Below are 57,671 nucleotides of genomic sequence, written 5' to 3'. Positions count from 1 at the left end.
CGCCATTGCGAAACGGCATCAGCCCCGACAGCAGGGCACCCCGCGATGGTGCGCAAGTGGGAGACGCCACGTACATGCGATGAAACTGCATGCTCTGTTCAGCCAGTCCATCCAATGCAGGGGTCTGTACGTCCGGGTTTCCCATGAATCCGGCGTCAAGATACCCCAGGTCATCGGCAATGACGAAAACAATGTCGGGAGACTCTTCGGCATCAACGCCGACGGACAGCACTGTGAACACCATAGCGGTGATCGTCCAAATGCGGTTCGGTATCGGATTCGATGAGAACTTCATGGCGGGCCGTCTTGTTTTCGTGTTCGAAATGAAAGGACACAATTGGTGACCTAGTGGGGGTCGGCCAGCCAAGCGTCCAGTTGCTGATTCAAAGATTCTTTCAATTCTGCGTACGATACGTCACCGGCCAAATTGGATAGCTGACGCGGGTCAACGTCTATGTCGTAAAGTTCCGACGTTCCGTCTTGGTATCGTAGGAACGCGTGCCTGGCCGTCCGCAAGCCATGGTTTCCTTTCATGTACGTGAAGACGACTTCGTTGCGTACCGGGGCGGCGTCCGCGGAATGGAGCAGCGGAACCAGGCTGTGACCGACCTTGGGACCCGGTAGCGTCACGCCGGTCAACTGGCAGATTGTCGGATACAGATCGTTCAGACTGGCAAGCTGGCGACGCGGCGTTCCATCACAGGCGTTGGGGTTGCGTGGGTCGCGAATCACCAGCAGCACCCGATTGGCTTTCTCCCACACCGCTTGTTTTGCCACGTGATACTTGGGCCCCAGGTGGTACCCGTGATCGCTCCACAAGACCACCACGGTGTTGTCGGTGTATTCCGATTTCTGCAGTCCGTCCAAGATGCGTCCGAGACAGGAATCGGCGAACGATACACAGGCCAAATAGGATTGCACCAACGCTTTCCATGCCTGCGTTTCGGCGCCGGGGCCACCGACCGTTTTGGCATGGTCCATGATCATGCGGAACTTGCCGCCACGGTAGTCGGTGAAACGTTCGGCTCCTGGTGGCAAGTCTTTCAAGTCGTCGACGATGGTGCGCAGGTTGTCGGAATTCAAACCCGTCATTTCTGCAGTCGGGAATCGATCGAAGAATTCTTCTGGTGCATAGAACGGCAGGTGAGGACGAAACAGGCCAGCGGCCAGAAAGAACGGCTGATCCTGTGGAAGAGTGATTCGGCGTTCGCCCAAGCGGCCACGCGCCGCGGTCGCCGTTGCCGTACCGGATTCCAATACTTGGGCAATGAAGTCAGCCGTTTTCCAATCGCCGGTTTCCTGTTGCGGTTGGGTGCCACGACCAAACTGCATCAATCCGCCATTGGGTGGTGAAAACCGATCCGGCTTACCCGCGGCACCTTGCGCATGATTGACCCAGGCGTCCCATGAATGCCTGGCATCGGCCCAGTCGTCCTTCAACGCCCCGTCGCGATCCCCAACCGCTTTATGAAAGATCTTTCCAGCGCCAGCGGTGAAGTAGCCGTGTCGACGCAACTGTTGCGGCAAGGTGACGACGTCGGACAACGTGGGATACAGTCGGAAGTGGCGGTCGTGCAAATAGTATCCGGAAACATGTGGCGCGACCCCGGTCATCAAAGACGTCCGCGATGGGCCGCACAAAGCAGCGGCACAGTAAGCACGCACGAACGGGGATGATTGCTTGGCCAATCGATTCAACGTCGGTGTCAGCCGATCGGCTACCTGTCGCCGAACCTTCGCATCGGGGTAAATCACTTGCAGAAAGTTTCCGGGTTCCTCCGATGCGAACCCGCTGAAATCGTTCAAGTCATCGACGGCGATGAACAGGATGTTCGGTCGCGCACGCGATGCTTCGGTGGTATCGCCGTGGCATGAGCGGTGAGACGCGATGCTGACCAGTATTGTCAGCATCCCTGTCACGAGTCGGGCGACAAATCGCAACTGGAAGATCCGATACATCACGGTGCGGTTGGGTCTGGCTGGGGAAGAGGATTCGACGGTCGATACCGCTTGGTGTCGGACCGGTCGGTAGTGGTGGAACAAAATCAAACTGTCGGGTTGCGGAGGTCATTGACGGTTGGTCGAAGGAATCGGTGCCGGTTGGTTGTTCGCAGTGTCGGTGGGGTACCGGCGGCTAGCGCCTTGCCGCTCATGTGGTGGTGGGAACCGGCGGCTAGCGCCTTGCCGTTTATGTGGTGGTGGGGTACCGGCGGCTGGCGCCTTGCCGTTTATGTGGTGGTGGGGTACCGGCGGCTGGCGCCTTGCCGCTCATGTGGTGTTGGGGTACCGGCGGCTAGCGCCTTGCCGCTCATCTCTTGAGCCATGATTCAGACGCGCCACTGGGTTGTATACGTTGGTCGGGACAGGCCATCGACATCCGGATTGCCGACCCATTCGACGATCGGGTTTGGCGGACAATGCCGATTCGTGCATTTGCTTGGCAAACGATTGTCAACAATTTACAATCGGGCTGGTGGCGGTCGTCCTGGGAACCGGGATGCTTCGTCACGGCCCACCCGTCTTCGCCCCGCCTTCCGACGATTTTGACTCAGGAGATCTTCACCATGAGTGGATCCGTTCGTCCCGCCCCGCCCAAAGATCTGGGCACACCATCACCAAAGACTCGACGCCACGTGGCCCAGTCCGCCGCCTGCATCAAAGGTCTTCGCTGGTCGATGGCCAGCCTGTTGGTGGTGGTCGCCGCCACCACATCCGCGCAGGACGCGGTCTATCCGTACGGTGTGCCGGCGGAAAAACCTGACATGGAACTGAGCGCCGCGATGGAGCGGGCTTACGAGCAATACATTGCCCCATCGACGTGGGGCAACGAACTGTTCACCAAGTTTCGACATTCGCCCATTGAAGGCTTGGACTATCACGATGGGGACGGCACGGTGTCGCGCCGGGATCCTTCCAAGATCGTCAAGGCGAACGGCAAATACTACGTCTGGTACACACGTCGCAGCACTCCGACGCCGCCGCGCGGAGCGGCCGGTGGAACCGATGTCATCCCGTCGACTGACTGGGATTTGGCAGAAATCTGGTACGCCACCAGTACCGATGGATTCACTTGGACCGAACAAGGCGTTGCCGTCAAACGTCCGCCGAAGCCGCAGGCGGGCTGGCGTTCGGTCTCCACTCCCGATGTCTTGGTGTGGAAAGGCAAGTATTACCTTTTCTATCAAGCGTTTTTGGAAATGTCGGGGACTCGTGGCGACGATTGCCCGGTCACCGCATCATGGGCCGATTCACCCGACGGCCCCTGGCATGCGGTCGGCAAGGTCGTGATTCCCAATGGCGCGAAAGGGCAGTGGGACCAGTATTCAATTCACGATCCCTATCCGCTGGTCTACAAGGGAAAGATCTATCTGTACTACAAGTCTGAAGCGAACGGGAAACCACGACCGGTTCGCTTTACGGGGCTGGCGATTGCCGACAATCCGCTAGGCCCCTATACCAAGCATCCGTTGAATCCGGTTCTGAATTCGGGGCATGAAACGGGGCTGTTTCCGTTCAAAGAAGGGATCGCCGCGATGGTGATTCGGCACGGTAACGAACACAACACGATTCAATACGCACCGGACGGCGTCAATTTTCAGGTGGCTTCCAGTGTCAGCTTGATGCCCATTGCATCGGGCCCCTACGTACCCGATGCATTCGAAGGTAACGACGATGGGCGTGGCATCACCTGGGGGCTTTGCCATCACACCGGTGCAGGTTCCAAAGACAAGCGTTACAGCATTCTGTATCGCTTTGATTGTGATCTAAGCTTGGACGTCCATGACGAATGGATGAAAGAACCCGAGCATTGGTTTCCGCCGGAAGTCTACTTTCATAGTCAAGTCAACGCAGGAAAGCGAAAACAGCTGATCGACGTCGCCGAAAAGGATTTGGCAGAATAGCTTCGGTCACCGAAGATCATCAGCTTGGCAGACCGGCGCGTGGGTCAGGCGTCGGTCGCCGAGCTGATGTTGGCCGGTCGTGTACCGCTGTCTTTGGACGGCTGAGCGCTTTCCCAAGTGACTTGCCGGTTGAAAGCTTTCTGAATCGATTCGGTAATCGCCTTCAGTTCGCCGCCACGGTGCATCGCGGTGCTTAGGCAGCGTGACCGTGCACGCGACTCAATCTCTGCGCTTAGCGGTTGCGAATCCTTCTGGACAAACCCGCTCATTAACAACGCCTTGGTCAGACGCTGAACACGATCGGGATCCAATGTTCTTTCGGTTCCCAGCGTTTCGCAGCACAAATCACTCAGAGCGTTCAGTTGGGCGTCTATTTCGGGGTTGCAGTCGTTCATCGGTGGGTACCTGCGTTATTGGCCAGCGGCATTTACGGAAATCCCTGCCGCAAAGGGAGGCTCGTGCCAGCGGCGATCGGGCAGCACGCTGTCGTGGCTGTCACGTCGTCGCCGAAATCATTCGTCTTGATCGCAGCCATAGGTCGTCTGCATTTGCCGGGCCGATTGCAAACCGGTCGGGCCGAACTGGCCGACCGTCGCCGCAAGCGGTGGTGCGACGACGGCAGCGAGACATCGGGCCAACATTGCCCGCACTCATTCCGAACCGTGCTGTTTGACCATCTTGTTGTAGATGCCCAGCAGCAGAAAAGTCGGAGCCCAATTTCCCACGAACAACGATTTTTGTTTCTGGCCGGTCGCTTGCAGAAACATCGACAGTGCGATGGAACCGCCGGCAGCAAGTAGCCAAGTATCCGATGGCAACTTGGCAGTCTGTTGCTCGATCGACTGTGTCAAATAGCCTTCACTGGGTTCATGGTTGCCGGGTTGGGGCAAGTTGGATGTCTCGTTCGAGCGATTTGCGTGGGCTTGGCTTTCGTGGTCCACGTGGGCTTGTTTTGCAATGGTCGACATCAAAGTCTCCTGGTGTTGTTATCGTTGGAATCTGAATCGACAGATTCTGAATTTTCAAACGTCTGCCGACCAAAGTCGCAACTGGCGCGCCATGCGGCGGAAGCGTCTCCGTTGACGACGCGCAGACGGGTAATCCAGCGTGTTATTGACTCTTGAATCGATGGGCCGTTGGCTTGGAAGGATCCAAGTGCTCGTAAAGCGATCAACATGGGGTTGAGTCGAACACTGCCAAATCACCGACGCATGAAGGTCGATGTGGACAAGTGTCAGTGACACCGTTGGTGTGGCAGTGTGCACTAATCGGGCAATGGAACGGTGATTGCACTCGATGGTGGCTATCGCGGTATTGGTGAACCGCTTCAACCCAGCGCCGATCACAAAATCTCGCCCAGCACACCATCGGCTTGCGGATCAAATTTTTTTGAACGGTGTTTTTCTGGGCGTCAAACCAAAAGTCGACAGGAGTCCCGACGATGACCACGATTGATATGCCCAACGCTCAATCCATCCCCCTTCGCCCTGCTGGTCCGACCATGTCGGCCGTCACCTATGAAGACTATGGCGACGCGTCCGTCCTGAACCCGACGACGGTGGACGTGCCGCACCGTCGGCCGGGGCAATTGTTGTTGCAAGTGGTGGCGTCCAGTGTGAACCCCATCGACTATCGCATGCGGCAAGGGGAGATGCGGGCGGTACTGCCCGGAGGTTTTCCACGCATTCCTGGATATGACGTGGCGGGGTATGTCGCTGACAATGGTGGGGACGGTCCCTTCCAAGTCGGTGATCGGGTCATCGCGTTTTTGAAACATTTGACCGGCGGGGCGTCGGCGGACTACGCGACATGCGCGGTGCATTGTGTCGCGAAAATTCCCGATGATCTGCCGTTCGACGAAGCGGCCGCGATGCCGCTGGCCGGGACCACAGCCCTGCAGTCGTTACGTGATCACGCAAAGATGCAGGCGGGGAATCGGGTCTTGGTCAATGGTGCCAGTGGAGGTGTCGGCATGTTCGCTGTCCAGATCGCCAAAGCATCCGGGTGTCACGTCGATGCGGTGGCCAGTGGTGACAACGAAGCGTATTGTCGTTCGCTCGGTGCGGACGGCTTCATTGACTACACCCAAGTCGATTTCACCCAGGCCGGACAGACGTGGGACATCATTTTTGACGCTGCCGGCAAGTCCAGCTATTTCCAAGCACGCTCGGCCCTGGCGTCCGGAGGGCATTACGTGTCGACCGAGCCGAATCTGTCGGGTTTGGCGGTATCATTGCTGACTTGGCCGCTTTCGAAGTCCGGCCGGATCATGCTGGCGAAACCGAACGGCGAAGATTTGTTACAGCTGATCGATTTGTACCGGCAATCGAAACTGAAGATCACCATCGATCGCCACTATGGTCTGTCGCAACTGGCCGATGCCCATCGGCGGGTCGAACAGGGCGTTGATCGTGGCAAGGTTGTGGTGATGAATGATTCGATGTAAAGCCTTGAAAGTCCAAGAATTTTACTCGTGCGAATCGTCCTTCGATGGATGGTTCTCGGGTGCAACGTTCTGATCGGATTCGCAAATACGTTGCGAATTCCGACGATGCCATCGTGCGATGCAGCGTTCAAGGGCACCAACAATTCCGAGCACAACCAAGCCTCCCAGTGTGACGACGATTGCCAGACGGGTCTGGCCGATGGCCGCGGCGACACCGATTCCGGCGGTCAGATAGATCGTGGCCGCTGTGGTCAACCCTTCGACGCCTTCGTGTTGATCGTGCACGATCGTGCCGGCGCCCAGGAAGCTGATGCCGATCACAATGGCTTGCAGGACACGGATCGGGTCAGATCGCAACAACTGATCAGGCTGCTGGCCCTGGAAGTCGTCAAAGATCCGCTGGCTAAGCAGCATCAGCATGGCAGATCCCGCAGCCACGATCATATGCGTACGGATCCCCGCCGGTTTCCCCGCAATCTCTCGTTCCAGTCCCAGAAGAAATCCCAGACCGGCGGCGACCGCGATCGGGGCCATTTCGATCCATGTCATTCCCGGGGGTTCTCCTCTGTCATGGGGCAATTGGACGTCGGCGGCAGAAACCATGCCGGCTGCAAGTCATGTTCCCACCGCCGGATGGTCATGGTCGGTACGACTGGCGCGCGATGTGCGACGGATTGTTACGCGAAGACGAGAAGTCTCGAAGACTTTCGCGGGGATCCGCCAACTCCTTTGCCGGCTCCCCGATTAATCACCAACAGTTTTAAAGGAAAACCTTTCTGATGAATAAGCAATCGCTGCAAGGAAAACGAATCGCATTTCTGGCAACCGACGGTTTCGAACAAGTCGAATTGACCAAGCCGTGGCAGGCCATCCGAGACGCCGGTGCCGAGGTGGTTCTGGTTTCACCCAAAACGGGGCAAATACAAGGTGTTAACCATGACGAGAAGGCTGACAAGTTTGACGTCGACTTGAGTGTCCATGATGCATCGGCCGAAGATTTCGACGGCTTGGTTTTGCCCGGTGGCGTGATGAACCCCGACGCACTGCGAACCTGTGATGTCAGCGTCGGTTTCGTCCGTGATTTCTTTAAGCAGCACAAGCCGGTTGCCGCAATTTGTCACGGTCCGTGGACGTTGGTGGAAGCCGACGTGGTTCGTGACCGAACGGTGACGTCATGGCCCAGTCTGAAGACCGACCTGGTCAATGCCGGGGCCCAATGGGTCGATGAAGAATGCGTCTGCGATCAAGGCTTGGTGACCAGCCGCAATCCCGATGACTTGCCCGCGTTCTGCGACAAGGCGATTGAGGAATTCGCCGAAGGAAAGCACGCGGCCCAGACGATCTGATCCACCGACGCCTGATCGATCGCCGCCCGCCTGGCGGCGGCGATCCGCGGGCGATCATCGTGTTGGCACGGCGATTTCGAACCGATTTCGAACGTCAGTTGGTCCAGGTCATGACCAGTCCGCCTTCGGTTCGTTCGGTGTCATAGTCGTCATTGTCAGTCGCGAATCGATCGTGGCCGGCAACCAGAGCGATCTTCAACCGTTCGCTGCACGCATACTGCAGCCGGCCGTGCAGTCGCCAAAAAAACTCGTCTCGCGATACCGGTCCGGTGAAATCTGCATAGCTTCGATAACCCAGTCCCAACGTGGGTATCAGCGACCAGCGGTCGGTCCAGTGGTAGGTCGTCGATGCGTGTGTGTTGAACGACCAATACCGGTAATCATCGCCGACAGTATCGGCACGTTCCAAATCGACGCCGATCGCATAGGAGGGCAATCGTTTCCACCGGGTTCTGGAAAACCGGCTGATCCCTGTCGTGTAGGTCGTCCCGTCCAGAGATGTCTGTGTGGGCAATGATCCATCATCACGGAAATCGGAATCTGCCAGCGTCAGGTACAGATAGTAAGCATCGAGACTGGGCAAAATCGTCGTCGCGGATAACGTTCCCGCCAAACGGTCGCCCACCGTTGATCCGTCAAACAGGTCTCGGGAATAGACCGTTTCCAATCGAAAGATGGCGTCGGACCGACCGATCGATCGATCGTGTTCGACAAAGACGCCGGGCTGAAAGCTGGCCAGGTTGAACTGTGAAAACGCCGACTCGTTCAGCGTGAAGTAACCGCGAAATAGCGGGCCTAAACGCATCGCGTCGCGATTGACGATCTTCCAATCGACGTCGGGGCTGGCGAAGCCTTGGAAGCTGGCGCTGTCGGATTGAGCCAGTTCGCGACTGACGGGTGTCAGCGTGATGTTGTCGTTGTACAGCAACCCCGTTTCCAAGTACCACCGAATCGGCGAAGTCGGTTGACCGACGGCTTCCGCCAACTGGTCTTCCGCTTGTTTTTCGAGTTCCAGTTTCCGCGTTTCGAGGTCATCGGAACCATCAAACGTCTGGATTTCGTATGACGCCAAACGCGTCGATGTACCATCGGTGTCGTCGGAGGAATCGGTTGCAGTAGGTTCCGAACGGTTGCCCCGGTTGTTTGGTTCATTGCCGGCCACAAGACCTTGGGACCGCAACTGATCGGCATAGTGGCTTTTCGGGGCAATTTCAAAGACGCGTTGGAAATGGTGGTTGGCGGCAACGGGATCGCGCGCGGACAAGTACTGTCCCCGGTCGAAGTGAGCGGCCGCGTTGTTCTCGTCCAGCGATACCGCTTTCAGGAAAGACTGTCCTGCGTCATCGGTCATGCCCAAGGTGTTCTGCAGTCTTCCCAGTGAACGCCAGCTATCGGAATGGTTCGGATTGACGGCCACCTTGTCTTGTAACATGGCAAGCATCTTCAGCTGTGCCGGCGTCGGCGTATCCGTGGCATCTGCTTGCACCGGAGGCCCGATCAGGCAACACGCCGTGAAACTGAGCGCGAGCGTTCGCAATAGTCGCATGGTGTCGTGACGGTCAACCGACCGTGGACGGTGCATTGCCGTGACGGAGACACAAACGACCAAGCGTGGCGGCGATGCAAAATCTTCTGATCCGGCCAAGGGGAAATCTCAAACACTTGCGTATTGATGAAAACTTTTCGCGTCGTTGCCCGCGACGCACGTATACGAAAGGCCAGAGTCAAAAAGCCACCTTGATTCGCACCAATTCGTTTTGATATTCGCCCACGGACGACCATTCGCTTCCCCACCGCAATTCAAGGATGAAGATGACGAAGTTTCGTATCGCTAAAACGGCAGCCGCGCTGGCAACGGTCGCGCTGACTTCCACCGTGTCCGCCCAAGGCTTGGGAAACGCGTTGTCCGGTTTGCAATCGCAGACGCAGCAACAGATCCAGCAACGAGTGCAGGGCCAAGTCCAGCAACGCGTTCAGGCTCAGGTGCAACAGCAACTGCAAACCAAGGTTCAGGCCCAGGTGCAGTCGAACATCCAGGGGCGTGTGCAGGCTCAGGTGCAAAACCAGATCCAACAACGCGTGCAGAACCAAGTGAATACAACGGTCCGGCAGGCCGTCGGGCTGGCGGCACGTGCCCAACGCGCCGTTGACGTTTCCGCGGGGGCCAACGCTTCCCTGTCATCAAAAGCCTCCGTTAACGGGAATCGCGCTGGAGCCAAACAAAATGTTGGTGTCAACGCCCGCGTCGGATCACAAACGGGGATCGGCATCGGTGACATCGCCGTGACCCAACAAGACGTCGCGGCTTTCGATTCGATCTTTGGCCAATTCAATCCGTTGCGAAAGGCGGCAATCGTCGACGCGGCAGCGATCGCCGACGCCACATTGGGTGGACGTTTTGTCGCCCAAGCACAGCGACCAACGGATTCCACGTCATCGGAACAATCCGGCGATGCAGATCAAGCCGACCAGTCCAGGTCGCAGGTGTCCTCCGTCGCATCGTCGATGAACCAAGTGGCATCGGATCAGGCAAGCCAAACCAGTGATTCCGGCCAGAGCGCATCGTCGGAATCGTCTGCGCAAGGGCGTGCCGCGGTGGTCGGATTCCTTTCGGCCAAAGCCGACTTGCAAGCGGAGATCGTCGCGGCGGCACAACAACGTCGTGCGGAGATCTCACAGATGCGGGACCAAGCTTTGGCCGATGCCAATGCCGAACTGATGATGCGAGCGGATCAGATCGAGGCGCAGTTGGACGCGTTCACCCAGACGCAGATTGCCGCGGCCGGTGAAGCACGTCAGCGTGCCACTGCGGCCGTCTCGGAAAACGCGGTCAAAGCGCGGGGCCAATTCCGTGCGAATGCTTCGCAACAGATCGATGCAGCCGGACAGTCAATCGGCGGCCAAGCATCGGTTCGTGGCCGCGGAACAGCCACCGTGCGCTAAGACCGTTCGTCTTTATTGATGCTTTCACGATGACGTCTTCGCGGGAACCGAGGTTTCCGCGAAGACGTTTTTTTGTGGCAGTGTGACCTTCGCTTGCAATCTGTTTCGGCAGACGGCCGCGAAAACGGTCACCGGGGCGAGGGTTGATCAATCGATCCGCGGGTTTGGCATGGTGGGTGCATCCCAGGGATGCTTCGCCGATCGCGACGTGCGTTCGACCGACACACCCCAGATGAAGAGAATCATGGACAAGTACGACGAAGGCACTAATGTGAAATGGAAGTGGGGCAACGGCTATGGGCGGGGAACCGTCCAATCCGCTTTCGAAAAGAAAGTCACTCGCAAGATCGACGGGAAAGAAATCACCCGCGACGGCAACAAAGACAACCCGGCCTATTACGTGACCGTCGAAGACGGAAACAACGTCTTGAAGCTGCACAGTGAATTGGAAAAGGCCTGAGTAGGCTTAGGCAAAAACATGGGTCCGCCGTGGGATTGGCGGACCCAATGGGATTTCCGGCTGATTGTTCCCTTTGCCAGTCAGGCCGTTGCCAAAGCTGGCGCGACGGGGAAGTCGATTTCCGGGTCGGCGACGTGGTTGAAATAGTTGGTGAAGATGTTCAATGCCACGTTGGCAACGATCTCACCGATTTGACCGTCATCGTATCCGGCGTCACGCAACGTTTGGACATCTTCGTCGGAGACGTTTCCACGTTGTTCGACCAACTTCTGAGCGAACTGAACGGCCGCGGCTTCTTTGGGTTCCGACGCGGTGCCTTGTCGTGCTCGCAGGACTTCTTCGTCGCTCAGTCCGGCTCCCTTGCCCAACAGCGTGTGTGCGGAAAGGCAATAGCCACACTCGTTCGCTTGGCCGGTCACCAACGCGATGCGTTCGCGGACGGGGGCGGGCAGGGCACCACCAGCCAACGCCCCGCTGAATGATAGATACGCGTTGGCAACGGCGGGGGACTGTGCCATCGTGGCGATGATGTTGGGGACCATGCCCATCTTTTTCTTCACGCCTTGAAAGATTTCAGCGGCGGGGCCATTGGCATTCTTGACGTCGACAGGTGCGATGCGGGTCATCGTTCGGTTGCTCCGGGTTTGGATTGAAATCGTGAGTGAAACGGAAGGTCAATTTCGTTGACGTGTATGGGACGCCGCGATGGTCGGCGGTCTTACCCCGATCTGAAAAACTTTTTTCGCGGCGACCCGCTGGTGTGTTTTGCCGGCAAAGAGTGCGGGACAAGTCGTTCGATCGGTGTAAGATTGGTCGCGGTGAGAGCGTCCAACGTTACAGCGACGCTAACGTGGTCCACACGCGGCGATCTTCACCTGGTGTGACGAAACGTCAGAGATCGGTTCTGGCGCGTGGGTCCGTGGACGCACTGAAGCAGGCAAGGAGAATCGATTGCATCCCGACGACGCACGATGGATCGAAGATTTGCGGGGCGGCGGCCCGGATCATGACGCGGCCGTTTTGCGGCTGCATCAGGTGTTGGCCAGGGGGCTAAGCAAGGCCTTCGCGAATCGGTTGCGTGGTCCGCTGCAAGCGGACGACGTGGCGCAGGACGCGATGGTCAAAATTCTGGCGACGATCGACCAATTCGAAGGCCGCAGTCGACTGACCACTTGGGCGATGGCGGTGGCGATCCGGATTGCCGTCAGTGAACTGCGACGCAAACACCACGACGACGTTTCGCTTGATGCGGTTGCCGGGCCCGATCGGCTGGTCGTCCCGGACCAGTGGAGCGATCGTCAGATGCAAGACACCGAACGTGACGATGTGCTGCGTTTGCTACGTCGATTGATCGATACCGAATTGACCGATCGCCAGCGTGGGGCGATCAACGGCCTGCTTGACGGAATGACGATCGAAAGCGTCGCCGAATCGCTCGGCAGCAACCGGAACGCGATCTACAAGTTGGTCCACGACGCCCGTCTGCGTTTAAAAGTCGGTTTTGAGTCGGCCGGTTTGATGCCCGAAGATATCCAAGCGGTGATTGCCTGAGGTTTTCAACATGTCATTATCCGAACAACAAGTTGCCACGTTGCTGAATTTGGTCAGCACCACCGAACCCGATTCGCTGGATTGCGATGGATGCTTCGGCAAGATCGCGGAGTTCGCCGAATTGCGTCTGAAAGGCAGGTCCGTTCCCGACGCGATGAAAGCGGTGGAAGTCCATCTGCGACAGTGCCACTGTTGCCAGACAGAATTCGAAGCACTGATGGACGCGCTGGGCGAACTGGATGGCGATACGGTTCGGCCTCAGTGACACATCAGCGGCGGCGAGTCAGTGCATCGCCGGCGGCGGGTCAGTGCATCGCCGGCGGCGGGTCAGTGCATCGCCGGCGGCGGGGGCAACTGCACCTTCGCATCATCCGGCTGCAGCGAACGGTGATAGTGTTGCAACAGCCCGTACACCGACTGGAATTCCGGTCGTTGGGCCAAGGCACGGTATTGCGGGTTGGTGGCCACGGTCTGATAGCGGGCAAGCGTCGGTGCCAGGTCTTCAGGAGTCACGTGTGTCGATGCGGCAAACATCTCTTTGGGCAAAGCCAAGAATGCCTGCCATTGCGGATCGACCAGATCGAACAGCTCCGGTGCAATCTTTGTCAACTCGTCCCGCAACACGTCCGATTCATGTGTTGCGAACTGATCGACAAATCCCAGTCCGGCGGCGGGTTGGCCCGGGACCGGTGCGGTGGGAATCGCGCCGGCGGGTGCAACCGGTGGTGTGTTGGTGCCCGTCAAAGCCGCGATGGATTGGGTCAGTTGCTGAGCCGTCGGGGGCACGATGACGGGTTGGCCCGGACCGGCGCTGCGGTAATAGGCGCCCGTGGCCAGTTGATCGATTTTGATCACGGAACCGTCGATGGCCACCCCGGCGAACAGCCCGCGTGTGCGAGCGTACGAATAGATTTCCGCTTGCAAACGGCCGTCGGTTCCCGCGCTGGCTTGTCCGCCCAGCGGGCCGGCGGCGGCCGCCACGTCCGCGCCCAACGTCAACTTGCCGTCCAAAATTCCTTGAACGCTCTGTGCGGTTTTGAACACCAGCACGATGTCGGACGAATTGACACCGATTTGCCATCCGACGTTTCCGCCGGTCAAAGTGATGAAGACCGGGGCATGCCAGGGCCCGGCCGCGTCGCGGACGCACAGTACCCCGCGGCCGTGCCGGGCACCGACGACAAAGCTGCCTTTGATCACGCCCGGAATGACTGCCACGGCATGGGCACCGCTAAGCATCGACGCGGGGATCCGTGTCGCCGCATTGGCCATCGTTTCGTTCAGCACCGCTTGAGCCTGCTGCACCGTTTGTTCTTCACGCATTTGGGCGTTCGCCCGTGACGACGTGAAAAGACAGGCCGAAACCAAAACCGCGGTGACGTATCGAACGCCGATGAAAAAACGCGTGGACATAAGCTGCACCGTCAAGGTGATCGTGAAAGAAGCAATCGAAGCAGAAGAGTGCGGGCAGTCGTGCCCCATTGTCAGCGGCGTGATGGTAGGACGACTGCAGCGTTGCGTTCGACCAGTTTCCAATACACCTTTTCGCCCAATCGGCGGCCGACCAGGGATTCACGTTGCCACGCCGGCAAACGCGACTGCACGACATCGTACAGTTCCCTCAGCATGAATTCACTATCGCCATAGTAGCTGTGCCCTAACAGGCTGAGATCGATGCCGCTGACATCCACGGTTTCCACGCCGGGGACGATCACCAGGTGGTCGCCGCTTTCGCCCGCACGTGGGTATCCATGGACTTGCTTGGACGCGATCAACGCTTGGTCGTCGGACGATGCATACAACGTGACTTGATTGGCCAAATCCGTCAGCGGGCCGGCCAAGTCGCGGCGAAAGTAGTCGGCGTCGACATCCGGGGCCGCCATCACGACGCGGTCGAAAAGTTTTTCGCCGGGATGCGACAACTGGATCTGCTGCATTGCCGCGGTCATCGCCCGGTTGCCCATGCTGTGAGCGACGACGTTGATCGATCGCGCCCCGGTTTTTTGCACCAAGTCCATCAAGAACTGCCGCAAGTGGCTGGTCGTCCACTGGACGTTGTTTTCGTCGACCGAATAACCCAGCAACGTTCCCTGGCTGGGCCAGCTATAGCAAATCGGCACGCCGTCAAATGGCAAGTCGACGGCGATCTGGGCGGTGCGACGAACGGCTGATTGAAAATCAACGTTGTAGCCATGAATGAATAACAACAGTTCGCGGTCGGTCGTCTGGTCGATGCATTCCCCCAGACGCCGATGAAAATCTTCGGGAATCAGCTCGATCGCTTGAGTTAGAACAACGTGTTTTTCTTGGTCTTCGGCGAACTCAAGCCGCAACAAACTGGGGCGTTCGACTTCGCCGCGGCGATGCGTATCCGGCACGGTGACTTCACACACACCGTGCTGCAACGTTCCACGCTGGCCGGTGTAGGTGACGCCGTGTTTTTCGATGTTCGCACGTCCCATCAGCACGACCAGACCGGTCAAACAGCCCGTCATCCCCGCCAGAATCATCGACAGCGTGGCGATGCGGCCGTTGCGGCGGATCAGTTGGAACAGGCTGAATCCCAGTAAGACGAAGAACACCATCGACGCGACCAAGAAAAGGTTCCGGTCGCCCGTCATGCGATAGTCGGCAAGCGATGTTGATCCCTGGGCACGATCGGTCGCGTAGAACACTTGCAAGGTGGCGAAACCCGATTCTGGATCGTGGCTGGCCCCGGCAGGCAAGTCTTCCAAGTGCGGCGGAAGACGGACCTCGCCGAACGCATCGCCCATCGTCGACGCCGGCGCGCGTGACGGTGCCAGCTGCTCCACCGCCATCGAATTCGGCGATTCCATGGTCATCGCCGGCGCAGCGGTCGGTGCGGCTTCGACGAAATCCGGGGCCGCGACTTCGGCGGCCGGCGGCTCAGGATCGACCCATTCTGCGGAAGCGAGATTCGCGTCGGGGGCGGCCATCACCACGGCATTCGCATCGCGGCCGCCCATGGCGTGATCGCCTTGCCGGACTTCATCAGGGGCGACCGACGCTTCACCGGGCGGCTCGGAACTGCACCCGACGGTCAACAGCAGGGCGGGCAAGAACAGCACGGCAAGGATGCCGAATCGGGACGGCAGAAATGCACGGGCGGGCTTGGTAGGTGTCAGCATCGGCGGCGGGCAACGCGAAACGGGTTCGGCTAAGGGCACACAGAATGCCTTATCAAATCCAATTCACGTTCGTCGACATCGAAAGTCGATGCTGGGGCGGGGCGTGTTCAGATGGTCACCGGGTGCCTTGCCGGCCGTCACACCAAAAGCCGGCAGTCGCATCGTGCTGGCTTCACGTCGACGCCGGTTTCAGGGTCAATTGGACCGGGCAATGGTCCGATCCAAACACCTGGTCCAAGATCTTCGCATCGGCAACCCGGTCCCAGAACTTCTTGGCGACCCAGAAGTAATCCAAACGCCAACCGATGTTTCGTTCACGGGCGTTGTTGCGATACGTCCACCAGGTGTAGCGATCCGGGGAATCATCAAACACACGGAACGAATCGACGAACTTCGCCGTCGCGATCGCGTCCAGCCCGGCGCGTTCTTGATCGGTGAATCCCGCGTTCTTACGATTCGCTTTGGGATTGGCCAAGTCGATCTCTTGATGGGAACAATTCAAATCGCCACAAAAGATCACCGGCTTACGGCGATTCAGTTTGCGTAGGTATTCCAAAAAGTCGGCGTCCCACTGCATCCGGTAATCCAGCCGTTTCAATCCACGCTGCGAATTCGGCGTGTAGACGTTGACCAGATGAAAGTCGTCAAACGTCGCCGTGATCACTCGGCCTTCGCGGTCGTGGTGATCCAGCCCGATTCCCAGGGTGTGCTTGTTCGGCGCGACTTTGGTCCACACCGATGTGCCGCTGTAGCCCGCCTTGTCGGCCGGATTCCAGATTTGGGTGTACCCGAGATCGTCGGCCCAGGATGTGTCGACCTGTTCCGGCTTGGCCTTGGTTTCTTGCAGGCACAGCATGTCGGGCTGATGGTCGACAACAAAGTCGCGGAAGCCCTTTTCCATCGCGGCGCGGATGCCATTCACGTTCCATGAAACCAACTGCATCGGGCGGCATCCCTGCAAGAAAAAGTCATGTGGAAAAAACGATGGACCGACTGTCCGGCGGAACCAGACACACGGCGGTCATTGAAGAAACGCTGAAACGTCGCAGCGGCGGCATTCTACTTGCCTACGTTACATCCACAGCCCCCCCCTTTGCTTCCGGACCCTTTGGTAACACACCGCTTCCCCGGGGGTGGCACGGCATTGGCGGTGTCATGCATCAATGGGAACATGGGACAGGGCAGAGGACGACACATTTCTACCGAATCACTTGAGGCATGACATGACATTTCAAGTCGACGGCAAAGTTGTATTGATCACCGGTGCCAATCGGGGGATCGGTCGAGTCATTTTGAACGAAGCGATCGCGCGTGGCGCGGCCAAGGTTTACGCGGCGGTGCGACGGCCGGAATCGCTCGATGAATTGGTCCAGCAGCACGGCGACCGAGTGGTCCCCGTCGCATTGGACCTGTCCAAGCCGGAAACGATCGAAGCGGCGGCCAAGACCGCCAGCGACGTCGACTTGGTCGTCAACAATGCCGGCGTGCTGAAGAATGCGACGCCGCTGGCTGACGACGTGGTCGATTGTTGGCTGTACGAATCCAATATCAACGTGGTCGGACTGATCCGAATGGCCAAAGCGTTTGCGCCGGTCTTGAAAGCCAACGGTGGCGGTGCGTTCGTTCAATTGAACAGCGTCGCGTCGATGCAATCGTTCACCGATTTTTGCACTTATGCGGCGTCCAAAGCGGCCAGCTATCTGTACACCCAAGCGTTGCGTGACGAGTTGTCCCAGCAGGAAACCGCAGTGGTCAGCGTGCATCCCGGTCCCATCGATACTGACATGGCTCACGATGCCGGGCTACAGGATATGACTGAGCCGCCGCAGGTGGTGGCCGACGCGATTTTCGATGCCTTGGCCGAAGGACGCTTTCACGCCTTTCCCGACAAGATGGCTCGGCAAACCGCCGAGGCTTATGGTGGATACATCGACGCGGTGGTCGGTGACGCGTCGCTGCCCGCAAAGGCTTGATCGGCCGAGGCCTAGAATCAAGACACAATGATCGTCAATGCACTGTGATCTTGGCCAGCGTCTTGCCGGCCCGCAGGATCAGACCGTCGCCCGATACCGCGGGCGACGCTGTCATCGATTCCCCGATCGTGTTCCGCCGCTGTTCGGTCAGACCGTCGTGATCCACTTTGGCGATGACGCACTGGCCGTCACTATTGAAGAAGTACACCGTGTCGTCGTCGACCAGCGGTGACGCCACATAGTTGCCACCAATTCGGTGTTTCCACAACTCAAATCCCTCCGCCGCGTCCACCGCGGTGGCAACGCCGCTGTCGGTGATCCAGATCACCATGTCGTTGCATAGCACGGGATACGACAAACGTGCGTTTCCCCGGTCATGATTCCAAACGACATGCGTATCGGTGACGTCGCCGACCGTTGAATCATCAATCCGAATGGCCATCAATTCGGCTCCCCGCGAACCGGTGTTGATGATGACCGTGTCACGGAAGACCAGCGGCTGCGCCGAAGCGTTGTAATCGTCATGGCGGACCGTCCAGATTTCTTCACCCGTTCCGGCGTCATAGCCGAACGCCGCGCGCGATCCCACTGAGACGATTTGCGTCTGGTCGCCACGGCGAAACACTGCTGGGGTTCCAAACGCTTTGCGAAGATCCCCATCGCGCAGCGGCCGCCCGTCGTCATCCAGGTCGCCAAAATCCGTACTGCGTGGCGTCGTCCAGACCGTTCGCCCGGTGTGTTTGTCCAGCGCCGTAACGAACTGATGGTCGATGCCATCGAAGGTCAAAATCACAAGGTCGCCGACCACCACGGGCGACGATCCGGGGCCACGAAAGTGACGCACGTTGATGTCGCGACGCTGCCAAACCGTGGCTCCGCTTTCCACGTCCAGTCGCGCCGTACCATAGGTGCCGAAATGGACATAGACCGCATTGGGTTCCAAATACGGCGTGGGCGCCGCGTAATTGTTGACCGGATTCCCAAGTGGCTCCGGTGTATTGTTTTGGAACAACATGCGGTGATGGACGACTTTACCACTGGCCGAATCAACCGCGGTGATAAATTGTCGCTTACCGTCATCGGTCGCCGATGTCAGCCAGATGCGGCCGGATCCGACCACCGGCGTGCTGTGGCCGCCGTGTTCCAGCGAGGTGGTCCAATCGATGCCTTGGCCGCTTTCCCAGTCCCACGTTTTCCAGATCCGGCCCGCCATGGTCGTCGGTACGGTCCCGTTGGCGGACGGACCCGACTTGGTCGGCCAAGGGACCTGGGAAGACAAGGGATGCTGGTGTGCGGTCTGGGCAACCACCACGGTCGGCGGGACAGACAGGCATCCGGCAATCACAAACGCGACGGTGCAACGGAATCGGCGGGCGGGCAAGTCGATCATGGGTGGGAAATCAAAGGGTGACTTGTCAGGAAAGGCGGGGACGCGGAAGCTGGTGGGAATCCCCCGACAGATTAACCGAAGGAGTTGGATCAGCGGCATGACGAATTCTATTTCACGCCCGTTTGCTTGGTTGATGTTGTTGGCAAACATCGTATTGCTGGTGGTCGTGCTGTCGATGCTGATCGGTGGTGACGATGCACCATCGCTGGCGCAGCAGCAGGACCAAGATGCGGGTGCCGTCAAAGAATCGGCGACACCGGCCCCCGATCCCACGGACGTGGACACACGAATGCGGCCGCCCACTTTGCCGTTGCCAGCGCCACCGGCGGTCTCCGTTGGCGGTTCGAACGCGACGGCGGCTGCGGGGCTGTCGACCGAGCTGGCACAACAGGAACGCGCCACGATTCAATTGTTCCGCGAAGTATCACCCTCGGTCGTTCACATCACGACCGCGCGTGTGGCACGCGACCTGTTCACCTTGGACGTTCAGCAGATTGCTCAAGGCAGTGGGACCGGATTCGTCTGGGATGACCAAGGCCACATCGTCACTAACTTTCACGTCATTCGTCGTGCCGACGTGGCGACCGTGGCTTTTGACGACCAGAACACGTATCCGGCCAAGCTGGTCGGTTCGGCCGAAGAAAAAGATTTGGCGGTTTTGAAAATCGACGCACCACCGGAACAGCTTAAACCACTACGGATCGGTGTCTCGTCCGATTTGCAAGTCGGCCGCATGACGTTTGCCATCGGCAACCCGTTCGGGCTGGATCAAACTCTGACCACCGGTGTCGTCAGTGCGCTCGGGCGTGAGATCAAATCCGAATCGGGCGTGCCCATCAAAGACGTCATTCAAACCGATGCGGCGATCAATCCGGGCAACAGCGGTGGCCCGCTGTTGGATCTTTCCGGACAACTGATCGGCGTGAACACCGCGATCTTCAGCCCCTCCGGTGCATACGCTGGTATCGGTTTTGCCATCCCCGTGGATACCGTCCGCTGGGTTGTGCCGGAATTGATCCAACACGGCCGCATCATCCGACCGGGCATCGCCGTGACGGTGGCCAGCGATACGATGACCCGTCGCTGGGGACTGCCCGACGGTCTGTTGGTGTTGCGAGTGACCGAGGGCAGCCAAGCGGAAGCCGCGGGACTGCGTCCGACACGTCAAACGCGACGCGGCGTGGAACTGGGGGACATCATCGTGGCGATCGATAACAAACCGGTGAAGTCGACCGCGGATCTGGTGCTGATTCTGGAGAACTACACCGCCGGAGATGTCGTCCGGCTGACCGTGTTGCGCGGCGGCAACCGTGAACTCGTTCCGATCCAATTGGAATTGTTGGACGAATAGTGGTCGCCTGGACCGTCGTGGTCATGGCCTCGCGTCGTTTCGCACAGCCTCTTAACCGGCGATGGCGTCGCGACGGGTCGGCCGTGGACGCTGGCGTGGCGTCGGCTGGGATCCATCATCATCACCGGCGACGCGGTGCAAATGGATGTCCATTTGCGGGAACGGGATGCCGATTTCGACGGCGTCCAGGTTGCGTTTGACGGCACCCGTCAGAGCCTCATGCGCCGGCCAATAGTTTGACGATGCCACCCACAACCGGACTTTCCATTCCACGGCACTGTCGCCCAGTCCGCTAAGCACGACGGCGTACCCGCGATCATCGCCGGGAATCATCACGTCCGACAACGATTCGGCAGCGCGAGTCAGCGCGGCACGGGTTTCGTCTTGGTTGGCCGAATAGTCCACACCGACGACGACTTCGACGCGACGGTGCGCGTGATGGCTGATGTTCTCGATCGTTCCGCCGGCAATGCTGCTGTTGGGGACAATGATGCGACGATTGTCGGGCGTGTCCAACGTGGTCGTGAACAAGTCGATTTCGTTGACCGTTCCGGCGACTCCGCCGGCATTGATGAAATCACCGACTTTGAACGGTCGAAACACCATCATCAACACGCCGGATGCAAAGTTCGACAGCGTGCCTTGGAAAGCCAGACCGACGGCAAAACCGGCGGCGGCCAACATCGCCGCTAATCCGCCCAGCGGAGCACCCAATTTGCTCAGCACCGCGGCGGTCACACCAGCAAGGATGGAATAAAACACCAGCCGACCGATGAACTTGCCCAGCGTTTGGTCGACACGTCGACAGATCGGCCCGCTGATGATGCGACTGATGTAAGAAGCCACCAAGTACCCGATGAAGATGACGCCCAAGCCGATCGCCGCGGCCAACAAGCCCGGGACCACATTCTGTGTCATCGTCGCGGTCAAGCCTTCGTAGTCGCCCGCTTGCATCTGTTCAATCAAAGTCGACAGGGTGTCGCCGACCGACTGGGCCATGTCGGGTTGATCGGTCAGGGTCTCGGCGGCGCCGGCGGCGGGTTGGTCTGTCACGGGTCGGATCCGTCCTTGAATCGCTTGCGAAAGGGTGGTCGTGAAACATGGGGACGGCGGTCATCGCGTTGCCGACCCTGCTACACAGACGAATACCATCACGCTTTGTTTGGCGACAAGACGGATGTGGGTGGGGGAAGAAGGTGACAGGGGGGGCGGGGGACGGGGCGACGGGGAAGAGAGGCAGGGGACGGGGCGCAGGGGATGCAGGAGACGCTACTTTCGGCGGAGCGAAAGGCGACTTTGGGGGGAAGACCGGCGGGGCGACGGGGAAGAGAGGCAGGGGACGGGGCGCAGGGGATGCAGGAGACGCTACTTTCGGCGGAGCGAAAGGCGACTTTGGGGGGACGACCGGCGGGGCGACGGGGAAGAGAGGCAGGGGACAGGGCGCAGGGGATGCAGGAGACGCTACTTTCGGCGGAGCGAAAGGCGACGATGGTGATGACTTGCCGGCGGTTACCTGTCACCCGCAAACCCGTCACCCGACCACCTACCGATCAAACCACCGGTAAGGAGACCTTGGATTTGTCGTTGGCATCCTGTGAGTCCCCATCGGGCGATGACGCCGAATCGGGGTCGGCATAGTTGGCCACGTCGAAGCGGCGTCCGTAGGTGCCGAAGTCGTTGAAGGCGTACTTCTTGGCCCAGCGATAAACGAAACTGCGCTCGGGGATCTCATCGCCGGGCTGGTACTGGCTGCGGCGTGGCGTGACGTTCTTCAGTTCTTCAAACACGCGGCCTCGCGCGGTGGTGTCGCGGGCACCGTGTTTGTCGGCCAGCTGCAGCAGCAAGTCCGGACGCTCCATGATCACGCATCCCCGAGTGTGCTGGGCGGTCAGCTCGCGGAAGTCTCGCAGGAACTCCGACTCGTTGAACGTGGTCGCCAAGTCACGTTGATCATGAATTGATTCTTTGGCGATCTGGATCACGGGGCACGGTTCGATATCGCCCCAAGGTCCCACGTGGTGCGTGAATCCCGTCACGGCGGGACACAATGCGTTGCCCGCGTCATCGTGATAGGCATCAATGACGATGATCGGTTTGGTGGCACGCGTGTCGACGACAAACTGACGAACGCGGCGTTGTTGGTCGCTGGACAATGCCAGTTGTGGGTTGGGTTCCGGGCCGACCGGCCGATAGATGTGGAACCAGCAATACATCACCCCCATTTCGATCAAACGATCGACCCAGGCATCGGTGACCAAGTCGTCCAGGTTGGTTTTACAGACGCTGGTGCAGACGCCGACCAACAACTTGTTTCGCAGGGCCGCTTCCAGGCCGGCCATCGTTTGGTTGTAGACGCCGGATTTCCCACGTCGTTGGTCGCTGATGATCTCGCTGCCTTCCACACTGATCAGCGGCGTCACGTTGCCCAATTCACGCAATCGTATGGCCACATCGTCGGTGATGAAATGGCCGTTGGTGAAGACCTGGAAATAGACGTCCCGGTTGGCTTCGAAGATCTTCAGCAGGTCCTTGTGCATGAAGGGTTCGCCGCCCAGGATGCCAAAGAAACTGTTGCCCATCGCCTTGGCTTGGCGAATCGTTTCGTTGGCGGCGTCCAGTTCGATGCGGTGCTGTTTCGAATCCACGTCGACCCAGCAGCCTTGGCATCGCAGGTTGCACGAATTGATGACCGACAGGTACAGAAACGGCGGAAAGAATTCCCCTTGTTTCAGCCGCCGCTTGTGCCGGTGGACCGACCACAATCCGCGTGCCCCCAGCGTCCACGCCGCTTTGGCCAGCAACCGCTTGTCGGTTTCCAACAAAAATCGCTTGGCCATTCGGAGATACATGGGCGGTTCAATGTGAGGGGGCAGGGAGGCTGACGTTGGGGCAACGGAAATCAGGCCGCCGGGACCGGAATCCGGTGGGATGCACGACCAGAGCACTTCCACCGTAACCACTGGCCGATTGTAACCCCAGCCCGCCAACGAAGCCCACCGAATCCCCACGCCCCAGCATCCCCGCCGCAAATCCTTGATCCTGGCTTCACAAATGCGAGGCCATCAACGGTGCTTCGCTACTTTCGGCGGAGCGAAAGGCGACTGTGGGAAGAAGGCGCAACTTTCGGCGGAGCGAAAGGCGACGATGGGAGGGCGAAGGCAACCTTCGGCGGAGCGAAAGGCGAGGATGGGAAGGGGAAGGCGTGCGCCAAAGCCGCCTGAGGCGTTTAGCGAGGACAGCGGGACGCGAGCAATTGGTCGTACAAGTGGACGACCTGCTTGACGCGCTGGCGGACGTCATGGTGTTGGACCACTTTTTGTCGTCCGGCCTGTCCAAATTTTTGCCGCAGCTGGGTATCGGATACCAAACGATGGATTCGTTCGGCCAGTACCTGGTCGTCATCCAGAGGGACCAAGAATCCGTCCACCCCTTCTCGGATGCAATTCCGATTTCCGGGAATGTCCGATGCGATCACCGGCACGGCACAGGCTTGAGATTCCAACAAGACCAGCGGCATGCCTTCCCAGCGTGACGGCAAGACGACCGTGTCCATCAACGGCAGCAACCGTTCGACGTCGTCGCGCCAACCCAACAAGTGAATGCGATCGGCCAGATCATGGCTGGCGATCAGTGATTCGATTTCCTGGCGATATTCACCTTCGCCCGCCAAGTAGAAATTCGCCGGACATCCCTGTTCGATAGCAATGACTGCGGCACGGACGAAAGCCAACGGGTTTTTCTGGCGCCACAAGCGTCCGATCATGATGACGGCGGGGCGTGCGGGGTCGCCCGGCAATAGGTGTTGACGCTGATCCGCCGGCGAAACATCACCATCAAAGGGGCGATAGACGTCGGGGGCCACACCATTGGCGATCCGATAGATGGCGGTCGAGGGAACCTTCAGCGATTCACGTGAAATTCGCTCATCTTCTTCATTCAAACAAATCAACGCGTCGGTCAGCGATCCACACTTGGTTTCACACAACTGGTACATCCATCGCGTCAGCGGATTGTTGGCCGATGGGAACGCGAAACCATGCACCGTGTGTACCACGGCGGGAACATTGGAAGCGTGTGCCGCCAAACGTCCCAGCACGCCCGTCTTAGACGAATGAGAATGAACGATGTCGAAACGTTCATGCCGCATGAAGTGCCGCAGCATTTTGAACGTACGGTAGTCGTTCAACGGCGAGATCGAACGCATCAAGCGTGGGAAATGATGGCACCGGACGCCATACTTCCGCGCCGCTTCGCACAACGGGCCGTCCGCGCATGTGACCAAGTGAATTTCGTATCGCTTTGGATCCAATAAACGAAATTCTTCCAGGCTGACCCGTTGGACGCCGCTAAGCATCGGGAACAACTGGATGTGCAGCAACTTGATCCGACGACTGCGATCCGTCGACTCGCCACGGATCGGATGATCATACGACAGCAATGTCGGATTCGGCGTCGCAGCGGTGCTGGCGGAATTCATAAAACGCGTTGCCGAAAGATCGTGTGGATGACGGTGTGAATCGAATGCACGAATAAACAAAAGTTGTGACGCGTGAGGTTCTTTTTCGATGACGGTCGTCCGACGATGCCGACTGGCAACGTCAATGCATTGGGATTTCCATCGATAACAACATTGATCTGGGTTTCGATGAATCAGGCAGGCAAAGCCAACAGCCAGGAAAGAAGTTGGATTGCCTTATCAAATTGAATGCCTCTCCAAGGGTAGCTTAGCCTAGTAGCAAATCAAACCTTGTCGCTCGAAAGAGGGGCAATGCGTTTTGAATGCCCCCCGCACAACGGCGATTAGATGGATTTTGGGTGGTTGAATCACCCCACTTCGATGTCGCTACCTTCCGCGGCATGAACTGCGTCTAGCGATTCGGCGGATTTGTGTCTGTCGCTCATGCCTGATGCGGACTTGCCACGCACGGTTACGGATCGTCCCTTCGCGGCGTCCAAGTATTTGTCTTTTCCGTAACGTCGATAGCCGTACGCATATTCACTGCCCGGTTGGCCACCGTAACGTTCGGACCATGCGCTGGCGTAGGTCGCGCTATATCCGCTGTCGCCCACCGCGTTGACCACGATGCCGACGATGTTCACATGCAATCCTCGCAAGATATGCATCGCACGCTGGGCCAACGGTTTCACACGTCGGCCGATCCGCATGACCATCATCACCCCATCAACCTGGGTGGCGATGTTGCTGGCGTCGGTCACCGCCAACAGCGGCGGTGAATCCACCAAAACAATGTCAAACTGTTGGCGCAGGTCGTCCAGCATTTGACCGAATTCCGGCATCATGAGCGCCTCGGCCGGGTTGGACGGTTTGGGGCCCGTGTTCAACAACGACAGCCCTTCGACTGCCGTGTCCGTCAACGCGTCTTCGACCCGACAATCACCATTCAACACATCGGTGACGCCCAATTCCGAATCGATCCCAAGTAAATTGGCCTGATTCGGGCGTCGCAGGTCGGCATCGACGATCACCACGCGACGGCCGGCACCCGCGATGCTGGACGCCAGATTGGCGACCATGGTGCTCTTGCCGTCACCGGGCAACAAACTGGTCACCTGGACGACGCCGAATTCCGGTGCCTGGTGAGTCGAATGAAAGATGCTGGTCCGTATCGAACGCACCGCTTCGGAAGCGGGCGAATGGGGTTCGTGCAAAACGCAAACGATCGGGTCGATGTCGGCGTAGGGATTTTGTTGCTTATCGTTGCGACGTTTGGATTTCTTGGTGAAGATCAGCGGCAGGTGTGCCAGGATCGACGCATCCAATGAATCGGTCACTTCATCGGGGCTGCGGAACGTCCGTTCGGACCAGTCCACCAGGAATCCCAACAAAGCACCCAGGATCGTTCCCAGAAACCCGCCCAGCACCAAGCTGCGTGACAGCAAGGGCCCCACCAACACGCCCATCGATGCGGGACGCAGCACTTGGACCTCCAAGCCGTTGTTGATTTTCGGCAGCGTCGCTTTTTCCAATTGATTGTCAAACGAATCCAGCATTTCCTGATAGCGTGCGATTCGCCGTAGGAACGACTCATTTTCATTTTCAAACTTCAGCAAGGCGTGAGCCTTGTCACGAAGTTCGTCCAAGCGTTTGTCAAAATCGCTGATATCGTTGGTGACCAATTGCTTTTTCTTTTGCAGTCCGGTCACGTAGCCGCGGATCATGTCACGGGCGACTTCATCACGTTGGACTTCGATGTCCTTGACAGTGTTTTGAGATTCCGAACGGCTTGCTGCCAACCGACGATAGGCGTCTTCGGTCAATGCCAACTGGCTTTCAATCTGTTGGCGAATCGGATGCGAACGGGCGTATTGTTCGCGGACCAGTTCGGCTTGGACACGCAAGCTAAGCAAGCGCTCTTCGATCGATAGGTCTTCATTGACCATGGATTCAAACGCTTGGGTGACCTCTTCAACGTCGCCGACGTCATCCAAGACGAATTGGATTTCCTTCAACGCTTCGGACGGATCACGGCGTCCCTTCACGCTGTCTTGGACCAATTTCAGTTGATTGGCCAATTTGCGTTCTTCGGATCGCAGGTCCCGCGCCGTTTCCTCGATCCGCATCATTTCATCGCGGAACGGATTGATCGCTTCGCCATCGGACGTCCATTCCAGCGGTGCGGTGGCACGGAACTGGGTGTATTGGTTTTCCAGTTCCTCCAATTTCGGAAGAATGGAATCGCGTCCTTCGCGAAAGAAATCAACCACGTTGTCGACGGCCTTGCGGTGTCGTCCGCCCACGTATTGCTCGTAGGCTTGGACCACGGCGTTGACGACGGCGGTCGCCAAGGACGGATCCGGTGCGTCAAATGTCACTTGGACGATCGAACGGTTGATCGATTCCGCACCGTCGATCGCGGGTAGTAACTCCAAGGATTCTCGGATCACACCGATCGCCGCATCCGGGCTTTCCGGCATGTCTTCAAAGGCCGTCAATTGACCGACCTGGATGGCACTGGACAGCACTTGATTGCTGGTCATTTCGGCTTTGATGAACGCCAAACTGGGAGCCAAGTCAACGACGTTTTCCGTGGCGCTGCCGATTCCGGTTTGCGTTTGTTGTTGAGCCACCTCGATTGTGGCGGCCGCCTGGAACGTTTCGTCTTGTTGCGTGAAAAAGGCATAGCCGCCCGCCAAACCGCACAAGACAAAGAACGTCAAGATTCCCTTACGCCGCCACAGGATTCCGCCCAAGGACGATCCAGAGCCCGATCCCGACCCGCCCTGGCGAAAGACCGCGTCGACGGACCCGTGGGGCGAAGGATGAATGGTGTTTGACATGCCGGTAAAACGATGCTGGTGTAAGAAAGGGACTCAGGATTCTGGGCGTCAATCCCGCAAAACAAATCGATTCGCAAAGTCAAGCGAGCGGGAAAACCAAGAGGCTGATCTGATCCGTGGGGGATGCCGAAGCGTCAACCGAATGCAAGCGATCCCGCCAGGGGATCGGATCGGTCGTTGCCCTTAGGCATTCGAACCGGGTCAAGAATAGGCAGATCACCCCCCGCGGTCAAAACGCCAAACCCATCGACATACGCGAAAACTAACACCAAAAGACCGAATAAAACGGTTCTTCACTTCAGGCAGATCGGGCCGGTCACAACATTGGCATCACAGGGATGACACGTTCCGTTTTGAAGGGGGGGAAGGCCTTTTCTGGTCGGCGGGGTGAAGTCCCCGCGTCCCTGCAACCACGCGTCATCGACAGTTGGCAGGTAGCAGGTGGCAGGTAGCAGGTGGCAGGTAGCAGGTAGCAGGTGGCAGGTAGCTGGTAGCAGGTAGCTGGTAGCAGGTAGCAGGTAGCTGGTAGCTGGTAGCTGGTGGCTGGTTTTCTTCACCCTCCTTCCGGGAGGGTCGAGCCTAAGCGAGGTGAGGGCTTTGTCTTTCCGCACACCCTTCCCGGATTCTCGTCCTTCGATTCCGACCCTCCCGCGCTGCGGGAGGGTGATGGTGATGCTGGACTCAATGTGTCGGCGTCGGGTTGCATTGCTGAAATAAGGCAACCCGCGGCTAGCGCCTCGCGGCTCACAAAGTCGCCTTTCGCTCCCGCGAAAGTAGCGTGGGGGAAATAGCTAGGAAGCCGTTAGCGATTAGCGTTTAGCACTTCACTCTCCCTCCGGGACGGTCGAGCCAAAGCGAGGGGAGGTCGGCGTCTTCCATCACACCCTCCCCGGATTCTCGTCCTTCGATTCCGACCCTCCCGCGCTGCGGGAGGGTGAATCTGGTGATGCTGGACTGAATGTGTCGGCGTCGGGTTGCATTGCTGAAATAGCGGAACCCGCGGCTAGCGCCTCGCGGCTCACAAAGTCGCCTTTCGCTCCCGCGAAAGTAGCGTGGGGGAATAGCTAGGAAGCCGTTAGCGATTAGCGTTTAGCACTTCACTCTCCCGCCGGGAGGGTCGAGCCTAGGCGAGGGGAGGGTTTCGTCTTCGCTGACACCCTCCCCAGATTCTCGTTCCTCGATTCCGACCCTCCTGCGCTGCGGGAGGGTGAATCTGGTGATGCTGGACTGAATGTGTCGGCGTCGGGTTGCGTTGCTGAAATAGCGGAACCCGCGGCTAGCGCCTCGCGGCTCACAAAGTCGCCTTTCGCTCCCGCGAAAGTAGCGTGGGGGAATAGCTAGGAAGCCGTTAGCGATTAGCGTTTAGCCCTTCACCCTCCTTCCGGGACGGTCGAGCCAAAGCGAGGGGAGGTCGACGTCTTCCATCACACCCTCCCCGCATTCTCGTCCTTCGATTCCGACCCTCCTGCGCTGCGGGAGGGTGAATCTGGTGATGCTGGACTGAATGTGTCGGCGTCGGGTTGCATTGCTGAAATAGCGGAACCCGCGGCTAGCGCCTCGCGGCTCACAAAGTCGCCTTTCGCTCCCGCGAAAGTAGCGTGGGGGAAATAGCTAGGAAGCCGTTAGCGATTAGCGTTTAGCACTTCACTCTCCCTCCGGGACGGTCGAGCCAAAGCGAGGGGAGGTCGGCGTCTTCCATCACACCCTCCCCGGATTCTCGTTCCTCGATTCCGACCCTCCTGCGTTGCGGGAGGGTGAATCTGGTGATGCTGGACTGAATGTGTCGGCGTCGGGTTGCATTGCTGAAATAGCGGAACCCGCGGCTAGCGCCTCGCGGCTCACAAAGTCGCCTTTTGCTCCCGCGAAAGTCGCGATCTTTCCGGCAACGGCCCACGGGCATCGCCAGCCTCACTGCGCCGCGGCCCGGAATTGCGCCGCCATCTCCGGATCGCCCAACTGATCGTAGATCTCGGCCAATTCCATCCGAATCGGATTCGGATTGGTCGATGATTCCAACGCTCGCTGGTAATCCGCCGCGGCCGCCGCCATGTCACCCCGCTGCTTGTGAACCATCGCACGGGTGTCCAGGAAATCCGCGTTGCCGGGTTCGGCATCCACGGCTTGGTCGGCCAAGTTCAACGCCGAATCCAAATCCGGCGATTCTTCTTGGGCCATCAGGTACGCCAGGTTGTTTGCCACCACGGCCAGCTTGGGATCCAAGGTGATCGCTTGGGTCATGTTCAGCTTTGCCAAGTCTTGGTTGCCCGCGATCCATTCCAGGCTGCCAAGGGCAAAGTGACCCATCGCGGACGCCTCGCCATCGGCGATCAGCTTGCGCATGATCTTGCGGCTGATGTCCAGGCGATCGGGCGACGATCGGGCGACAGTGACCAACCGCTGCAGGGCCGGTTGATAACCGGGGTCGTATTGCAGGGCATAGGCCAAGTACCGAAACGCTTTGCCGATTCCACCGTCCCCGGCGGCTTCGACGTCGAACATCCGCACGAATACCGCGGCCAGCAATTTACGGAACGATGCGTCGTCCTCCTGCTGGTCGATGCCCTGTTTCAGCAACCGTTCCGCGTTGGGCAGGTCGCCGATGTAAAACAAACTGGTCGCGTACAGCAAGCGGTTTTGGTTATTCGCCGGGTCCTTCAGGAACTGTTTTTCCAGTTGCTGGCGAGCGGTCGCCAACGAAACGCGGACGGCGTCCATGTCGTTCATGCGGGCCTGGATCTCGGCCACCTGCAACCACATCGATGGGTCGTCCTCCGCCGCACGGCGAAAATGGTCGGCCGAGGATTCCAAGTCGCCCGCGATCAGGTAGTAATAGCCCCATGATTTTTGCAGTTCCGGTGATTCCGGCTGGTCGGCATGGGACAGGTGCCATTGCCAGGCGACCAAGTCGTCGACCTGTTTGGTGGCGGCCACCTGACGCGCCGTTCGGATCGCCAGGTAACGGTGGGCCGACGGGTGTCCGGCGGTTCCCACGGTCGCCAACGATTCCATCAGGGCGTCGGCACGCTGGGCGTCACCGGCATCTTCGTACGCTCGGGCCAGCGAAAACACGACGTCGCGGCGGTTGATGTTGTCCCCGCCCAGCGCCTTGCGCAGCATGTCCTGGGCGGCCGCGTGGTCACCGTCCTGCAGCAATTGATTGCCCCGAATCCAGTACCGTTGACCGTTGCCCGATTGTTTCGAATGGCCCATCGCCGTGGCCGCCATCACCGCCACCAAGGCCAACATTGCTGGCACAGCCAACAACAGGTCCTTGGGCGATCGGCGCGACGATGCCAAGAAATCCATCAGCGTCTGGGCCGAATGCCCCAGACCGGAAAACAGACGACCGGGCAGCGACAGAATCCAGGTGACCGGTGACAACACCGTTCCCCAAAATCCACGTTGTCCGGGCGGGGCGGATGACGCCCGCATTTGTCGTCGCAGCCGATAACGTTGCCACCAACCAAACATCACTGGGCCCCCTTGGCGTCGCCGAATGCGTGACGGACGACCGCTTCGAACAATTCACGGTTACGGTTCCGCTGGGTCGTACTTAATTCCACGGGCGTTTGATCCAGTAATTGAATCTGGACCACACCGCCGCCGTAATCCTGCTTGTCACCAACGCCCCACCGCAATCGGTTGACCAAATGATAGAACGCGTCCCCGAAATCTGGCGGCGGATCGACGCTGGCACCCCGGGGATCGAAACAGGCGAACAAGACCTGGGCGCGGTCAAACGGCGGCCGGTCCAGGTTCAATTCCGCCGCCTTGTACGGGCCCGGCATGTCGGCGATGTCGATCGCCGTACGGGATTCGACGTCCCAGCCGACACCGCTGTAACACAGGGCCAAATCGTGCCAGTCGCCATAGGGGCCGTCCAAGCTGATCAGCACGCTGCGGGCCCCCTTGGTGTATCGCCAGATGAAGCTTTTCATCCCGCCGAAAATGCTGTCCGCGGTTTTTTCGTTGACGTCAAACCCCGTTTGTCGCCAACCCGCCAATTCCGCAGGCAAATAATCCTGGCCGACCGCATCAAACCGGATGGCCGATGTCGCGGCCAATTCCTGCATCGACCGCGGGGCTTTGGACATCCGTGAATATTGCGAGAACGCCAGCACGCCGATCACCGCCACGGCCGCCAATCCGCCCAGCACGATGGCGATCCCGCGGGCCGATGCGGGACGGTCCAGCAATCGATCCGGGGCGTCGGCCGGTGTGTCATCGTCATCGTCGGCAACCGATTTGGGCGGATGCAGGTAGCGGAAAAAATGATCGCTGCTGATCGCCAGCAACAACCCCAGGGCAAACGTCGCCAAACCGATCATCTGGTGCGGCGTCCCGGTCGACAGGTCCGTGCCGTATTGGGATTGCACGTAAACGACGGTGAAGACACGGATCGCGTTGGCCACCACGACCCAAAACACCATTTGCACGACGATGGCCAGGATGCGGTACCAGCGGTAACGCATCAGCACGCCATAGCCGACCCCGACCGTGATCGCGGCGAACATCGAATGAATGCCGCTGCACGCGTCTTCGACGACGAAATTGTTGCCGGGGGTGCGGATGTCGACGCCGGTGGCCAAATGCAATACGCCGAACAGGTCCAACCAAACACTGGCCAACCAGGTGGCCAATTGCTGCATGCGGACCACGAACCACGAATCCAACAGGACCGGAAGCGGCAGACAGGCCAAAAACAGGATCATCGGACCCCGCATCCGCAGCATCGCGGCGGTGCCGCCGACGAAATGGATCGTCGCCATCAACAGCGACAACACCGCGGGTCCCGCCATCCAGCGGCTGGGCAAGATGTAAACCCCGGCGGTCATCATCATCGCCAAGCCGGTCCAAATCATCACCCGCCACGACGTCGTGATGTCGATCGGTGTCGGGTTGGCCCGCAGGCGGAATCCGGCCAAGACGGCCGCGGCCAGCATCAGCCAGGGCATGTGTTCGTAATACTCGCGGCTGACCATCCAGCGAATCAGGTTGACCGCTGGCGGGGCGACGGCCAGGGCGGTGACCAGGATGGCGGCGGCGACGGCCCACTGGGCCGGTGAAAGACGAGGCAACCGGTCCACGGGGGACGCGGCGGCCGGCGCGGTGGAAGGTGCGGGGGTGTTCATGCGAGTAGCATAGCTTGCCCCCCGCGGGCGCCAACGAAAAAAGCCCCGACAAACTTGCCGGGGCTCTTCGAATGCTGGGGTGATCGTCGCAACGGGCGGCCGGATTGGGAAGACCGCCGGAAGCGAAACCGATCCGCTGATCCGGAGTGGAGCCGGAACTAGCAGGCGGCAGCAGCCTTGCGGCGTCGGCGGACGCCCAAGGCACCACCCGCACCGGCCAAACCGATCAAAGCCATCGTGGTCGGCTCCGGAACAGCGTAAACGCCGTTGGCAGTGAAATCTCCCACCAACACTGCGAAATCGATGTTCGTAACAGTCGCGGGGTCAATACCCGCGAAAGTCCATTCCACAAAACCGCCAACGGGGGTGAAAGGGTTGCTGTTGAGGGCGGTGCCGCCGTTGACACTGGCAGTCATGACGATACCAGCACCGGTCGGTGAGATGCCGTTCAAGCGAAGGGTGGTCGAAGGAATGCCGGCCAATCCACCGAAGCTAATTCCGTTCACGTTACTGTAACTCAGGGTATCGCCAGCGGTTAGGGCAATCGAGCCAGCGCCAACCGCACCAGTTGTGCTGCGAACCGCTGCGGTGTCCGTTGAGGCACCGTTAAAATTGTCAATCAAGACAAATGCTGCTGAGGCGTTGCCCGCGGTCAGCATCATGGCGGCTGCGACAGCCGCGAAAATCATTCGTCGCACTTCAAACTCCAATCCAAAATCAAAGGAAGGTTTCGTCAAGAGGTGTCGTTATATCCCGCAGCATCCGAGCGAGAGGAAAAGTCAAAGCCCCCTGATGTTAGGTAGGCGGAAAACCCGGGTCAAGCTTTCGTCGGAATATTTTTTCTAAATTAACAACGTGGCCAAGGGGACGGGGTGGAAGGTGGGCAGGTGGATAGGTGGAAGGTGACAGGGGAGCAGGTGACAGGTGGACAGGAAAAGTCGCCTTTCGCTCCCGCGAAAGTAGCGTGGGGAATAGCTAGGAAGCCGTTAGCGATTAGCGTTTAGCACTTCACCCACCCTCCGGGAGGGTCGAGCCTAAGCGAGGGGAGGTCGGCGTCATCCATCACACCCTCCCCGGAATCTCGTCCCTCGAATCCGACCCTCCCGCAGAGCAGGCGGGTGAATCCAGCGGTCAACGTCCGTCACGCTGGAAGGGATGGCCACATTGTCGCCTTTCGCTCCCGCGAAAGTAGCTTGGGGGAGTAGCTAGGAAGCTGTTAGCGATTAGCGTTTAGTCCTTCACCCTCCCGCCTGGAGGGTCGAGCCTAAGCGAGGGGAGGGTTTCGTCTTCGCTGACACCCTCCCCGGATTCTCGTCCCTCGAATCCGACCCTCCCGCAGAGCAGGCGGGTGAATCCAGCGGTCAACGTCCGTCACGCTGGAAGGGGTGACCACATTGTCGCCTTTCGCTCCCGCGAAAGTAGCGTGGGGAATAGCGAGGAAGTCGGTAGCGATTAGCGTTTAGCACTTTACCCACCCTCTGGGAGGGTCGAGCCTAGGCGAGGGGAGGGTTTCGTATTCGCTGACACCCTCCCCGGATTCTCGTTCCTCGAATCCGACCCTCCCGCAGAGCAGGCGGGTGAAGAAAACCAGCTAACAACTGCCCTCTGCCAACTCCCCACCGCCAACTCCTACTCCCCCAACTCCCTCAGCATCCCCAAGATCTGATCCATCTTCTCACCACGGTCGTAGTGCTCGATCGCCCGCTTCCGGCCCGCCTGGCCCATCGATCGCCGCAGGTCCGCATCGCCCGCCAATCGCGCCATCGCCGCCGCCAATGCGTCGACGTCGCCGGTTTCAAAAAGCAGGCCCGTTTCATCATCGACGATCGTTTCCTGGATGCCCCCGGTCCGTGACCCGATGACGGGTTTGCCGCACGCCATCGCCTCCAACGTGACTTGTCCCAGTCCCTCGTGACGCGACGGGATGATCAAGACGTCGATCGCATTCATCAACTCGGGGACATCCGGTCGCTGTCCCAAAAAATCGAACCGATCGACAGAATCCGGTTCCAGTGACCGGTAAAACTCGGTGTCGACCGGATCGTCTTGCCAAGACCCGATGGCGACCACACGGGCATGCGGATGATCCGCCGCGATCGTTTGCCAGGCACGCCGCAGGATGTCGTGTCCTTTTCGCCGCGTGATCGTTCCGACAATGCCGAAGACGCACTGTTCGGGACTCCAGCCCAAGTCTGACCGAATATCCGGCTGGTTTTGAAAACGGCCGTAGTCGACGCCGTTGGGGACGCGGCAGATCCGGTTTCCCCAAATTCGCCGTTGCCAGGCCGGGTACTTCATCGCGACCGGACCGGAGATGATCGGGTTCTTGCGGACCAGAGGCAGTTGGAACCAGTCCAGTTTGCCGTGCGGTTTGTCCAGCTTGTCCCAGATCATTCCGGCAACGCCCATCGTCTTCGCCGCCACCCCGACCGTCAAAAGCCCCCGCATGTCGTTGTAGAACACGGCCGCCGGATCCAGTTGCCGCAGCACCGACCGCAACCCCCAAACGTATCCGGCCGTCTGGCGCATGACCGAAACACGCCCCCTGATCCCATCGCGATAGATCGCCCCGCCGTAACGTCCGAGCGATTCCGGATACGCCGCGACGTGGACCTCGAAGCCCGCGTCCCGCAAGTGATCGACATAGGCTCCCGGCCCCGGCGTCAGCACCACCGGTTCGATGTCGTGCCGCCGGCAACGTTGCAACAACGACAGCAACGTCCGCTGCTGGCCCGCAATGACGTGCGGATAGCTTTCGACGAAAAGATAGCGTTTCAAGGAAGGTTGACGGGGGTGACAGGGGGGGGCTGGTAACGGGTTAACAGAGGTTGGTGGTTGGCAGTTGGCAGTGGAAAGGGGGGCAGAAGAAGTGGTCGGTGGGCAGACGTCAGCAGGTTTTCTTCACCCTCCCTCCGGGAGGGTCGAGCCTAAGCGAGGGGAGGGCGGCGTTTATCCCGGACAACACCCTCCCCGGAATCTCGTCCCTCGAATCCGACCCTCCTGCGCTGCGGGAGGGTGAATCTGGTGATGCTGGACTGAATGTGTCGGCGTCGGGTTGCATTGCTGAAATAGCGGAACCCGCGGCTAGCGCCTCGCGGCTCACAAAGTCGCCTTTCGCTCCCGCGAAAGTAGCGTAGGAAGTAGCTCCGAAGCCGTTAGCGATTAGCGTTTAGCACTTCACTCTCCCACCTGGACGGTCGAGCCTAGGCGAAGGGAGCAGCTGCATCTTCCAGCGTTGTTTCATTTGGTCCGAGTCGCCACCCCCTTCGCGATTTCTCAGTTTCCACCCACTGATCCAACGCTTGCCGAAGAACGGCATCTCGCAGTCAACCTTGCGATTCCTTCCGTGAAGAATCTGTGAACCTGGTTGGTTGGGTGGATTGGGAAGACTATTTTGTTGCCGGGAGAGCTTCTGTACAGCTGGGAGATTTGTGAGATGAAATGCGTAATTGGTATTTTTGCCCTCGCAGGGGCAGGCATTTTTGCGACTGCCGGTCACGCCGCCTTCGTGTTTGATTTTGCTGGTGCAGCGGGATCAACACTCCACAGCAGTCAGTCCGGGCAAGTGGCCGTGACGGATCCTAGCTCTGGTATCACCCTGACGTTGAATGCGGAGGCAATTGTACAAGGCTCAACGGGAGTCTTCTTTCAAAGCACTTCATCCTCAAGAGCGTTTGGGATCAATGAGAGCGCTGGTGGAGACGCTGCTTCTGCGATCGACGGCGACAATGGTGTTGAATCGGCAAGGTTTTTCATTAGCGCTGATATGCCTTTGGCTTCCTTGCAGATGGTGGGTTTCGAAGTCTCCGGGACTGGGCTAGGTGAATCGGGAAGATTCGTGATTGATGGCGGTTCCACCACCAATTTCACGGATGAAGATGTTCTGGCTGTCAATGAACTGATCTTGGCTGGTCAGGAACTCTCTCTGGAGTTCGTTTCCGGAAATGGCTTCAGCCTTGTGTCAATGACCTTCGACGCCGCCGGTGTCACCCCCGTCCCCGAACCGACAACGTTGGTCCTGATCGGATTGGCCGGTGGCGGTGCGGCAGCCTTGCGGCGCCGCAAGCGACCGCACGCCTGTTGACCAATGTCGCCTTTTTCTCCGTGGGAGTAGCTAGGAAGCTGTTAGCGATTAGCGATTAGCCCTTCACCCTCCCCGGATTCTCGTTCCTCGAATCCGACCCTCCCGCACAGCAGGCGGGTGAATCCAGCGGTCAAAGACCCTCACGCCGGAAGACGTGGCCACAAAGTCGCCTTTCGCTCCCGCGAAAGTAGCGGGGGGAGTAGCTCGGAAGCTGTTAGCGTTTAGCCCTTCACCCTCCCGCCGGGAGGGTCGAGCCTAAGCGAGGGGAGGGCTGCACCATCCTTCACACCCTCCCCGGAATCTCGTCCCTCGAATCCGACCCTTCCGCACAGCAGGAGGGTGAATCCCGTGGTTCACGACCCTAACGCCGGAAGGCGTGGCCACATTGTTGCCTTTCGCTCCCGCGAAAGTAGCGTTCCTAGAAGAATCCAGCGTCTGGGACAGACGCGGCGACGTGGTGTGCGGAGACGTCGTCAGCAGGCAGTTTTGATGGCCCGTTACACCAACAGATCTTGCCTTTCCCTTCCAAAGTTGGGCAAAAAAAGGGCATTGGGATACGCAGATGGCGGACCACAACGACGAAGTTTGGAGGCGAATTCGGTAGCGGGGGGTGATAGTTTCGTCTGGTTGGACTACTGTGCTTGAAGTGTTGGTTGTCTCGCCTGGGGGATTCGTGATGTCGTTTCAGCAGTTTTTTGTTTCCGTGTTGATCATTCTTTCCTCCGCGGTAACTGGACGGGCTGCTTGGGTATTCGATTTTCAGAGTGCGACGGCGATTTCGGAACTTGATGGTCAGGGCATAGCCACGACCACGGCAACCGATGCGGGCGTGACTCTGACGCTAAACGTTACTGCTGCGGTCAATAACACGAACACGGCAGTTTTGAATCTGGGTACAAGCAATGGCTTGGGGGTCGACATTACCAACGTCAACGGTCAAGAAAATGCCAATTTTATTGACGACGGACGCGGTACGGAGTCGGTGGAGTTCGCCGTTGCATCGAGCACCGGGACGGACACATCCGTCCGATTGACGGGAATTGGCTTTGGTAATCTCACGTCCGCGCAAGATGAAGCAATGCTTGAAATTGCCGGCGTCACCACCTCCGTGGTGCAAAGTGATCTGATGAGCGGTTCACTGTCGTTGTCCCAATTGCTGAACATTGGGGACTCGTTTGAGATTTCGCATGCAGAGGGCAACGGGTTTTCAATTCTTTCCTTGACCTTCGAAGCCGCCGGTGTCACCCCCGTCCCCGAACCGACGACGTTGGTCCTGATCGGATTGGCCGGTGGCGGTGCGGCAGCCTTGCGGCGCCGCAAGCGACAGCACGCCTGTTGACCAAAGTCGCCTTTCGCTCCGCGAAAGTAGCGTGGGAAGAAGCGGGGAAGTCGTTAGCGATTAGCGTTTTGCCCTTCACCCTCCCCGGAATCTCGTTCCTCGAATCCGACCCTCCCGCAGAGCAGGCGGGTGAATCCAGCGGTTCACGACCCTGACGCCTTACGGGCGTGGCCTCACATTGTCGCCTTTCGCTCCGCGAAAGATGCGTGGGAAGAAGCGAGGAAGTCGTTAGCGATTAGCCTTTAGCCCTTCACCCTCCCGCCGGGAGGGTCGAGCCTAAGCGAGGGGAGGGCTGCACCATCCTTCACACCCTCCCCGGATTCTCGTTCCTCGAATCCGACCCTCCCGCAGAGCAGGCGGGTGAATCCAGCGGTTCACGACCCTGACGCCTTACGGGCGTGGCCTCACATTGTCGCCTTTCGCTCCGCGAAAGTAGCGTGGGAAGAAGCGGGGAAGCCGTTAGCGATTAGCCCTTCACCCTCCCGCCGGGAGGGTCGAGCCTAAGCGAGGGGAGGGTTTCGTCTTCGCTGACACCCTCCCCGGATTCTCGTTCCTCGAATCCGACCCTTCCGCACAGCAGGAGGGTGAAGATCGTGGTTCACCATCGTCCCTCTGAGAGCCCCGAGTCGAGGGCGGCTCTCAGCCGCATTGTCGCCTTTCGCTCCCGCGAAAGTAGCGTAGGAAGTAGCTCCGAAGCTGTTAGCGATTAGCGTTTAGCCCTTCACCCTTCCTGCCAACTCGCAACTGGCGACTTCCAACTCTCTCCCTCCCTTCCAACTCGCAACTGCCGGCTCGCAACTCTCTTCCCTCTCCCCACTTCTTCACTGCCCCCTGCCAACTCCCCCCGTCGCCCCGATGGTCATCGGGGCGGCGGCGGTCATCGTGCCGGGGCGACTGGGGGTGTCGTAGAAGAAGGCGTACGCGCCGCGGGGCAACCAGTGGGGCATCACCGGTGAAGGCACCGCGCCGGCGGCCACCAAGTCACAAAACGCATAGATCATGCCCAGCAGGAACCAAATGTTCCGCTGCCGCAATCCCAGGATCGTCGCGTTGTACAAGCACAACAATAATAGTCCCACCAGCAAAGCCTGCGATAGCATGGCGAACCAAGGATAGGGACACTGTCGTCCCCGGCGGTACCCCTCCCAAAACGCCAACGCAATCAGCGACAGAAAACATCCCAGCCCCAAAAAGCCGGTCTCCAGCATCAGACTGAAATAGGTGTTGTGCACCTCGCCACCGGTTTCTGCATAGTAAGAACCGTATTTGGGGCCGGTACCTAAAACGGGCGAGTTCCAAAAGTACTCCATGGCGTTTCGGATTTGTCGCGGGCGGGTGTCGTCCAGATTTCTGGATCCCGAATACCACTCAATCAACAGCACCGCCGGACGCTGCCAAGAGGGTGTTTTCACCAGCGAGTATTCACCGTCATAGCGGGACCAAGCGAACCAGAAATAAAACACCACCAGGCCCGACAGCACCACCGCCAGATTGGCCAGGATGAACGATTGGACCACCTGCCGTACCTGCGTCGCACTGGCCACCACCCAGTAAACCCCCACCCCGGCCAAGACGATCATCAGGGCGGCCGTCCGGCTGCCCGTCCCGATCGCCGTTAGCATTGCGGCGCCGGCCACGCCCAGCATCGCCAGCCGCGCGGCACCACCGCCGCCGATCCGTACCGCTGCAAGAATCGCGACCAGCAAGGTCGGCAGGATCATCGAAGGCACCTGATTTTCGTTCTTCAGGGTCGAATTGATCCGCCCCGTTTCCTCATACGCCCAGCCCGGCGCGACGCCGACGACCGCGGCGACGCCCACGCCGGATGCCAGCGTCATTCCGGCCAGCCAGGCGGCGATCGCCCCGATCCACCGTTGCCAGGTGTCCAGCACGTTGACCGTCGTCCACAGGATCGCCACGCCATAGCAATAGTTGATCGCCTCCAACAGCGAATACGCCGTCATCTTGGGCGACTGTAGCGCCGGCGGTGCGGTCAGGGTTGCCAATAACGAAGACGTCAAGCACACGACGCAAAATGCCCCACCGAGCCGCAAGATTTGGGGCACCATCACCGACCGGATGCGGCCCTTGGCCAGCAGCGGCCAGCACAGCCACAACAGCAACATGCACACCTCCACGATCGTGACCTTTTCTCGCACGACCGGCAGTTCAGGCGTCTTAAGCACCGCAGTGCCAAACAGCCCGCCGTAATAGAACAGCATCGGCTGGCGGAACCCGGCCACGACAAAGGCCAGACCCGCCAACACGGCAACGCAAACGACGATCAGGAAGTAGTCTTCGAGCAAGAGAGGGGCAGTTGGCAGGCGTTAGTAGGCAGTAGGCAGTAGGCAGTAGGCAGTAGGCAGTAGGCAGTAGGCAGTGGGCAGTGGGCAGTGGGCAGTGGGCAGTGGGCAGTGGGCAGTGGGCAGTGGGCAGTGGGCAGTGGGCAGTGGGCAGTGGGCAGTGGGCAGTGGGCAGTGGGCAGTGGGCAGTGGGCAGTGGGCAGTGGGCAGTGGGCAGTGGGCAGTGGGCAGTGGGCAGTGGGCAGTGGGGCGGGAGCAGGGAGCAGGGAGCCGCTTAGGTTTCTGATTTCCGGATGGAGCGAATGAGGCCCGAGATCATGGCACTGATTTCCCGTGTTTCAGTTTCCCATCGTGTCGCATCGTCCACTCTCAACAGGCCCGCTCTTTTTCCAACGATGACTTGCGTCCGACATTCGCTGCACGACGATCGAGCGTAGTTCAAGAACTTGCATTGGTCTGCGATGGTGGCCCGTTCCATGCCTTCGGCGATATTGGAGGGGACCGATAATCCGGATCGCGTCAATTGATCCTTGAAACCGCCATCCGTGCAGTGCTTCAGCGCCACATACAAATCGACGCTCAAGTCCACACTTCGCTGCCACACCTTCAAATCTTCAAAACCGGCCATCCCCAAATCCATTCATTGTGTCCTCGTCCAGCTCTCAACCATCGCCTGCAACTTCTCTCTGCCAACTGCCAACTTCTCTCTGCCAACTGCCAACTTCTCTCTGCCAACTGCCAACTTCTCTCTGCCAACTGCCAACTTCTCTCTGCCAACTGCCAACTTCTCTCTGCCAACTGCCAACTTCTCTCTGCCAACTGCCAACTTCTCTCTGCCAACTGCCAACTCTTAACTCTCCCCCCCCTCATCCAAGCCCAGCGCCCGTCGGATCGGCGTTTTGATGGCGGCGGGGATCATCGGGTACACGGTCCGGGCCAGCGGGTACGCTTCCATCCAAACCGGTAAGTTGAACTGTCGCCGGGCGATTCGGCACAGTCGTGACAGTTCGCGGTTCTGTTGGCCGTAGGTGAACGACCGCTGAAAATAGCTTTTGGCGTGGGCCCGGCGTTTGACCACAGCATGAGGCAGGTTGGCGACCTTGTGCCGCGCCGCGACCCGCAGGAAAAATTCGAAATCGATCAGGAACGGTTGGTCGGGATCGTAATTCAGGCCCTGGTCCAACAGGGATTTGCGAAACGTCACCGCACTGTGGCAATACGGGATGCACTTGGCCGACATCCGGCGGACATCGGCGTCGGATTCGGGGTACAAGCGGACGTAGTGTTCGTCGCGTTGGGTGTCCTCGCGTTCTTCGCCGCCGCCGATCCAGGCGTGATCGGGGTTCGCGTCCAGAAACGCGGCTTGGTCTCGCAAGCGATCCGGATAAGCCACATCGTCGGCGTCCAGGTTGGCGATGTAGCGGCCGGTGGCCAATTCGACGGCGCGGGCCAGTGCCGCCGCGCGCCCCAGGCGTCCACAGCGGACGACTTGTAGGCGGTCGTCGTCAATCGAATCCAGGATCGCGGGTGTGTCATCATCGCTGCCGTCGTCCAAGACCAGCACTTCGATGTCGCGCAGCGATTGATTCAACAGGCTGTCCACCGCGCAGCGAATCCATTGCTGTTCGTTGTAGACGGTGATGATGGCGGTGACTTTAGGTGGATTCACGATGGGATGGTAATTGACCGCGGAGAGCACAGAGGACCGCAGAGGTAGGGAACGGTTAGGGATGATTGGTATTGAGATGGTCGTTGCCGTCGGTTTGGAACACTCAAACAACCGTCCTGTAACTCTGTGTACCTCCGTGTCCTCTGTGGTTAATCCGTCGCATTGGGAAATTGACCGCGGAGAGCACTGGAATTGCCCACGAAAAGTTGACAGTGGAACGATCCTAACGGGAAGGGAAATTGTGAGTCCTGACGATCAGGATTCACTGACGAGTGAGAGTTTTTTGAAGGCTTGCTCAAACTCGATGGGACTCTGGTATTCCAACGATGAGTGCAAGCGAATTGGGTTATAAAATCCTTCGATGTATTCTGACACGCCGCGCGTCGCATGCTCGTGGGTGTCGTATATCTCTTGAACTTCTTCGGTTTTGTAACTCTTAAAGAAAGATTCCATTGGGGCGTTGTCGTAGCAGTTGCCACGACGGCTCATGCTTTGAACGAGCCGGTGGCAATTCAATCGACCTCGGAAATGTTCGCTCGCGTACTGGGAACCACGATCACTGTGGATGATCAATCCTGCTTTAGGGGTGCGGATCGCAAGGGCCTGATCCAGCGCCGCGACCACCAGATTTGAGTCGATGTGGTGACTGGTTCTCCAGCCAACGATCTTTCGTGAATGCAGGTCAACAAACGCGGCCAGGTAGGTGAATCCTTCTTTAGTGGGGATGTACGTGATGTCTGTCAGCCAGACTTGATTGAGCGTCTCAGTCGAAAAGTCCTGTTCAAGAAGATTGGGAGCAATCGGTGAATTGTGATTGGAGTCGGTGGTGGAGATTCTAAAGTTGGCACGGCGATTTGCTTGGATTCCTGCTTTTCGCATGCACTTGGCAACTGTGTTTCGGCAGCACTGGATGCCGCGTTTGACAAGCTCGCGATGCATTCTTGGGCTTCCATAGGCATCGTGATGCCTTTGCGAATGAACCGCTTTGATTGCGTCGATGACCTGTGATTGCTTTGCCTGTGTCGGCGTATCTTTACGGTTGGCGAACTTGTAGAAAGCCGCACGCGTCACTTCGAGAGCTCGGCAGAGCACCGCGATCGGCCATCGTTCGCGGTGCTCGTCGATAAACTGAATTCTCAGCTGTTTTCTTTGGCGAAGAACGCCGTCGCTTTTTTTAAAATGTCGCGTTCCATTTTGAGCTGTCGATTTTCTTCACGGAGTCGCTTCAGCTCGGATTCGACTGAACTGCTGCTGGTGATTTCACTTTCCAGCGAGCCGTCGGCTTCAAAGTTTTTCTTCCACTTGCGAATCAGATTCGCACCGACATCGAGGTCTTTGGCGACCGCTGGAAATGACAAACCGTGCTCCACGACTTTTCGGACTGCCGCGAGTTTGAACTCACGACTATAAATTCGACGCTTTTCCATAAATGGGTTCTCCTGTCAGATGAGTCTGACATGCGCCGCCCCACTGTCAACTTTTCGTGGGCAATTCCACACAGAGGACCGCAGAGGTGGGGAACGGTTGGGGGATGATTGGTATTGGAATGGCCGTGGTCGTCAGGATGGAGCACTCAAACAACCGTCCTGGGGCTCTGTGTTTCTCAGCGTGCTCTGTGGTTATCCCGTCGCGCTGGGAGATTGACCGCAGAGAGCACAGAGGACCGCAGAGGTGGGAATCGGTTAGGGAATGATTGGTATTGGAGTGGCGGTGGTCGTCGGTTTGGAACACTCAAATAACCGTCCTGTAACTCTGTGTACCTCCGTGTCCTCTGTGGTTATCCCGTCGCGCTGGGGAATTAACCGTAGAGAGCACAGAGGACCACAGAGGTGGGGATCGGTTGGGGGATGATTGGTATTGGAGTGGCCGTGTTCGTCGGTTTGGAACACTCAAACAACCGTCCTGTAACTCTGTGTACCTCCGTGTCCTCTGTGGTTAATCCGTCGCATTGGGAAATTGACCGCAGAGAGCACAGAGGGCCGCAGAGGTGGGAATCGGTTGGGATTGAGATGGTCGTTGCCGTCGGTTTGGAACACTCAGACAACTGTCCTTGATCTCTGTGTTTCTCCGTGTGCTCTGTGGTTATCCCGTCGCGCTGGGAGATTGACCGCAGAGAGCACAGAGGACCGCAGAGGTGGGGATCGGTTGGGGAATCGTTGGTATTGGAGTGGTCGTGGTCGTCGGTTTGGAACACTCAAACAACCGTCCTGGAACTCTGTGTACCTCCGCGTCCTCTGTGGTTAATCCTCCTCACCCTCCTGCACACCGCTGACAAGTCGTTTTAATCCATCTTTCAAACGCTGGACGTTGAAATTGATCAGCAATCCGACGGATCGATTGCTTAGTTTCAGATAGGTGATCAGCTGGGCCTCGAAGATCGGATGCATTTTGTCGACCGCCTTCAATTCCACCACGACTCGGTCCTCCACCAACAGATCCATTCGAAAACCAGCGTCGATGTTTTGACCGTCGTAGTGGACCGGGCACGCGACTTGAGTGCGAACAGACAGTCCGCGTTTCCGCAGTTCATGAGCCAGGCAGGCCTCGTAGGCAGATTCCAACAGTCCCGGCCCGAGCGCCGTGTGGACCTTCATCGCCGCGTCGACAATTTGTCCGGTGATCTCGTTAATTTGCATCCGTGAAAACTGGGCCTGGGAATTTTACCACGGAGAGCACAGAGGACCGCAGAGAAGGGGATTGGTGGACAGTCGTCGGCAGGCGGAACGGAATCCATGCTGGCAAACCTCTGCGTTTCTCCGCGTCCTCTGTGGTCAATATTCTGCACTCCCCGCGCCCTGTAACCGGCAGGCCACCGTCAGCGACGACGTCAGCATGGGGAACAGCTTTGGCAGCAGCCGAGTTTCCAGCGGTGAGATCAATCGTGTGATCTGTGTTCCGATGCGACCGGACAGAGGATTGATCGTCACGCGGTCCGGATACCAGCCGACGACTTCAAAGCCGGCGCGTTGCAGTAGTGTTTCAAACTCCGGACGCGTCCACCCGAAAACATGGGTGGGGTGATCCGCACGAGGGCTGCCGAGCAAGGCGCGAACGATCCGAATGCTGCGCAGCACGTTGGGGACCGAGAACACGTATCGATCGGCCCGCAATTCAGCGGCCGATCGCAGGCATCCCAACGGATCGTCGACGTGTTCCAAGACGTGGGAGGAAACCACGACGTTGGGATGGACGCCATCGGGGCCATAGCCCAATCGGCCGAGATCGGCGAAGCCGCCGAGTTTCGTCTCGCCGAATGTCGCCGCCATGTCCACACACGCTGGTTCCAAATCAACGCCGTGGCATTCAAATTCACGATCGGCCAACAGACGCATCAATTCGCCGCGACCGCACCCGATGTCCAGCAAGACAGTGGGGCTCGCGGTCGTGCCAGACTGCGTATCGGTCGCAGCCCGTACCAGTGAGTCGTATAAGCAATCGCGCAGCGCGGATTCTTTGTGGCCCAGGCGTGTGGAGATGTCACGAAGGTTTTCTGCCGCAGCTTCATTCATGGGGTGTGTCCAAACGGGTTCCGCTTGTGATGGGCACCGTTTGATGCCGCGATAGGTGATGAGGTGAAACGAGAGGGCAGGCTAAGAAATGGTGTTCGCGCTGGCGGTCGCTAGCGATCCAAAACTTCTGCGTACAACTCGGCATACGCCCGCGACATTTTCCCCACATCGAACTTGTCCGACACACGCTGCTGGAGTGGCCGGAAGTCATCGGTTTTCCAGATATTGGACAGCAGAGGCAACAGAGTTTCCGCCAGTGAGCCGGAATCGCCCTGGCCGAAGAAACGCAGCACGTCCGACGGACCGCCGGCGACCTCTTCGAAGACGGGAATCCGACTGGCGACGATGGGCGTTACGCACAACATCGCTTCGGCTAATGCCAGTCCGAAACCTTCTTGGATGGAATGAGATGGCATCACGATCACATCGGCGGCCACCATCCGGCGGATCGCCTCGTCATGGTCGACCCAGCCGGGCAGGTGCAGGTGCTCCGCCACGCTCAACTTTTTCGCTTGGTCTAGCAGCGTTTGGCGATTTGGACCTTCGCCCAAGATGACGTACCGCAGATCCGGATATTGCCTGATCAATTGCGGCAACGCGGCAACCACGGTGCCGTGTCCTTTCTCGGGGACCAGTCGGCCGACGGAAATCAGGGTAGGGCCGGCCGAGTTGGCGATTGGGCTGGGCTTGGCCTTAGCTTCCCGCACCACTTGTCGAATATGGGCCACATCGATGCCGTTGTAGATCACACGATGCCGGGGATCGTTGCGGTCGACACCGTTTTCGTCGGGATCGAAATGTGGACGGTAAGACTTCGCGACCCCATGCGAAATGTAAACGATCGCATCGGCATACTTCTCGGTCCGCCAAACTCCCCATCGCAACAGCGGGTTCATCGACCCGTACATTTCGTGGCAGGTGGTGATGACGGGAATTTGAAACGATTGTTTGGCCACCGAGCGAGCGGTATTGCCCGGAATGCAAAAATTGGTGTGTATGAGGTCGGGGCGTTGCTGGTCACACCACCGTGCAAATTGCTTCCGGAAAGATCGGGTGGGACGAGGGTCGAGCGGAAACGCTGGCTTTGGGGCTGCAAGCGTCATGTGATTCACCCCGCACGGTGGCGGCAAGGCATCGCGTTGACGCCCGTCGTCCATTTGGACATAGGTGACTTGATGGCCGTCGGCGATTTGGCGCTTGGCCACCGAGTCCATCAATCGCCAGATGGCGTGGGCGCCCGAACGGTCGACGTAGGCGATGTGCATCTGCGGGTTTATTCCAAGTCCTTGCGTTTCAACAGTCGTCCCGGGCCGGCGACATAGACGTGCCCGTCAGGAACGTCTTTGGTCACGACGGCGCCGCTACCGACGATGGCGTTTTCGCCGATGCTGTTCACCGAGGGCAGGATGATGGCACGTGAGCCAATCCAGCAGTTGCGTTTCAGGACCAGCGAGCTTGCCGCAGGCTGGGATCGCGGGTCATAGCCGTGGTCGTGGGTGTAGACGATGGCCCCTTCGGAGACCAAGGCGTCGTCTTCGATCGTCAGGTCGCCGGAAAAATCCAGGATGGTGTAGCGCCCGATTTCCACTCGGTCACCGACCGAAAGCCGCCCCCGATACGTCTCGGTCGCCAGTCGCACACCGGCGCCCAAGGTGACACGGTCGCCGAGGCTCACCGACTTCGGATCCGCGCACCGGACACCGGGGCCAAGGTGGCACCGGTCACCGGTTCTCAGGCCTCGCAACCCCCAAAGCACCACCGAGGTTTTGCGCCGTACGAAGCGGCCCGCAGCTGCCCCCAGATCCAAGGGAAGTGTCCACAGCGACCCGCGAGAGGCGATCCTGCGAAGTAGTTTGCCACTCATTCTTTAGCTGCAGACGAGTCCAGGTCGGAAGCGTACATGAATCGTGATGTGGGAGACTGGACGTTTGCTGTCGGCGCGGTCACGGGATTCTGCTTTCCTTCTTCTCCCACAGAGTCAAGCACGTTGCACGCCATTTCGGGTCGGCCGAGAAACGCCAGGTATCTCAACGCCGATGGATCAGGGACGCGAGGCGCCCGGGTAATTGAGTCCAGAACTGCGGGTACTCCAGCATCGCCTTGAATGCTTGCAGGTATTGCTTGCGTTTCAAAGGATCGACGACAGCCCCGTAGGCCAACGTACGTTTACAGTTTTTTATCGCTTGATCGACATGCTGATGGAGGTTCCGCTCGCCTTCTCGAGAGAGGTCCTCTTTGATGCTATTCAGGACATCAATCATGCCGCTGTACATCGGCACTCGCTTGCTGGTCAGGCTTCCCTCGACGAGCTCTGCGTAGTACAGCGGCTCATCTACGAATCCAAGTTTGGCTCCCGATCGGACCAAGTCATAGATGAACCGATAATCTTCACCGTATTTAAATTCTGGGCGGTATCGGATCCCATTTTCCAGTAGTGCCTTACGGCGAATGATTGGTTGCAAGATGCCAACGCCCGGGTTTTGAAGGATCCTTTCCAGCCCCAGGTGGATGCACCCATCATCGGACGCGACGCCGAATCTCGAAACGTTCTCAAACCGCTTTCGGATCTTTTGTCCGTGTTGATTGACCACCCACTGATTGTCGGCGATCACGTCCAAATTCGCGTGTTCTGCAACTGTAAGTAGCTTCTCGAGCCGGCTTGGGGCAATCCAGTCATCAGCATCAAGAATAACAATCCATTCTCCTTTCGCAGCCTCAATCCCAATGTTTCGGCAGACGCTTGGGCCCGCATTGCGAGTTTGGTAATGAATGCGGACTCGCGTGTCGTTTGCCTGAAGAGTGGAGAAGTGCAACCTGTTCGTTGACGCATCATCAATGACAATGACCTCTATGTCATTGTTGCGATCTGTAAGGGCGCTCTGGATTGCCCTCTTGAGAGTTCTCTGAGCATTAAAGCAGGGGATAATGAAGCTTGTGAGCAAGATTGTTGGTTCTGGTTTGGAGAGTTGCTTGGTAGTTCTATTGATTGTGCTCGGAACGTATGGCTGTCATTCTCTGGGCCTGTCCGAAAACAACTGCTCAGTTGAGCGTGCAGTAGACGCAGGCGAGGCGCAATGCAGCGATGAGATTGTCGATCTTTCCCTCCCAGCTTTTCAGCGTGGTACGGGATCGATTGACCCAACCGTGAGTTCGCTCGACCATCCAACGTCGTGGCCTCTCACCACGCGACTTCTTGAGTTTTCGTTGCTCTTCGCTCGAGAACGGATGTGGGCGGTGTAGCCGAAGACGGTTTAACCAGTTCGCGAATCGCTGCTGAGTCACAGCCTTTGCCCAAGAAGAAATGTTCTCCATGTTGACCGCTCAGCCGCGGATCGCGTGCCTTGCAGTTCTCAATTGTTTCTTGCAGGAGCCGAATGTCGTGAACGTTCGCACTGCCAACAACGAGTCCGACGGGAATGCCAACCGTGTCAGTCATCAAAAAACGCTCGGTCCCCCATTTTTCAGATCGGTCGGCTTATTCCCGGCCGCTTCACCACCCAGCGGCGTCTTGGTCATCGCGCCGTCAGTACTTCGTCATGTTCAGTCCAGCCCCTCGCGATCTTCGTTTTGGCCGAGGTCTTCCTGCCACAAGTCGTCGAAAACACTGCTGGCAGCCCATTCCTGAAAGTCGTCATAAGCCGTGCCGCAAGGTGCCGATGACGTTTGCACTGCTGTTCATTGACTCCTTTCGAATTCGATAGTGAATCGTATCTGCAACGGATCGCAAGCATTCTCTCGGCCGCCCACCTTTGGGGTTCCGTTCGTGGCCAGTGAGCAACGGTTCGAGTCGCTCCCGCAGCGCATGTGACATTCTTTACTGATCAAAACTACTCTAACCATCTATGGTGAGCCCTGCTTGGTGACTAAAAGTGAGGGTGCTTTCATAATCCAGCAGGGTTCAGTTTAGGTTTAAGATCAGCAGGTTCTCGGATTGGCACTTAGTTCCTGGTGAATAGTATTGCGTTGCATCGCAGATTGCGGATGGGAATCGCTTTGGTTGAGGAACGTTAGATACGGCACAGAAGATTTCTGCAGTAAACTTGAAGTGATTTTGATTTAAGTCTCGCTCCCAGAAGTTTGACTTTTAGGCTCGCTCTGTAAGTTCGCCTTGAGTTTCTCTGCTCATGTAGTTTAACGAAAGTGATTCGATTTAAATGACGCACAGCCTCTAATGGTCGTATCGCTCGTTGCGGGATTTTCTTCTCACGTGCCGCCGCAATGATGGTTTTTTGATGATTGCGGATGTGGACGGAATTGTTTTCTGGGCTTAGTAAAAACCAGTGTTCTGATCGACTTGCACTCGTTTCGACATGTCGGTATCTGACATGCACCTTAGGGACATGTTCTATTTTGCCTAGTAATGCAGCGCGTAGTGGCAGGACTCGATCTTCGTTTTTTAGGTGAGCTGGGTAAGTCCAGGGCCACATGAATACATCCTTATGGTACGCGAATGATGAACCCGTTCCAAATCCTCCGCATCGAACGCAGAGGTCGACGAGATCGGCTTTGCGTTTTTGTGGCCAGTGCACCACGTGTGGACGGAGAATGTCGGATGTTTCAGAAATGACCGCATAGTCAGAGAAAACGGCGCGTGTATCGGGGGCTCGCTGGTATGTGTCTGCGACTGCTTGAGCTCGTTCGGGGAGTGATACATCGTCTCCGGCTGCCATGATGATCCATTCGCCTTTTGCGAGTGCCGAGATTCTTGCGACATGACCACCGATACCCAAGTTCACATTGTTTTGATTTAGTCTGATCGTGTGCGGTCCCGTGTACGACTGCGCCATTTCTTGCATGATGTCGTAGGTGCTGTCGGTGGACCTGTCATCTGATAGTAGGATCTCCAGCGGTGAGTATGTCTGAGCGAATGCGCCTTCAATGGCTTGCCGAATGAAAGCCTCTTGGTTGTAGGAAATCAGGGCAAACGTGATCAGTGGATTGTCTGCTGGGGACTGATCTTGATCGCTCATGCTTGGGCAATTCCTTTGGCAAGCCACTTCCCGCCGGGGAGACGGGTCAGTGCTTGGGTGATGCGGTGATGGTGTCCGATGCAGGTCACCAGATGTCGTAGACAGAGAATGGTGGCTGCGACCGTTGTGAGGGCTCCCGCTGCCGTACTCGCCACTGGTGGCAGTATCAGATCGCACGAAAACACCGTTGCGGCGACCGGAACCATCCAGGCGAGTTGGGTTAGTACGCTGCGAGACCAGAGGAAGCCGATGGTCTGGCGGGTTATTGCAAGCATGCCAGCAGTGTGGGCAAAGTAGAGCGCGGCGAACGCGATGGCGGCGCCGAGCAGCCCGACCCCGTGGATGAGCCCGACTACCATGAGGACATGAAAGGCTTGAAAAACGGTTTCAGTGGTCGCGAACAGCTTCCCTTGCCCTTTGGCCAGCAACGCAAACCCGAGCGGCCAAGACAACACTCGGCCCATGCATCCAATCACAAACCATTTCAACATCTCGGCGGCGGGGGCGAATTCAGAGGTGTAAAACAAGGCGATCACCCAAGGGGCGAGTGCTAGTGTTGCCAGCAGTCCCGGAAAAGCCAGTAGCAGCCCGACCTTGGTCTGCTCGTTGATCAATCGCCGCATCGCGGCGTGGTCGTCGGACACAGCAGTCAGCCGTGGGTAGAAATCGGCCCCCATGGCCTGCAGGACGAACTTCACGAACATCCCCGACAGAGTGAAAGCGGCCGTGTAGATTCCGACCGCCTGCAGGTCCAGTTGATTGGAGAGGATCGCCCGGATGGCATAAGTCGCGCCCGCGCCCACCAATCCGGCGACGACCATGCTGGCCCCAAACTTGAGCAATCCACCCGCATCCACCAGGGACTGCCGCCAAGTCACCGACGCGGGGGCCAAGGGGATCTTGCGAGAGTAGTGCGTGGAAACGAGCAGTGAGATGGCGGAGAGGGCAATCAGCGCGGGCACAATCCCGGCCATGCCGAGCCATGCGTACAAGCCGACTGACACGAGTGTGCCCAGGATCGCACCTAGCACCTGCACCCGGGCCAAATCACCGATCCGGCGGGTGCCCTGCAGAATGGCCGATTGACCGCCGGCCAGATTGCTCAGAAACACGGTGATCCCTAGCAGGGCGACCGGCAGCGTGTATTCATTGGATCCGAAGCTGGTTTGGCTGATCCAGGGTGCCGCGGCGGCCAGGATTGCCGCGCCCGCGATACCGGTTAACCAGCAGACTCGACGCAGGGTGATGACCGTTGCGGCGACCGCTTCGGCGTTGCCGTCACCGTGATGCTTGGCAACGTCACGCACGCCACTGGTTTGAATCCCCATTCCCGCCAAGGTGTTGGCGAGTGCGGTGATCGACAGGTAGACCCCCACCAAACCGATCCCCGCCGGTCCGATCAGGACGGCGACCAGTTTGGTCCGCACCAAGCCGATGCCCATGTTGATGACCTGGGCCCCGCCGACAATCGAGCTGGATTTGAGGATTTGCCCATAGGACGACTGTTCGGACTTGGATTCTTCCACGTTCGAGATGGCGTGTTCGCTGCTGATTTGCTCCTCCGGTGCCCGTTGGTCTGCAACACTCACAGCGCCGATGCCCTGTGGTTCTGAATCGTTTCGACCACATCCCGGACTTGATCGGCCGTGAGTTGCGGGCCCATGGGCAGACTGAGGACTTCGTCCGCAAGCTGCTTGGCGATCGGGAAGTCGTCAGGTGAGTACCCGAGGTCGCGGTAGGCTTCGCTGGCGTGGGGCGGAATGGGGTAGTGGATCTGGGTGCCGATGCCGTGCTGCTGGAGATGCTCGCGGAGTGCGTCACGTTGCGGCGTGCGGATGACAAACAGGTGCCACACGGGATCCGCCCAGTCGGGGACGGTGGGCAGGAGAAGCGAGTGGCGAGTGGCGAGTGGCGAGAGTTCGGTGAAGTACAGGCCGGCGAGGTCGCGGCGACGCTGGTTCCATTCGTCCAGGTGCCGCAGTTTCACTCGCAAGAACGCGGCTTGCAATTCGTCCAGTCGCGAATTGAACCCAGGTTCGTCGTAGTGGTACTTGACGCGTGCCCCGTAATTTCGCAGCGAACGAATTCGCTCGGCGAGTTTTGGGTCTGTGGTGGTCACTGCACCGCCATCACCGAAGGCACCTAAGTTTTTGCCGGGGTAAAAGCTGTGGGCGGCGGCATGCCCGAGTGATCCCACGCGGCGGCCCTTGTAACGTGCGCCCTGAGCTTGGGCGGCGTCCTCGATCACGATTAAATCGTGCTGGGTGGCCAGTTCCATGATCGGGTCCATGTCGGCTGGCTGGCCATACAGGTGAACCGGAATGATCGCTTTCGTGTTCGCGGTGATCGCCGCCGGGATTTTCTCCACGTCGATGTTGCCGGTGTCACTGCGAGGTTCCACTGGAACCGGGGTCGCGCCGCACTGACTGACAGCGAGCCACGTCGCAATAAAGGTGTGGGAGGGGACGATGACTTCGTCCCCTGGTCCAATGTCATACGCTCGCAAGGCCAGCATCAACGCATCAAGGCCGCTGCCGACGCCCACGCAGTGATCGGTTTCGCAGTAGGCGGCGTACTCTGCTTCCAGCGAAGAGAGTTCCTCTCCCAGCAAGTACCAACCGGAATCCATCACGCGATGGTAGGCCGCATCGAACTCGTCTTTGAGTTCCAGGTAGGCGGGTTTCAGTTCGAGGAATGGTATGGGCACGGGGCGAATTGAGTGGCGAGTGGCGAGTGGCGAGTGGCGAGTGGCGAGTGGCGAGTGGCTAGCGGGTGCTTAGGGCGGCTAGAAATTCGTCGTAGTCGCGGTAGTAGTCGGATTCGTCGTATTCGGTGGAGGCGAGGACGAGGCACACCGATCCCGATGAGAAATTGCTCATCTCACGCCACGTCATCTGACCGACGAACAAGCCCTGGTAGGGACGGTTCAGGTGAACGGTTTGTTTTTGTTTGCCGTCGTCCAAGGTGACATCGAAGCTGCCGGATACTGCGATCATCAGTTGTTGCAGTTCCTTGTGAGCGTGCCCGCCCCGATCGGCACCGCCGGGGACGTCGTACAGATAGTAGACCCGTTTGATCTTAAATGGCACGTGGGTGAGAGCTTCAACGAAAGTCAGGTTGCCGCGATGGTCCGTGATCTTGGTGAGATCCACGACTTCACCGAACTGAAACGACATTGTCATCGGTCGCATTCCTTCCGCGAGTCTTCTTCATTGTGGCAATGACGAATCGCTTTCGCCGGATTGCCCACCACGACGGCCCCGGGGGGAACGTCGGCGGTGACGACCGAACCCGCCCCCACCATCGCGTCTTGTCCCACGGTGATGCCGGGTAGCAACGTGGCATTGGCACCGATCGATGCGCCACGCTTGATCACCGTTTGTGCGAAGCGATCAGGGTACTGCTGACTGCGAGGAAAGCGATCGTTCGTGAACGTCACGTTGGGGCCAATGAAGACGTCATCTTCGACCCGAATTCCGTCCCAAAGTTGCACCCCGCATTTGACCGTTACGCGGTTGCCGACCACGACATCATTTTCAATGAAGCAGTGTGAGCAAATGTTGCAATCGTTGCCGATCACTGCGTCCGAAAGGACGACGCTGAATTGCCAGACCCGGGTACGGTTTCCAATCTTGGTGGATTGGCAATCGGACAGTGGGTGGATGAAGGGAGAGGGCATGGGGAGAGTGACGCTGCTTTTGCGGAGCAAAAGGCGACTATTTGATGAGGGAGTGAAGGTATTCGCCGTAGGCGGTTTTGCCGAGGCGGTCGGCTTGTCGGCGGAGTTCGTCGCCGGACAGCCAGCCTTGGGTGTGTCCGATCTCTTCCAGGCAGGCGACCTTGAATCCTTGATGATGTTCGATCGTTTTGACGAACATCGACGCTTCCAGCAGACTCTCGTGCGTCCCGGTGTCCAGCCATGTATGGCCGCGGCCAAGTACTTCCACACTCAGCTTGCCAGCTTCCAAGTACCGGCGGTTGACACAGGTGATCTCCAATTCGCCACGCGCCGATGGTTTGACGCTTTTGGCAATCTCGACGACGTCGGCATCGTAGAAGTACAGGCCGGTCACGGCGAAGTTTGATTTAGGGTTCGTGGGTTTTTCCTCCAATGAAATCGCTTTGCCGTTCTTGTCGAATTCCACAATTCCAAATCGGTGTGGGTCGTGGACTTCGTACCCGAACACGGTGGCGCCGTCGGCCTGCGCCGCGGCCGATTTCAGCTTGGGTGAAAAGCCTTGGCCGTAGAAGATGTTGTCGCCTAAGACGAGGGTCACGGGGTGTCCGTCGATGAAGTCTTCGCCGATTAGGAATGCTTGAGCCAAACCTTCGGGGCGGGGTTGGACGGCGTAGCTGAACTCGACACCGAATTGGCTGCCGTCGCCCAGCAGGCTTTCGTAATGCGGCAGGTCTTCGGGCGTGGAGATGATCAAGATGTCTCGGATCCCCGAGAGCATCAGCACACTGATGGGGTAATACACCATCGGTTTGTCATACACCGGCAACAACTGCTTGCTGATCGCCCGGGTCACCGGATGAAGCCGCGTGCCGCTGCCCCCGGCCAGGACGATGCCTTTGCGCGGCGGGGCCGCCGGGGGTTGGGTTTTAGGTTTTGGGTTTTCGGTGTTGGGCATTGGGAGTGGAGGGACTGTATGCGCGAGATTGCGGTGGGTCGTGATTGGGGCTGGTGGTTTAGGTGTCCGAGCGAGAGCGAATCAGGGCTCCCAAACGGGCGCCGAGTCGTTGAAGGTCGACGGCCAATTGCCGAAGTTGGTCTGGTGGTAGGTATCCAATCTCTTGCGAGATCTCCAACTGGGTCTCCAGTTCCGCAAGTGAACCCAATGCAATGCGAAAGAACCGAACGGAATCACGGTTGCTTCCGCGAGCGTCTCCTTCGGCAATGTTTGATGGGATGCTGACCGCAGCGCGTCTGACTTGATCACGAAGTCCCCAGTCACGGTCCCAGGGTGGGCCGTTTGTGATGCGGTAAATCTGTACCGCGATTTGTTTGCCTTGTTTCCAAACCTCAAGCTGACGATAGCCCTGTGTCACCGCGTCGTATCTGTTTTTTCACGGGCGTGGCATCAAGCATCCGCGGATGCCTTGTTGTCGAGTGATTTTCCGATGCTGCGCTGCTTTCGCGGAGCGAAAGGCGACGATTGAATTCGATGGCCTTCGAGTGACCACAACCAAGTACCACCAACTCGACAACGATACCGTCGATCACTTACCCAACACCGAAAACCCAAAACCAAACACCACCTAATTTTGCCCCAGCCTTTCCAGCTTGTATTCACCGGACAGGATGTTTTGCCACCAGTCTTCGTTGTCGAGGTACCACTGGACGGTCTGGCGGAGCAGGACGTCGTGGTCGGTGCGGGGACGCCAGCCGAGTTCGTCTCGGATTTTGCCGGCGTCGATCGCGTAGCGGGCGTCGTGGCCCGGGCGGTCGGTGACAAAAGAGATGAGTTGCGAGTGGCGAGTGGCGAGTGGCGAGGATTGGGAGTGAAGGTCAGGTTTTGGGTTTTGGGTTTTGGGCCCCTCACCCCCGGCCCCTCTCCCCGAAGCGGGGCGAGGGGAGTCGATGTCGATGTCGGTACGAGTCTCGTGTCTCGCTTCTCGCCACTCGCCATTTGCCTCTGGCAACTCGTTGCTCTCGCCCCGCGGGGCGAGCTCGTCCATGATGCCGCAGATTCGGCGGACGAGGTCGATGTTTCGCATCTCGTTGTCGCCGCCGATGTTGTACGTCTGGCCGACACGCCCGCGCTGCAGTACCGTCATCAGGGCTTCGCAGTGGTCGGTCACGTACAACCAATCCCGGATGTTTTCGCCTTTGCCGTACACCGGAATCGGCTGGCCCCGCAGGCATTTGAGGATCACCACCGGGATCAGTTTTTCGGGGAACTGATAGGGCCCGTAGTTGTTGCTGCAATTGGTGACGATGACGGGCAGGCCATAGGTGTCATGCCAGGCACGGGCCAAGTGATCCGACGCGGCTTTGCTGGCCGAATAGGGCGAATGGGGATCGTAGGGGGTGGTTTCGGTGAATTTACCGCTGGCACCCAGCGATCCGTAGACTTCGTCGGTCGACACGTGCAGGAAACGGAACTCGGACTGGGCGTCGGCCGGCAAATCACGCCAGTACTGCAGGCTGCAGTGCAGCAGATTGAACGTGCCTTGGATGTTCGTGTCGATGAACGCGGCAGGGCCGTCGATGCTGCGGTCGACATGACTTTCGGCGGCCAAATGCATGACGGCATCGGGCCGGAAATCGTTCATTAGACCCGCCATGGCGGCGGCTTCGGTGATGTCGGCGACGGCCAGCCGGTGAGCGGTGTTTCCGTCCAGGTCCGACAGATTGTTGGCGTTGCCCGCGTAGGTCAGCTTGTCCACGTTCAAGACGTGATGACCCTGGCCGACCAACAACCGGACCAGATTGCTGCCGATGAATCCGGCGCCGCCGGTGACAAGGATTTTCATGAGAAGATTGAGAGGAGAGTGTGGTGCTGGAAGGGGGGCAGGCAAGGGTGGTCCGGCGGCTGGCCGTCGAGCGGTCGGCGCGGACTTCGTCCCCTTGGGTGACACGTGTCCCCTTTGCACTTGCAAACGCTTCGCCGACCGGCGAAGTGCTCGCGGTGAACCAAATCTAGGTCACGGCAATCGGCTGTGGCGGTTTTGATTCGAGTGTTCGTCCGGCACCCATCTCGCCCCGCTGTGCGGCGGTAGGCTCCGGCGATTCGGCGGTCACTCTAACCCGCACCGCTTACCTGACAAGACTCACCCTGGCAGATTCCGATCCCGACGTTTGTGGGGGAATGCGGTTGGGGGAAGTTTGTGGGTTGGGGGGGGCAGGTG

At 58.6% G+C, this 57,671-nt stretch carries 49 protein-coding genes and 1 pseudogene (1 of these 50 only partly in view); 11 read left to right on the top strand and 39 right to left on the bottom strand.

The window, feature by feature from the left end:
• Nucleotides 1-295 carry the 5' end (the start) of a sulfatase family protein gene (locus Mal65_RS24690; RefSeq protein ID WP_145303978.1) on the bottom strand. 1,136 nt of this gene lie to the left of the window's left edge, so the window shows 295 of its 1,431 coding nt (coding positions 1-295); the start codon lies at nucleotides 293-295; its stop codon lies beyond the left edge, outside the window.
• A 50-nt stretch (nucleotides 296-345) separates the two neighbouring features.
• Complete coding sequence (locus Mal65_RS24685) at nucleotides 346-1,959, bottom strand: sulfatase (protein ID WP_145303975.1); 1,614 nt, start codon at nucleotides 1,957-1,959, stop codon at nucleotides 346-348.
• Nucleotides 1,960-2,675: 716 nt separating this feature from the next.
• On the opposite strand from Mal65_RS24685, the gene Mal65_RS24680 reads away from it, so the two are divergent.
• Complete coding sequence (locus tag Mal65_RS24680; RefSeq protein ID WP_145305183.1) at nucleotides 2,676-3,902, top strand: glycoside hydrolase family 117 protein; 1,227 nt, start codon at nucleotides 2,676-2,678, stop codon at nucleotides 3,900-3,902.
• A 44-nt stretch (nucleotides 3,903-3,946) separates the two neighbouring features.
• Here the strand turns inward: Mal65_RS24680 and Mal65_RS24675 are convergent, their stop codons facing one another.
• From Mal65_RS24675 to Mal65_RS24670, 3 genes are all read right to left on the bottom strand, one after another.
• Complete coding sequence (locus tag Mal65_RS24675; RefSeq protein WP_145303972.1) at nucleotides 3,947-4,297, bottom strand: hypothetical protein; 351 nt, start codon at nucleotides 4,295-4,297, stop codon at nucleotides 3,947-3,949.
• Nucleotides 4,298-4,414: 117 nt separating this feature from the next.
• Nucleotides 4,415-4,543 carry a hypothetical protein gene (locus Mal65_RS27360; RefSeq protein ID WP_261343495.1) on the bottom strand — a complete coding sequence of 43 codons (129 nt, stop codon included), beginning with the start codon at nucleotides 4,541-4,543 and terminating at the stop codon, nucleotides 4,415-4,417.
• A 9-nt stretch (nucleotides 4,544-4,552) separates the two neighbouring features.
• The gene (locus Mal65_RS24670; RefSeq protein ID WP_231131242.1) at nucleotides 4,553-4,870 is read right to left on the bottom strand and encodes a hypothetical protein; all 318 of its coding nucleotides are present in this window, start codon (nucleotides 4,868-4,870) and stop codon (nucleotides 4,553-4,555) included.
• Nucleotides 4,871-5,343: 473 nt separating this feature from the next.
• Between Mal65_RS24670 and Mal65_RS24665 the strand changes: the two genes are divergently transcribed.
• On the top strand, nucleotides 5,344-6,348 hold the full coding sequence (locus tag Mal65_RS24665; protein WP_231131241.1) for an NAD(P)-dependent alcohol dehydrogenase: 1,005 nt from the start codon (nucleotides 5,344-5,346) through the stop codon (nucleotides 6,346-6,348).
• A 21-nt stretch (nucleotides 6,349-6,369) separates the two neighbouring features.
• Here Mal65_RS24665 and Mal65_RS24660 read toward each other — a convergent pair whose 3' ends face one another.
• Nucleotides 6,370-6,897 (bottom strand): MgtC/SapB family protein, encoded by a 528-nt coding sequence (locus Mal65_RS24660; RefSeq protein ID WP_145303969.1) that lies wholly within the window; start codon nucleotides 6,895-6,897, stop codon nucleotides 6,370-6,372.
• 230 nt (nucleotides 6,898-7,127) lie between these two features.
• On the opposite strand from Mal65_RS24660, the gene Mal65_RS24655 reads away from it, so the two are divergent.
• Nucleotides 7,128-7,694 carry a type 1 glutamine amidotransferase domain-containing protein gene (locus tag Mal65_RS24655; protein WP_145303966.1) on the top strand — a complete coding sequence of 189 codons (567 nt, stop codon included), beginning with the start codon at nucleotides 7,128-7,130 and terminating at the stop codon, nucleotides 7,692-7,694.
• A 94-nt stretch (nucleotides 7,695-7,788) separates the two neighbouring features.
• Here the strand turns inward: Mal65_RS24655 and Mal65_RS24650 are convergent, their stop codons facing one another.
• Complete coding sequence (locus Mal65_RS24650) at nucleotides 7,789-9,240, bottom strand: tetratricopeptide repeat protein (RefSeq protein ID WP_145303963.1); 1,452 nt, start codon at nucleotides 9,238-9,240, stop codon at nucleotides 7,789-7,791.
• Nucleotides 9,241-9,506: 266 nt separating this feature from the next.
• On the opposite strand from Mal65_RS24650, the gene Mal65_RS24645 reads away from it, so the two are divergent.
• Both Mal65_RS24645 and Mal65_RS24640 read left to right on the top strand, forming a co-directional pair.
• The gene (locus Mal65_RS24645; protein WP_145303960.1) at nucleotides 9,507-10,637 is read left to right on the top strand and encodes a hypothetical protein; all 1,131 of its coding nucleotides are present in this window, start codon (nucleotides 9,507-9,509) and stop codon (nucleotides 10,635-10,637) included.
• 232 nt (nucleotides 10,638-10,869) lie between these two features.
• On the top strand, nucleotides 10,870-11,097 hold the full coding sequence (locus tag Mal65_RS24640; RefSeq protein WP_231131240.1) for a hypervirulence associated TUDOR domain-containing protein: 228 nt from the start codon (nucleotides 10,870-10,872) through the stop codon (nucleotides 11,095-11,097).
• 80 nt (nucleotides 11,098-11,177) lie between these two features.
• On the opposite strand, the gene Mal65_RS24635 is transcribed toward Mal65_RS24640, so the two are convergent.
• On the bottom strand, nucleotides 11,178-11,723 hold the full coding sequence (locus tag Mal65_RS24635) for a carboxymuconolactone decarboxylase family protein (RefSeq protein WP_145303957.1): 546 nt from the start codon (nucleotides 11,721-11,723) through the stop codon (nucleotides 11,178-11,180).
• 325 nt (nucleotides 11,724-12,048) lie between these two features.
• Here Mal65_RS24635 and Mal65_RS24630 point away from each other — a divergent pair, with 325 nt between their 5' ends.
• Together Mal65_RS24630 and Mal65_RS24625 are read left to right on the top strand one after the other, a co-directional pair.
• A complete protein-coding gene (locus Mal65_RS24630; protein ID WP_145303954.1) occupies nucleotides 12,049-12,648 on the top strand; it encodes an RNA polymerase sigma factor in 600 nt (199 codons plus the stop codon).
• Between the two features lie 10 nt (nucleotides 12,649-12,658).
• The gene (locus Mal65_RS24625) at nucleotides 12,659-12,913 is read left to right on the top strand and encodes a hypothetical protein (protein WP_145303952.1); all 255 of its coding nucleotides are present in this window, start codon (nucleotides 12,659-12,661) and stop codon (nucleotides 12,911-12,913) included.
• A gap of 62 nt (nucleotides 12,914-12,975) precedes the next feature.
• Here the strand turns inward: Mal65_RS24625 and Mal65_RS24620 are convergent, their stop codons facing one another.
• From Mal65_RS24620 to Mal65_RS24610, 3 genes are all read right to left on the bottom strand, one after another.
• Complete coding sequence (locus tag Mal65_RS24620) at nucleotides 12,976-14,061, bottom strand: lipid-binding SYLF domain-containing protein (RefSeq protein ID WP_196784425.1); 1,086 nt, start codon at nucleotides 14,059-14,061, stop codon at nucleotides 12,976-12,978.
• Nucleotides 14,062-14,132: 71 nt separating this feature from the next.
• Nucleotides 14,133-15,797 (bottom strand): alpha/beta hydrolase, encoded by a 1,665-nt coding sequence (locus tag Mal65_RS24615; RefSeq protein ID WP_145303946.1) that lies wholly within the window; start codon nucleotides 15,795-15,797, stop codon nucleotides 14,133-14,135.
• Nucleotides 15,798-15,969: 172 nt separating this feature from the next.
• The gene (locus Mal65_RS24610) at nucleotides 15,970-16,740 is read right to left on the bottom strand and encodes an exodeoxyribonuclease III (RefSeq protein WP_145303943.1); all 771 of its coding nucleotides are present in this window, start codon (nucleotides 16,738-16,740) and stop codon (nucleotides 15,970-15,972) included.
• 280 nt (nucleotides 16,741-17,020) lie between these two features.
• Between Mal65_RS24610 and Mal65_RS24605 the strand changes: the two genes are divergently transcribed.
• The gene (locus Mal65_RS24605; RefSeq protein WP_145303940.1) at nucleotides 17,021-17,770 is read left to right on the top strand and encodes an SDR family oxidoreductase; all 750 of its coding nucleotides are present in this window, start codon (nucleotides 17,021-17,023) and stop codon (nucleotides 17,768-17,770) included.
• A gap of 34 nt (nucleotides 17,771-17,804) precedes the next feature.
• Here Mal65_RS24605 and Mal65_RS24600 read toward each other — a convergent pair whose 3' ends face one another.
• Entirely contained in the window at nucleotides 17,805-19,160 is a 1,356-nt protein-coding gene (locus tag Mal65_RS24600) for a BamB-related PQQ repeat family beta-propellar protein (RefSeq protein WP_165701511.1), read from the bottom strand.
• A gap of 97 nt (nucleotides 19,161-19,257) precedes the next feature.
• Between Mal65_RS24600 and Mal65_RS24595 the strand changes: the two genes are divergently transcribed.
• A complete protein-coding gene (locus Mal65_RS24595) occupies nucleotides 19,258-20,511 on the top strand; it encodes a S1C family serine protease (RefSeq protein WP_196784424.1) in 1,254 nt (417 codons plus the stop codon).
• Between the two features lie 51 nt (nucleotides 20,512-20,562).
• On the opposite strand, the gene Mal65_RS24590 is transcribed toward Mal65_RS24595, so the two are convergent.
• The 8 genes from Mal65_RS24590 to Mal65_RS24555 all read right to left on the bottom strand — a co-directional run bounded on the left by Mal65_RS24590 (nucleotide 20,563) and on the right by Mal65_RS24555 (nucleotide 35,720).
• A complete protein-coding gene (locus Mal65_RS24590) occupies nucleotides 20,563-21,510 on the bottom strand; it encodes a mechanosensitive ion channel family protein (RefSeq protein ID WP_145305178.1) in 948 nt (315 codons plus the stop codon).
• A gap of 551 nt (nucleotides 21,511-22,061) precedes the next feature.
• Complete coding sequence (locus Mal65_RS24585; protein WP_145305177.1) at nucleotides 22,062-23,348, bottom strand: radical SAM protein; 1,287 nt, start codon at nucleotides 23,346-23,348, stop codon at nucleotides 22,062-22,064.
• 389 nt (nucleotides 23,349-23,737) lie between these two features.
• Nucleotides 23,738-24,988 (bottom strand): glycosyltransferase family 4 protein, encoded by a 1,251-nt coding sequence (locus Mal65_RS24580; protein ID WP_145303934.1) that lies wholly within the window; start codon nucleotides 24,986-24,988, stop codon nucleotides 23,738-23,740.
• A 347-nt stretch (nucleotides 24,989-25,335) separates the two neighbouring features.
• A complete protein-coding gene (locus Mal65_RS24575) occupies nucleotides 25,336-27,810 on the bottom strand; it encodes a polysaccharide biosynthesis tyrosine autokinase (protein ID WP_145303931.1) in 2,475 nt (824 codons plus the stop codon).
• Between the two features lie 1,908 nt (nucleotides 27,811-29,718).
• Complete coding sequence (locus Mal65_RS24570) at nucleotides 29,719-31,281, bottom strand: tetratricopeptide repeat protein (RefSeq protein ID WP_145303928.1); 1,563 nt, start codon at nucleotides 31,279-31,281, stop codon at nucleotides 29,719-29,721.
• Nucleotides 31,281-32,942: an exosortase U gene (xrtU, locus tag Mal65_RS24565; RefSeq protein ID WP_145303925.1), complete on the bottom strand. Its 1,662-nt coding sequence runs from the start codon at nucleotides 32,940-32,942 to the stop codon at nucleotides 31,281-31,283. The genes Mal65_RS24570 and xrtU overlap by 1 nt, the downstream gene beginning before the upstream one ends.
• A gap of 158 nt (nucleotides 32,943-33,100) precedes the next feature.
• A complete protein-coding gene (locus Mal65_RS24560) occupies nucleotides 33,101-33,604 on the bottom strand; it encodes a PEP-CTERM sorting domain-containing protein (RefSeq protein WP_196784421.1) in 504 nt (167 codons plus the stop codon).
• A 967-nt stretch (nucleotides 33,605-34,571) separates the two neighbouring features.
• Complete coding sequence (locus Mal65_RS24555) at nucleotides 34,572-35,720, bottom strand: glycosyltransferase family 4 protein (RefSeq protein ID WP_145303919.1); 1,149 nt, start codon at nucleotides 35,718-35,720, stop codon at nucleotides 34,572-34,574.
• A 658-nt stretch (nucleotides 35,721-36,378) separates the two neighbouring features.
• On the opposite strand from Mal65_RS24555, the gene Mal65_RS24550 reads away from it, so the two are divergent.
• A complete protein-coding gene (locus Mal65_RS24550) occupies nucleotides 36,379-37,026 on the top strand; it encodes a PEP-CTERM sorting domain-containing protein (protein ID WP_145303916.1) in 648 nt (215 codons plus the stop codon).
• Between the two features lie 829 nt (nucleotides 37,027-37,855).
• On the top strand, nucleotides 37,856-38,365 hold the full coding sequence (locus Mal65_RS24545; RefSeq protein WP_165701510.1) for a PEP-CTERM sorting domain-containing protein: 510 nt from the start codon (nucleotides 37,856-37,858) through the stop codon (nucleotides 38,363-38,365).
• Between the two features lie 821 nt (nucleotides 38,366-39,186).
• Here the strand turns inward: Mal65_RS24545 and Mal65_RS24540 are convergent.
• The 19 genes and pseudogenes from Mal65_RS24540 to rfbB all read right to left on the bottom strand — a co-directional run bounded on the left by Mal65_RS24540 (nucleotide 39,187) and on the right by rfbB (nucleotide 57,296).
• Complete coding sequence (locus tag Mal65_RS24540) at nucleotides 39,187-40,671, bottom strand: O-antigen ligase family protein (protein ID WP_145303910.1); 1,485 nt, start codon at nucleotides 40,669-40,671, stop codon at nucleotides 39,187-39,189.
• Nucleotides 40,672-40,942: 271 nt separating this feature from the next.
• Nucleotides 40,943-41,296, bottom strand: coding sequence for a four helix bundle protein (locus tag Mal65_RS24530; RefSeq protein ID WP_145303904.1), 354 nt, complete (start codon nucleotides 41,294-41,296; stop codon nucleotides 40,943-40,945).
• A 12-nt stretch (nucleotides 41,297-41,308) separates the two neighbouring features.
• Nucleotides 41,309-41,515, bottom strand: coding sequence for a hypothetical protein (locus tag Mal65_RS26730; RefSeq protein WP_165701509.1), 207 nt, complete (start codon nucleotides 41,513-41,515; stop codon nucleotides 41,309-41,311).
• A gap of 3 nt (nucleotides 41,516-41,518) precedes the next feature.
• Nucleotides 41,519-42,337, bottom strand: a complete 819-nt coding sequence (locus Mal65_RS24520) for a glycosyltransferase family 2 protein (protein ID WP_165701508.1) — start codon at nucleotides 42,335-42,337, stop codon at nucleotides 41,519-41,521.
• Nucleotides 42,338-42,592: 255 nt separating this feature from the next.
• A protein-coding gene (locus Mal65_RS24515) for an IS3 family transposase (protein ID WP_145295673.1) occupies nucleotides 42,593-43,764 on the bottom strand; the annotation gives its coding sequence in 2 pieces (ribosomal slippage) (nucleotides 42,593-43,515 and nucleotides 43,515-43,764; 1,173 coding nt in all).
• A gap of 813 nt (nucleotides 43,765-44,577) precedes the next feature.
• The gene (locus tag Mal65_RS24505) at nucleotides 44,578-44,973 is read right to left on the bottom strand and encodes a GxxExxY protein (protein ID WP_145303899.1); all 396 of its coding nucleotides are present in this window, start codon (nucleotides 44,971-44,973) and stop codon (nucleotides 44,578-44,580) included.
• Nucleotides 44,974-45,108: 135 nt separating this feature from the next.
• The gene (locus Mal65_RS24500) at nucleotides 45,109-45,846 is read right to left on the bottom strand and encodes a class I SAM-dependent methyltransferase (RefSeq protein WP_145303896.1); all 738 of its coding nucleotides are present in this window, start codon (nucleotides 45,844-45,846) and stop codon (nucleotides 45,109-45,111) included.
• Nucleotides 45,847-45,956: 110 nt separating this feature from the next.
• Nucleotides 45,957-47,111 (bottom strand): glycosyltransferase, encoded by a 1,155-nt coding sequence (locus Mal65_RS24495; protein WP_145303893.1) that lies wholly within the window; start codon nucleotides 47,109-47,111, stop codon nucleotides 45,957-45,959.
• An 8-nt stretch (nucleotides 47,112-47,119) separates the two neighbouring features.
• Nucleotides 47,120-47,710 (bottom strand): acyltransferase, encoded by a 591-nt coding sequence (locus Mal65_RS24490; RefSeq protein ID WP_145303889.1) that lies wholly within the window; start codon nucleotides 47,708-47,710, stop codon nucleotides 47,120-47,122.
• A 163-nt stretch (nucleotides 47,711-47,873) separates the two neighbouring features.
• Nucleotides 47,874-48,788, bottom strand: coding sequence for a glycosyltransferase family 2 protein (locus tag Mal65_RS24485; protein ID WP_165701507.1), 915 nt, complete (start codon nucleotides 48,786-48,788; stop codon nucleotides 47,874-47,876).
• 97 nt (nucleotides 48,789-48,885) lie between these two features.
• A pseudogene (locus tag Mal65_RS27270) lies at nucleotides 48,886-49,657 on the bottom strand (IS5 family transposase).
• Between the two features lie 196 nt (nucleotides 49,658-49,853).
• The gene (locus Mal65_RS24475) at nucleotides 49,854-50,816 is read right to left on the bottom strand and encodes a glycosyltransferase (RefSeq protein WP_145303881.1); all 963 of its coding nucleotides are present in this window, start codon (nucleotides 50,814-50,816) and stop codon (nucleotides 49,854-49,856) included.
• Nucleotides 50,813-52,405, bottom strand: a complete 1,593-nt coding sequence (locus Mal65_RS24470) for an O-antigen translocase (protein ID WP_145303878.1) — start codon at nucleotides 52,403-52,405, stop codon at nucleotides 50,813-50,815. The genes Mal65_RS24475 and Mal65_RS24470 overlap by 4 nt, the downstream gene beginning before the upstream one ends.
• Nucleotides 52,402-53,523, bottom strand: a complete 1,122-nt coding sequence (locus Mal65_RS24465; protein ID WP_165701506.1) for a DegT/DnrJ/EryC1/StrS family aminotransferase — start codon at nucleotides 53,521-53,523, stop codon at nucleotides 52,402-52,404. The genes Mal65_RS24470 and Mal65_RS24465 overlap by 4 nt, the downstream gene beginning before the upstream one ends.
• Nucleotides 53,524-53,581: 58 nt before the next feature.
• Nucleotides 53,582-53,992, bottom strand: coding sequence for a sugar 3,4-ketoisomerase (locus Mal65_RS24460; RefSeq protein WP_145305176.1), 411 nt, complete (start codon nucleotides 53,990-53,992; stop codon nucleotides 53,582-53,584).
• A gap of 2 nt (nucleotides 53,993-53,994) precedes the next feature.
• A complete protein-coding gene (locus Mal65_RS27355; protein WP_145303871.1) occupies nucleotides 53,995-54,495 on the bottom strand; it encodes an acyltransferase in 501 nt (166 codons plus the stop codon).
• Between the two features lie 37 nt (nucleotides 54,496-54,532).
• Nucleotides 54,533-55,450 (bottom strand): glucose-1-phosphate thymidylyltransferase RfbA, encoded by a 918-nt coding sequence (gene rfbA, locus Mal65_RS24450; protein WP_145303869.1) that lies wholly within the window; start codon nucleotides 55,448-55,450, stop codon nucleotides 54,533-54,535.
• Between the two features lie 58 nt (nucleotides 55,451-55,508).
• Nucleotides 55,509-55,868 carry a four helix bundle protein gene (locus Mal65_RS24445; RefSeq protein WP_145303866.1) on the bottom strand — a complete coding sequence of 120 codons (360 nt, stop codon included), beginning with the start codon at nucleotides 55,866-55,868 and terminating at the stop codon, nucleotides 55,509-55,511.
• A gap of 210 nt (nucleotides 55,869-56,078) precedes the next feature.
• Nucleotides 56,079-57,296, bottom strand: coding sequence for a dTDP-glucose 4,6-dehydratase (rfbB, locus tag Mal65_RS24440; protein WP_145305175.1), 1,218 nt, complete (start codon nucleotides 57,294-57,296; stop codon nucleotides 56,079-56,081).
• Nucleotides 57,297-57,671: the final 375 nt, after the last annotated feature.

It is taken from the genome of Crateriforma conspicua (assembly GCF_007752935.1).
GTDB lineage: Bacteria > Planctomycetota > Planctomycetia > Pirellulales > Pirellulaceae > Crateriforma > Crateriforma conspicua.
The sequence above is the reverse complement of the archived record's forward strand: the minus strand, read 5'-3'. Positions and strand labels throughout refer to the sequence as shown.

What these genes read in the sequence shown, in the direction of transcription:
- Mal65_RS24685 (WP_145303975.1), bottom strand. Translation starts at nt 1,959, where the DNA reads ATGTATCGGATCTTCCAGTTGCGATTTGTCGCCCGACTCGTGACAGGG.
- Mal65_RS24680 (WP_145305183.1), top strand. Translation starts at nt 2,676, where the DNA reads ATGGCCAGCCTGTTGGTGGTGGTCGCCGCCACCACATCCGCGCAGGAC.
- Mal65_RS24675 (WP_145303972.1), bottom strand. Translation starts at nt 4,297, where the DNA reads ATGAACGACTGCAACCCCGAAATAGACGCCCAACTGAACGCTCTGAGT.
- Mal65_RS27360 (WP_261343495.1), bottom strand. Translation starts at nt 4,543, where the DNA reads ATGTTGGCCCGATGTCTCGCTGCCGTCGTCGCACCACCGCTTGCGGCG.
- Mal65_RS24670 (WP_231131242.1), bottom strand. Translation starts at nt 4,870, where the DNA reads ATGTCGACCATTGCAAAACAAGCCCACGTGGACCACGAAAGCCAAGCC.
- Mal65_RS24665 (WP_231131241.1), top strand. Translation starts at nt 5,344, where the DNA reads ATGACCACGATTGATATGCCCAACGCTCAATCCATCCCCCTTCGCCCT.
- Mal65_RS24660 (WP_145303969.1), bottom strand. Translation starts at nt 6,897, where the DNA reads ATGACATGGATCGAAATGGCCCCGATCGCGGTCGCCGCCGGTCTGGGA.
- Mal65_RS24655 (WP_145303966.1), top strand. Translation starts at nt 7,128, where the DNA reads ATGAATAAGCAATCGCTGCAAGGAAAACGAATCGCATTTCTGGCAACC.
- Mal65_RS24650 (WP_145303963.1), bottom strand. Translation starts at nt 9,240, where the DNA reads ATGCGACTATTGCGAACGCTCGCGCTCAGTTTCACGGCGTGTTGCCTG.
- Mal65_RS24645 (WP_145303960.1), top strand. Translation starts at nt 9,507, where the DNA reads ATGACGAAGTTTCGTATCGCTAAAACGGCAGCCGCGCTGGCAACGGTC.
- Mal65_RS24640 (WP_231131240.1), top strand. Translation starts at nt 10,870, where the DNA reads ATGAAGAGAATCATGGACAAGTACGACGAAGGCACTAATGTGAAATGG.
- Mal65_RS24635 (WP_145303957.1), bottom strand. Translation starts at nt 11,723, where the DNA reads ATGACCCGCATCGCACCTGTCGACGTCAAGAATGCCAATGGCCCCGCC.
- Mal65_RS24625 (WP_145303952.1), top strand. Translation starts at nt 12,659, where the DNA reads ATGTCATTATCCGAACAACAAGTTGCCACGTTGCTGAATTTGGTCAGC.
- Mal65_RS24620 (WP_196784425.1), bottom strand. Translation starts at nt 14,061, where the DNA reads ATGTCCACGCGTTTTTTCATCGGCGTTCGATACGTCACCGCGGTTTTG.
- Mal65_RS24615 (WP_145303946.1), bottom strand. Translation starts at nt 15,797, where the DNA reads ATGCTGACACCTACCAAGCCCGCCCGTGCATTTCTGCCGTCCCGATTC.
- Mal65_RS24610 (WP_145303943.1), bottom strand. Translation starts at nt 16,740, where the DNA reads ATGCAGTTGGTTTCATGGAACGTGAATGGCATCCGCGCCGCGATGGAA.
- Mal65_RS24605 (WP_145303940.1), top strand. Translation starts at nt 17,021, where the DNA reads ATGACATTTCAAGTCGACGGCAAAGTTGTATTGATCACCGGTGCCAAT.
- Mal65_RS24600 (WP_165701511.1), bottom strand. Translation starts at nt 19,160, where the DNA reads ATGATCGACTTGCCCGCCCGCCGATTCCGTTGCACCGTCGCGTTTGTG.
- Mal65_RS24595 (WP_196784424.1), top strand. Translation starts at nt 19,258, where the DNA reads ATGACGAATTCTATTTCACGCCCGTTTGCTTGGTTGATGTTGTTGGCA.
- Mal65_RS24590 (WP_145305178.1), bottom strand. Translation starts at nt 21,510, where the DNA reads ATGGCCCAGTCGGTCGGCGACACCCTGTCGACTTTGATTGAACAGATG.
- Mal65_RS24585 (WP_145305177.1), bottom strand. Translation starts at nt 23,348, where the DNA reads ATGGCCAAGCGATTTTTGTTGGAAACCGACAAGCGGTTGCTGGCCAAA.
- Mal65_RS24580 (WP_145303934.1), bottom strand. Translation starts at nt 24,988, where the DNA reads ATGAATTCCGCCAGCACCGCTGCGACGCCGAATCCGACATTGCTGTCG.
- Mal65_RS24575 (WP_145303931.1), bottom strand. Translation starts at nt 27,810, where the DNA reads ATGTCAAACACCATTCATCCTTCGCCCCACGGGTCCGTCGACGCGGTC.
- Mal65_RS24570 (WP_145303928.1), bottom strand. Translation starts at nt 31,281, where the DNA reads ATGTTTGGTTGGTGGCAACGTTATCGGCTGCGACGACAAATGCGGGCG.
- xrtU (WP_145303925.1), bottom strand. Translation starts at nt 32,942, where the DNA reads ATGAACACCCCCGCACCTTCCACCGCGCCGGCCGCCGCGTCCCCCGTG.
- Mal65_RS24560 (WP_196784421.1), bottom strand. Translation starts at nt 33,604, where the DNA reads ATGATGCTGACCGCGGGCAACGCCTCAGCAGCATTTGTCTTGATTGAC.
- Mal65_RS24550 (WP_145303916.1), top strand. Translation starts at nt 36,379, where the DNA reads ATGAAATGCGTAATTGGTATTTTTGCCCTCGCAGGGGCAGGCATTTTT.
- Mal65_RS24530 (WP_145303904.1), bottom strand. Translation starts at nt 41,296, where the DNA reads ATGGCCGGTTTTGAAGATTTGAAGGTGTGGCAGCGAAGTGTGGACTTG.
- Mal65_RS24505 (WP_145303899.1), bottom strand. Translation starts at nt 44,973, where the DNA reads ATGCAAATTAACGAGATCACCGGACAAATTGTCGACGCGGCGATGAAG.
- Mal65_RS24500 (WP_145303896.1), bottom strand. Translation starts at nt 45,846, where the DNA reads ATGAATGAAGCTGCGGCAGAAAACCTTCGTGACATCTCCACACGCCTG.
- Mal65_RS24495 (WP_145303893.1), bottom strand. Translation starts at nt 47,111, where the DNA reads ATGCACATCGCCTACGTCGACCGTTCGGGCGCCCACGCCATCTGGCGA.
- Mal65_RS24490 (WP_145303889.1), bottom strand. Translation starts at nt 47,710, where the DNA reads ATGAGTGGCAAACTACTTCGCAGGATCGCCTCTCGCGGGTCGCTGTGG.
- Mal65_RS24475 (WP_145303881.1), bottom strand. Translation starts at nt 50,816, where the DNA reads ATGAGCGATCAAGATCAGTCCCCAGCAGACAATCCACTGATCACGTTT.
- Mal65_RS24460 (WP_145305176.1), bottom strand. Translation starts at nt 53,992, where the DNA reads ATGTCGTTTCAGTTCGGTGAAGTCGTGGATCTCACCAAGATCACGGAC.
- Mal65_RS27355 (WP_145303871.1), bottom strand. Translation starts at nt 54,495, where the DNA reads ATGCCCTCTCCCTTCATCCACCCACTGTCCGATTGCCAATCCACCAAG.
- rfbA (WP_145303869.1), bottom strand. Translation starts at nt 55,450, where the DNA reads ATGCCCAACACCGAAAACCCAAAACCTAAAACCCAACCCCCGGCGGCC.
- rfbB (WP_145305175.1), bottom strand. Translation starts at nt 57,296, where the DNA reads ATGAAAATCCTTGTCACCGGCGGCGCCGGATTCATCGGCAGCAATCTG.